This window comes from Streptomyces chisholmiae (assembly GCF_031845445.1).
GTDB classification, from domain to species: Bacteria; Actinomycetota; Actinomycetes; order Streptomycetales; family Streptomycetaceae; genus Streptomyces; species Streptomyces chisholmiae.
On sequence record NZ_JAVREO010000027.1, the window covers coordinates 1 to 56,277 of the forward strand.

49 protein-coding genes, 2 tRNA genes and 2 riboswitches are annotated in these 56,277 nt (G+C 74.4%); of the genes, 18 read left to right on the forward strand and 33 right to left on the reverse strand.

The window, feature by feature from the left end; translation table 11 throughout:
- Together RM844_RS29480 and RM844_RS29485 are read left to right on the forward strand one after the other, a co-directional pair.
- On the forward strand, positions 1-115 hold a 115-nt coding region (locus RM844_RS29480), incomplete at its 5' end, for an acyl-CoA dehydrogenase family protein (protein WP_394814631.1).
- A gap of 89 nt (positions 116-204) precedes the next feature.
- Positions 205-615, forward strand: coding sequence for a nuclear transport factor 2 family protein (locus RM844_RS29485; protein ID WP_311670479.1), 411 nt, complete (start codon positions 205-207; stop codon positions 613-615).
- A 16-nt stretch (positions 616-631) separates the two neighbouring features.
- Here the strand turns inward: RM844_RS29485 and RM844_RS29490 are convergent, their stop codons facing one another.
- Entirely contained in the window at positions 632-1,405 is a 774-nt protein-coding gene (locus RM844_RS29490; protein ID WP_311670480.1) for a TetR/AcrR family transcriptional regulator, read from the reverse strand.
- A gap of 154 nt (positions 1,406-1,559) precedes the next feature.
- Between RM844_RS29490 and RM844_RS29495 the strand changes: the two genes are divergently transcribed.
- Both RM844_RS29495 and RM844_RS29500 read left to right on the forward strand, forming a co-directional pair.
- The gene (locus tag RM844_RS29495; protein ID WP_311670481.1) at positions 1,560-2,552 is read left to right on the forward strand and encodes an ATP-binding cassette domain-containing protein; all 993 of its coding nucleotides are present in this window, start codon (positions 1,560-1,562) and stop codon (positions 2,550-2,552) included.
- A complete protein-coding gene (locus RM844_RS29500) occupies positions 2,549-3,427 on the forward strand; it encodes an ABC transporter permease (RefSeq protein WP_311670482.1) in 879 nt (292 codons plus the stop codon). Before RM844_RS29495 ends, RM844_RS29500 begins: the two co-directional genes overlap by 4 nt.
- 70 nt (positions 3,428-3,497) lie before the next feature.
- Here RM844_RS29500 and RM844_RS29505 read toward each other — a convergent pair whose 3' ends face one another.
- From RM844_RS29505 to RM844_RS29520, 4 genes are all read right to left on the reverse strand, one after another.
- The gene (locus RM844_RS29505) at positions 3,498-4,244 is read right to left on the reverse strand and encodes a M23 family metallopeptidase (protein ID WP_311670483.1); all 747 of its coding nucleotides are present in this window, start codon (positions 4,242-4,244) and stop codon (positions 3,498-3,500) included.
- Positions 4,245-4,248: 4 nt separating this feature from the next.
- Positions 4,249-4,463, reverse strand: a riboswitch (cyclic di-AMP (ydaO/yuaA leader).
- 289 nt (positions 4,464-4,752) lie between these two features.
- Entirely contained in the window at positions 4,753-5,979 is a 1,227-nt protein-coding gene (locus RM844_RS29510; protein ID WP_311670484.1) for a dipeptidase, read from the reverse strand.
- The gene (gene purE / locus RM844_RS29515; protein ID WP_311670485.1) at positions 5,976-6,515 is read right to left on the reverse strand and encodes a 5-(carboxyamino)imidazole ribonucleotide mutase; all 540 of its coding nucleotides are present in this window, start codon (positions 6,513-6,515) and stop codon (positions 5,976-5,978) included. The genes RM844_RS29510 and purE overlap by 4 nt, the downstream gene beginning before the upstream one ends.
- A gap of 58 nt (positions 6,516-6,573) precedes the next feature.
- On the reverse strand, positions 6,574-7,713 hold the full coding sequence (locus tag RM844_RS29520; RefSeq protein WP_311670486.1) for a 5-(carboxyamino)imidazole ribonucleotide synthase: 1,140 nt from the start codon (positions 7,711-7,713) through the stop codon (positions 6,574-6,576).
- Between the two features lie 140 nt (positions 7,714-7,853).
- On the opposite strand from RM844_RS29520, the gene RM844_RS29525 reads away from it, so the two are divergent.
- Entirely contained in the window at positions 7,854-8,348 is a 495-nt protein-coding gene (locus RM844_RS29525; RefSeq protein WP_311670487.1) for a protease inhibitor I42 family protein, read from the forward strand.
- A gap of 59 nt (positions 8,349-8,407) precedes the next feature.
- Positions 8,408-8,968, forward strand: coding sequence for a GtrA family protein (locus tag RM844_RS29530; protein WP_311670488.1), 561 nt, complete (start codon positions 8,408-8,410; stop codon positions 8,966-8,968).
- Between the two features lie 22 nt (positions 8,969-8,990).
- Here the strand turns inward: RM844_RS29530 and RM844_RS29535 are convergent, their stop codons facing one another.
- The 4 genes from RM844_RS29535 to RM844_RS29550 form a co-directional block, all read right to left on the reverse strand.
- A complete protein-coding gene (locus RM844_RS29535) occupies positions 8,991-10,241 on the reverse strand; it encodes an ATP-binding protein (RefSeq protein WP_311670489.1) in 1,251 nt (416 codons plus the stop codon).
- A 12-nt stretch (positions 10,242-10,253) separates the two neighbouring features.
- Entirely contained in the window at positions 10,254-10,931 is a 678-nt protein-coding gene (locus RM844_RS29540; RefSeq protein WP_311670490.1) for a response regulator transcription factor, read from the reverse strand.
- A gap of 82 nt (positions 10,932-11,013) precedes the next feature.
- Positions 11,014-11,499: an ATP-binding protein gene (locus RM844_RS29545; RefSeq protein WP_311670491.1), complete on the reverse strand. Its 486-nt coding sequence runs from the start codon at positions 11,497-11,499 to the stop codon at positions 11,014-11,016.
- A gap of 234 nt (positions 11,500-11,733) precedes the next feature.
- A complete protein-coding gene (locus tag RM844_RS29550) occupies positions 11,734-12,114 on the reverse strand; it encodes an STAS domain-containing protein (protein WP_311670492.1) in 381 nt (126 codons plus the stop codon).
- 248 nt (positions 12,115-12,362) lie between these two features.
- Between RM844_RS29550 and RM844_RS29555 the strand changes: the two genes are divergently transcribed.
- Entirely contained in the window at positions 12,363-13,322 is a 960-nt protein-coding gene (locus RM844_RS29555) for an RNA polymerase sigma factor SigF (protein WP_311670493.1), read from the forward strand.
- 292 nt (positions 13,323-13,614) lie between these two features.
- Entirely contained in the window at positions 13,615-14,301 is a 687-nt protein-coding gene (locus RM844_RS29560; RefSeq protein ID WP_311670494.1) for an MOSC domain-containing protein, read from the forward strand.
- A 63-nt stretch (positions 14,302-14,364) separates the two neighbouring features.
- Here the strand turns inward: RM844_RS29560 and RM844_RS29565 are convergent, their stop codons facing one another.
- On the reverse strand, positions 14,365-15,768 hold the full coding sequence (locus RM844_RS29565; RefSeq protein WP_311670495.1) for an MFS transporter: 1,404 nt from the start codon (positions 15,766-15,768) through the stop codon (positions 14,365-14,367).
- A 188-nt stretch (positions 15,769-15,956) separates the two neighbouring features.
- On the opposite strand from RM844_RS29565, the gene RM844_RS29570 reads away from it, so the two are divergent.
- Complete coding sequence (locus RM844_RS29570) at positions 15,957-16,559, forward strand: hypothetical protein (protein WP_311670496.1); 603 nt, start codon at positions 15,957-15,959, stop codon at positions 16,557-16,559.
- Positions 16,560-16,731: 172 nt separating this feature from the next.
- On the opposite strand, the gene hutI is transcribed toward RM844_RS29570, so the two are convergent.
- The 4 genes from hutI to hutU form a co-directional block, all read right to left on the reverse strand.
- Complete coding sequence (hutI, locus tag RM844_RS29575; protein WP_311670497.1) at positions 16,732-17,904, reverse strand: imidazolonepropionase; 1,173 nt, start codon at positions 17,902-17,904, stop codon at positions 16,732-16,734.
- 170 nt (positions 17,905-18,074) lie between these two features.
- A complete protein-coding gene (locus RM844_RS29580) occupies positions 18,075-19,427 on the reverse strand; it encodes a formimidoylglutamate deiminase (RefSeq protein WP_311670498.1) in 1,353 nt (450 codons plus the stop codon).
- Complete coding sequence (locus tag RM844_RS29585; protein WP_394814628.1) at positions 19,418-20,716, reverse strand: allantoate amidohydrolase; 1,299 nt, start codon at positions 20,714-20,716, stop codon at positions 19,418-19,420. Before RM844_RS29585 ends, RM844_RS29580 begins: the two co-directional genes overlap by 10 nt.
- Positions 20,713-22,563 carry a urocanate hydratase gene (gene hutU / locus RM844_RS29590; protein ID WP_311670499.1) on the reverse strand — a complete coding sequence of 617 codons (1,851 nt, stop codon included), beginning with the start codon at positions 22,561-22,563 and terminating at the stop codon, positions 20,713-20,715. The genes RM844_RS29585 and hutU overlap by 4 nt, the downstream gene beginning before the upstream one ends.
- A gap of 148 nt (positions 22,564-22,711) precedes the next feature.
- Here hutU and RM844_RS29595 point away from each other — a divergent pair, with 148 nt between their 5' ends.
- Entirely contained in the window at positions 22,712-24,019 is a 1,308-nt protein-coding gene (locus tag RM844_RS29595) for a type III PLP-dependent enzyme domain-containing protein (RefSeq protein WP_311670500.1), read from the forward strand.
- 405 nt (positions 24,020-24,424) lie between these two features.
- Here RM844_RS29595 and RM844_RS29600 read toward each other — a convergent pair whose 3' ends face one another.
- The gene (locus tag RM844_RS29600) at positions 24,425-25,267 is read right to left on the reverse strand and encodes a MurR/RpiR family transcriptional regulator (RefSeq protein ID WP_311670501.1); all 843 of its coding nucleotides are present in this window, start codon (positions 25,265-25,267) and stop codon (positions 24,425-24,427) included.
- Positions 25,268-25,376: 109 nt separating this feature from the next.
- Here RM844_RS29600 and RM844_RS29605 point away from each other — a divergent pair, with 109 nt between their 5' ends.
- On the forward strand, positions 25,377-25,814 hold the full coding sequence (locus tag RM844_RS29605; RefSeq protein WP_311670502.1) for a hypothetical protein: 438 nt from the start codon (positions 25,377-25,379) through the stop codon (positions 25,812-25,814).
- A 438-nt stretch (positions 25,815-26,252) separates the two neighbouring features.
- Here the strand turns inward: RM844_RS29605 and RM844_RS29610 are convergent, their stop codons facing one another.
- Positions 26,253-27,635: a cystathionine beta-synthase gene (locus RM844_RS29610; RefSeq protein WP_311670503.1), complete on the reverse strand. Its 1,383-nt coding sequence runs from the start codon at positions 27,633-27,635 to the stop codon at positions 26,253-26,255.
- Between the two features lie 133 nt (positions 27,636-27,768).
- On the opposite strand from RM844_RS29610, the gene RM844_RS29615 reads away from it, so the two are divergent.
- The 4 genes from RM844_RS29615 (at position 27,769) to RM844_RS29630 (ending at position 31,755) form a co-directional block, all read left to right on the forward strand.
- Complete coding sequence (locus RM844_RS29615) at positions 27,769-28,857, forward strand: SGNH/GDSL hydrolase family protein (RefSeq protein ID WP_311670504.1); 1,089 nt, start codon at positions 27,769-27,771, stop codon at positions 28,855-28,857.
- A 71-nt stretch (positions 28,858-28,928) separates the two neighbouring features.
- On the forward strand, positions 28,929-30,137 hold the full coding sequence (locus RM844_RS29620) for an acetyl-CoA C-acetyltransferase (protein ID WP_311670505.1): 1,209 nt from the start codon (positions 28,929-28,931) through the stop codon (positions 30,135-30,137).
- A gap of 256 nt (positions 30,138-30,393) precedes the next feature.
- On the forward strand, positions 30,394-31,311 hold the full coding sequence (locus RM844_RS29625) for a hypothetical protein (RefSeq protein ID WP_311670506.1): 918 nt from the start codon (positions 30,394-30,396) through the stop codon (positions 31,309-31,311).
- Between the two features lie 114 nt (positions 31,312-31,425).
- On the forward strand, positions 31,426-31,755 hold the full coding sequence (locus tag RM844_RS29630; RefSeq protein WP_311670507.1) for a hypothetical protein: 330 nt from the start codon (positions 31,426-31,428) through the stop codon (positions 31,753-31,755).
- A 153-nt stretch (positions 31,756-31,908) separates the two neighbouring features.
- On the opposite strand, the gene RM844_RS29635 is transcribed toward RM844_RS29630, so the two are convergent.
- A complete protein-coding gene (locus RM844_RS29635) occupies positions 31,909-32,760 on the reverse strand; it encodes a Bax inhibitor-1/YccA family protein (protein ID WP_311670508.1) in 852 nt (283 codons plus the stop codon).
- 206 nt (positions 32,761-32,966) lie between these two features.
- On the reverse strand, positions 32,967-35,243 hold the full coding sequence (locus RM844_RS29640; RefSeq protein ID WP_311670509.1) for an MMPL family transporter: 2,277 nt from the start codon (positions 35,241-35,243) through the stop codon (positions 32,967-32,969).
- A gap of 161 nt (positions 35,244-35,404) precedes the next feature.
- Between RM844_RS29640 and RM844_RS29645 the strand changes: the two genes are divergently transcribed.
- On the forward strand, positions 35,405-36,625 hold the full coding sequence (locus tag RM844_RS29645; protein ID WP_311670510.1) for a sensor histidine kinase: 1,221 nt from the start codon (positions 35,405-35,407) through the stop codon (positions 36,623-36,625).
- A 16-nt stretch (positions 36,626-36,641) separates the two neighbouring features.
- Here the strand turns inward: RM844_RS29645 and RM844_RS29650 are convergent, their stop codons facing one another.
- Positions 36,642-37,331, reverse strand: a complete 690-nt coding sequence (locus tag RM844_RS29650; protein ID WP_311670511.1) for a response regulator transcription factor — start codon at positions 37,329-37,331, stop codon at positions 36,642-36,644.
- 245 nt (positions 37,332-37,576) lie between these two features.
- Positions 37,577-37,658, reverse strand: a tRNA-Leu gene (locus tag RM844_RS29655).
- Positions 37,659-38,032: 374 nt separating this feature from the next.
- Here RM844_RS29655 and RM844_RS29660 point away from each other — a divergent pair.
- Positions 38,033-38,812, forward strand: a complete 780-nt coding sequence (locus RM844_RS29660; protein ID WP_311670512.1) for an ABC transporter ATP-binding protein — start codon at positions 38,033-38,035, stop codon at positions 38,810-38,812.
- A 544-nt stretch (positions 38,813-39,356) separates the two neighbouring features.
- On the opposite strand, the gene RM844_RS29665 is transcribed toward RM844_RS29660, so the two are convergent.
- The 12 genes from RM844_RS29665 to RM844_RS29720 form a co-directional block, all read right to left on the reverse strand.
- Positions 39,357-40,640 (reverse strand): cyclopropane-fatty-acyl-phospholipid synthase family protein, encoded by a 1,284-nt coding sequence (locus RM844_RS29665; RefSeq protein ID WP_311670513.1) that lies wholly within the window; start codon positions 40,638-40,640, stop codon positions 39,357-39,359.
- A 225-nt stretch (positions 40,641-40,865) separates the two neighbouring features.
- Positions 40,866-42,269 (reverse strand): NAD(P)/FAD-dependent oxidoreductase, encoded by a 1,404-nt coding sequence (locus RM844_RS29670; protein WP_311670514.1) that lies wholly within the window; start codon positions 42,267-42,269, stop codon positions 40,866-40,868.
- Between the two features lie 387 nt (positions 42,270-42,656).
- Positions 42,657-43,613, reverse strand: coding sequence for a Ppx/GppA phosphatase family protein (locus RM844_RS29675; protein WP_311670543.1), 957 nt, complete (start codon positions 43,611-43,613; stop codon positions 42,657-42,659).
- A gap of 2 nt (positions 43,614-43,615) precedes the next feature.
- A complete protein-coding gene (locus RM844_RS29680) occupies positions 43,616-44,152 on the reverse strand; it encodes a DUF501 domain-containing protein (protein WP_311670515.1) in 537 nt (178 codons plus the stop codon).
- 40 nt (positions 44,153-44,192) lie between these two features.
- Positions 44,193-44,708, reverse strand: coding sequence for an FtsB family cell division protein (locus RM844_RS29685; protein ID WP_311670516.1), 516 nt, complete (start codon positions 44,706-44,708; stop codon positions 44,193-44,195).
- A gap of 147 nt (positions 44,709-44,855) precedes the next feature.
- On the reverse strand, positions 44,856-46,136 hold the full coding sequence (gene eno / locus RM844_RS29690; protein WP_311670517.1) for a phosphopyruvate hydratase: 1,281 nt from the start codon (positions 46,134-46,136) through the stop codon (positions 44,856-44,858).
- Between the two features lie 408 nt (positions 46,137-46,544).
- Complete coding sequence (locus RM844_RS29695; protein WP_311670518.1) at positions 46,545-47,210, reverse strand: transglycosylase family protein; 666 nt, start codon at positions 47,208-47,210, stop codon at positions 46,545-46,547.
- Between the two features lie 3 nt (positions 47,211-47,213).
- Positions 47,214-47,358, reverse strand: a riboswitch (cyclic di-AMP (ydaO/yuaA leader).
- Between the two features lie 354 nt (positions 47,359-47,712).
- Entirely contained in the window at positions 47,713-48,699 is a 987-nt protein-coding gene (locus RM844_RS29700; RefSeq protein ID WP_311670519.1) for a transglycosylase family protein, read from the reverse strand.
- Between the two features lie 103 nt (positions 48,700-48,802).
- Entirely contained in the window at positions 48,803-50,062 is a 1,260-nt protein-coding gene (locus RM844_RS29705) for a cytochrome P450 family protein (protein WP_394814629.1), read from the reverse strand.
- Complete coding sequence (locus RM844_RS29710; protein WP_311670521.1) at positions 50,059-51,411, reverse strand: sensor histidine kinase; 1,353 nt, start codon at positions 51,409-51,411, stop codon at positions 50,059-50,061. The genes RM844_RS29705 and RM844_RS29710 overlap by 4 nt, the downstream gene beginning before the upstream one ends.
- A gap of 90 nt (positions 51,412-51,501) precedes the next feature.
- Positions 51,502-51,879, reverse strand: a complete 378-nt coding sequence (gene crcB, locus RM844_RS29715; protein ID WP_311670522.1) for a fluoride efflux transporter CrcB — start codon at positions 51,877-51,879, stop codon at positions 51,502-51,504.
- The gene (locus RM844_RS29720) at positions 51,876-52,373 is read right to left on the reverse strand and encodes a fluoride efflux transporter FluC (protein ID WP_311670523.1); all 498 of its coding nucleotides are present in this window, start codon (positions 52,371-52,373) and stop codon (positions 51,876-51,878) included. Before RM844_RS29720 ends, crcB begins: the two co-directional genes overlap by 4 nt.
- Before the next feature lie 242 nt (positions 52,374-52,615).
- Between RM844_RS29720 and RM844_RS29725 the strand changes: the two genes are divergently transcribed.
- Positions 52,616-52,687, forward strand: a tRNA-Gln gene (locus RM844_RS29725).
- A gap of 37 nt (positions 52,688-52,724) precedes the next feature.
- On the opposite strand, the gene mfd is transcribed toward RM844_RS29725, so the two are convergent.
- Positions 52,725-56,267 (reverse strand): transcription-repair coupling factor, encoded by a 3,543-nt coding sequence (gene mfd / locus RM844_RS29730; protein WP_311670524.1) that lies wholly within the window; start codon positions 56,265-56,267, stop codon positions 52,725-52,727.
- Between the last annotated feature and the right edge of the window lie 10 nt (positions 56,268-56,277).

Consider the following 56,277-nt stretch of genomic DNA (forward strand, 5'->3'; position numbering starts at 1 on the left):
TGCAGTGAATCCCGGCCCGCCGGCCAGCAGTCCCCACCGCGACGCCAAGATCACCCAGATCTACGAGGGCACCAACCAGATCCAGCGGATCGTGATGGCGAGGAACCTGCCCTGACCCGCGCCACGGCGACCGGGCGCCGTGCCGGCCGCCCGGTCGCCGCGCTCGGCTGACGCGTTGTCAGTCCGCCGTGCGAGGCTACCGACATGAGTGCACAGCGGGATGAGCGAGACGAGACCGGCGAGCGGCTGCGGGTGGTCCAGGGGTTGTGGGACCGCACGCAGGCGCGGGACTGGGCGGGTGTGGGGGCGCTGTTGGCGCCCGACGTCGTGGTGGAGTGGCCGGCGAGCGGCGAGCGCATCGTCGGCCGGGAGAACTACGTGGGGATGAACGCCGCGTACCCGGAGGGCTGGTCCATCCGGGTACTGCGGCTGGTGGCCGACGACGACTGCGTGGTCTCGGAGGTCGAGGTGCCGCACGAGGAGACGGGCGTGCACCGGGTGGCCTCGTTCTGGTCGGTGCGGGGCGGCCTGATCGTGGCGGGCCGGGAGTACTGGACGGAGTTGGGCGCCGATCCGGCGCCGGGCTGGCGGGCCCGCTACGTCGAGCGGATGTGACGCGGGGCGGGGCCGGTCAGTCGGCCGCCTCCCCGCCCGCCTCGTCCTCCCGTCGACGGATCAGCGCCGCCACGCTGTTCAGCAGGAACTCCAGGCTCTGGTCGAAGTCGTCCGCTGGTGAGTTCTCGTTCTCGAAGACGCCGGTCGCGGTGACCTTGGCGAGGGTCGGGTAGCGCCCGTCGCCCATGATCTTGGGGAGCATGCGGCCGTAGGCGCGCCCCCACTCCTCGTAGGAGACGCCGGTGCGCTCGCTGGCGCGGGTCATGGAGACCTCCTGCCGGGTGCTGCCGAGCACGAAGCTCGTGAGGATCATCAGCACCTCCATCATGTCGCCCTCGTTGAGCGGGGTCTCGTCCATGGCGGCCAGCGCCGCCTCCATCCAGGCCAGGTTGTTCGGGCCGAACGGGGGCGCCCCGATCGGGATGTCCAGCATCCAGGGGCGACCGACCACCATCTCCCGCATCTGCCGGCCCCAGCAGCGGAGCGCGCCGCGCCAGTCGGCCGGCCAGTCGGTGGTGTCCGGCGGACCACTGCCCATGTGGAACATCAGGTCCAGCAGGTCGTCCTTGCTGGGCACATAGCGGTAGAGGGTCATGGTGGTCACGCCCAGGGCCTGCGCGATCCGCCGCATCGAGACGGCGCCGACGCCCTCGGCGTCGGCGATCCGCACCGCCTCCCCGACCACCTGATCGACGCTCAGGCTGCCTCGCGGCCCCCTGGTGCCCGCGGCGCGGGTGCGCCAGAGCAGGTCGAGCAGGTACTGCGGGTCGCGCCCGTCCTCCGCCGCCATGCCGCCGTTCCTCCCGCGTCAGGTCATCTGTGGGTCGCGGCCATCGTAGAACTATGTACACCGTCCACAGTAAGTGTACGCTGTACACGGAAATGTACGCCGTACACGGTTTCCGTCGACGCGGCGGGACCAGACCTGGACGGGTGGGGATGACATGACCGCAACGGCCATCAGCGCCGAGGGGATACGCAAGCGCTACGGGGACACCCAGGCCCTCGACGGCTTCGACCTGACCGTGGCCGAGGGCACGGTGCACGGCCTGCTGGGGCCCAACGGCGCCGGCAAGACCACCGCCGTGCGGACCCTGGCCACGCTCTCCCGGATCACCGAGGGCCGGGCCACCGTCTGCGGCTTCGACGTGGCCGGGCAGCCGGACGAGGTGCGCGCCCGGATCGGCCTCACCGGCCAGTACGCGGCCGTCGACGAGACGTTGAGCGGCCGGCAGAACCTGGTGCTCTTCGGCCGGCTCTTCGGGCTGCGCGGCGGCCGGGCCCGGCGGCGGGCGGACGAGCTGCTGACCCAGTTCGCCCTCACCGACGCCGCGGGCCGGAGCGCCGGGGACTACTCGGGCGGCATGCGCCGCCGGCTCGACCTGGCCGCCAGCATGATCGTCGTGCCCCGGGTGCTGTTCCTGGACGAGCCCACCACGGGCCTCGACCCGCGCAGCCGCAACCAGGTCTGGGACGCGGTCCGTTCCCTGGTCGCCGGCGGCACCACCGTGCTGCTCACCACGCAGTACCTGGAGGAGGCGGACCAACTGGCGGACCTCATCTCGGTGATGGACGCCGGCCGGGTGGTGGCCGAGGGCACCGCCGACGAGCTGAAGGCCCGACTGGGCGGCGACCGGATCGAGGTGGTGGCCCGGGACGTCACCGAGCTGCCCGACACGGCGGCGCTGGTGCGTCGGGTCTGCGACATCGAACCGGAAGTGAACTACGAGACCTGCCAGGTGGTCGCCCGGGTCAACGACCGGGTGCTCGCGCTGACCGAGGTGGCCGCCGCGCTCCGCGCCACCGGCCTGGAGGTGACGGACCTGGGCACCAGGCGACCGTCCCTGGACGAGGTGTTCCTGCACCTCACCGACCGGCCGGCCGGCGAACGCGCGGCCCGGCGGCAGCCGACCCGGAAGGAAGGTAGCGCGGCATGAGCGGCGTCGGAGTCGATCTCGGGCTCGGCAGGGCCGGCGGGACCGCCACGGGCGGCGGGCCACGGCTGGGCGGCACCGCCCGGCGGGGGCCCCGGGTGGCGGTCGCCGACGGGCTGGCGATGACCCGCCGGAACATGGCCCAGCTGGCCCGCAGCCCGGAGGAGATCTCCCTCTACTTCAGCCTGCCGATCCTGTTCGTGCTGGTCTTCGGCTATGTCTTCGGCAGCGGGATGCAGCCGCCGGACGGCGGGAACTACCGCGAGTTCCTGGTCCCCGGCGTGTTCGCCATGACCATGCTGCACGGGATGGGCGCCACCGCCACCTCGTTGGCGTTCGACATCTCGCGGGGTGTGGTGGACCGGTTCCGGGCCATGCCGACGGCCAGGTCGGCGCTGCTGGTCGGGCGCTGCCTGGCGGACCAGCTGCGGGCCCTGCTGGAGATGGTCGCGCTGCTGGTCTGCGGCCTGCTGGTGGGCTGGGAGTGGAACCGCGGGCTGGGGCGCGCCCTGGTGGCGGTGGGGCTGCTGCTGCTCCTGCGGATGGCGATCTCCTGGATCGGTGTCTACCTCGCGCTGCTGCTGCCCAACCCGGACGTGGTCGGCGTCGTGGTCTTCCCGCTGGCCTTCCCGTTGACGGCGCTCTCCTGCATCTTCGTGGCGCCGGAGCTGATGCCAGGCTGGCTGGGGACCATCGCGGAGTGGAACCCGCTCTCGGCCACGGTGGCCGCGAGCCGGGAGCTGTTCGGCAACCCGGGGCTGGGCGGCGACTCCTGGGTGGCCGAGCACGCGCTGCTGCTGGCCGTCGCCTGGCCGCTGGCGATCATCGCGGTCTTCGCGCCGCTGGCGGTGCGCCGCTACCAGCGGCTCACCGACTGAACGGGACCGGGGCCCGCACCCGCGCCGGAGAAGCGGCGGGTGCGGGCCCCGTCTCGGCCCGTGGGGTCCCTCAGATGGAGACGCCGTGCGAGCGCAGGTAGGCCATCGGGTCGATGTCGGAGCCGTAGGCGGGACCGGTGCGGACCTCGAAGTGCAGGTGCGGGCCGGTCACGTTGCCGGTCGCCCCGGAGAGCCCCAGCTGGTCGCCGGCGCCCACCGACTGGCCGACGCTGACCCCGATCGAGGACAGGTGGGCGTACTGGCTGTAGTGGCCGTCGGCGTGCCGCACGACGACCTCGTTGCCGTAGGAGCCGCCGCTGCCGGCGGTGACCACCTCGCCGGCGGCGATGGAGACCACCTGGGTGCCGGTGCCCACCGGGAAGTCGGCCCCGGTGTGGTAGCCGGAGGACCACAGGGCGCCGGCGTTGCCGTAGCCGCCGCCGCTCACGCCGGAGACCGGCGCCACGTAGTCGGCGGACTCGGCGGCCTCGGCGGACTCGGCGACCGCGGCGGCCGGCGCGGCCGCGCCCTCGACGTCGAGCGACAGTTCGAGCCCCGGGGTGATCCGGGTCGGGTCGTCGCCGATGACCTCGCGGTTGGCCTCGTAGAGCTGCTCCCAGCCGCCCTCGACCTCGTGGTCTACGGCGATCCGGTACAGGGTGTCGCCGCCGGCCACGGTGTAGCTGGCCGGGGCGGCGCCGGCGGTGCCGGCGGCGACCAGGGGCAGCCCAAGGCCGGCGGCGCCGACGGTGAGCAGGGCGGCGGCCCGGGGCAGGCGCCGGATGGGCTGACGGCGGTGACGTCCGCGTCCAGACATGAGCGTGTCTCCTCTCCAACGCCTGCGAGGTCAGCTGTCGGGTTCGGGCCGGAGTCGCCCGGCCACGACCGGACGGGGCGCGGAACCGCGCCTCGTGCCGCCGTGGCTTCACCCCGAGCCGGACCGGTGTCACGGTCCGGCGGAATTGGGTCCCCCGCTCCTGTCAGACGGAATGTCCATGTGTCCGCCTCCGGTGACAGGATTCGGCGTCCGGAGCGGTTGGCCGCGAATGCGACGCGGAGGGAACGGTAAACCCGCGAATTCACCCCGGACAAGAAATGCGGAACGCCGAAGACGTGACCGGGAATACCCGGAACCCCATGAGATGACGCAGCGTTCTGATCCTTTTCCGCACCGTCAACGGCGGCGTTTCCGGAATGGCGCGCCAAGTCGCCACGCACGCGGTTCACTTGCCGGGTCCGGGGCCGGGACGGGCACCCCGGGGGCCGGAACGCGGCGCGCCCCGCCCGTGAGTTCGGTCACGGGCGGGGCGCGGTCCAGCGCTTTCTCACCTTCGCGCGGAATGTCCGTTCTGTCCGCCGTCCAGCTCGGCGATGGTCGCGATCGACGGGCCGCGCCGAGCGCTCTCCTCGACGGCGACCCGCTCCGCGCCACGCAGCACCCGCACCGCGTTCTCCCAGGTCAGCTTGGCCAGGTCGGCCGGCGACCAGTGCCGCTCCAGCAGCTCGGCGACCAGCAGCGGATAGCCGGAGACGTCTTCCAGGCCCTGCGGCAGGAAGGCCGTGCCGTCGTAGTCGCCGCCGATCCCGAGGTGGTCGATGCCGGCCACCTCCCGCATGTGGTCCAGGTGGTCGGCGACGGTGGCCGCGGTGGCCACCGGCCGCGGCACCGCGGCCTCGAAGGCGTGCTGCACCCGCATCGCCGGCTCCGTGGTGTCCAGCGGATGGAACCCGTTGGCCCGCATGTTCTCGTCGGCCCGCCGGGTCCACTCGATGGCCTCGGGCAGCACGAACTTGGGCACGAAGGTGGCCATCGCGATCCCGCCGTTGGCCGGCAGCGCGGCCAGCACGTCGTCCGGGATATTGCGTGGATGGTCGCAGACCGCGCGCGCCGATGAATGCGAGAAAATCACCGGAGCCGTGGAGATCCGCAACGCGTCCCGCATCACGTCGGCGGACACGTGCGAGAGGTCGACCAGCATTCCGACGCGGTTCATCTCGCGCACCACTTCGGCGCCGAAAGCGGTCAGTCCGCCGTGCCGCGCCTCGTCGGTCGCCGAATCCGCCCAGTCGGTCGTGGAGTTGTGGGTCAGCGTCATATAACGCACGCCGAGCCGGTGGAAAGCGCGCAGGGTGGCCAGCGAGTTGTTGATGGCGTGGCCGCCCTCGGCGCCCATCAGGGAGGCGATCCGGCCCTGCGCCCGGGCCGCCACCATGTCGTCGGCGGTGAGCGCCCTGGTCAGGTCGGCCGGGTAGCGGTCCAGCAACCGCCCCACCACGTCGATCTGTTCCAGACAGGCGCTGACCGCGTGGTCGCCGGACAGCTCGGCCGGCACGTAGACCGACCAGAACTGGGCGCCCACCCCGCCGGACCGCAGCCGGCGCAGGTCGGTGTGGAGCCGGCCGGTCAGGTCGCCGGCGATGTCGGCCCGGTCCAGGTCGTAGCCGACCGTCTCACGCAACGCCCACGGCAGGTCGTTGTGCCCGTCCACCAGCGGGTACTCGGCCAGCAGCGCCCTGGCCTCGGCCAGCCGCCCGGCGGCGCCGCCCGTCACCGGTCCGTCTCCGCGTCGGCGGCCAGCGAGTCCCGCAGCCGGCGGCCCTTCTCCCTGGCCTGCTCGCGCAGTTCGTCCTGGAAGTCGCGCATCCGGGCGCGCAGCGCCGGGTCCGTGCCGCCCAGGATCCGCGCCGCCAGCAGACCCGCGTTGCGGGCGCCGCCGACCGAGACGGTGGCGACCGGCACGCCGGCCGGCATCTGCACGATGGAGAGCAGCGAGTCCATCCCGTCCAGGTGCTTGAGCGGCACCGGCACCCCGATCACCGGCAGCGGGGTCAGCGAGGCGAGCATGCCCGGCAGGTGGGCGGCCCCCCCGGCGCCGGCGATGATCACCGAGAGACCGCGGTCGGCCGCCTCCCGGCCGTAACTGACCATCTCGGTGGGCATCCGGTGCGCCGAGACGACGTCCGCCTCGTAGGGCACGCCGAACTCGTCGAGCACCTCGGCCGCGGCCCGCATCACCGGCCAGTCGGAGTCGGAACCCATCACGATGCCCACCAGGGGCGCCGGGGGGACGGTCGGTTGCTCGCTCATGCCTCACCATTCGTCGTTCGCGGGTGGTCCGCGCCCCGGGGCGGGCGCGCGGGCGCGGTCACTCGTCGATGAGCCCGCGCAAGTAGTCGGCGGCGTGCCGGGCGCGCTCGGTCACCTCGGCCAGATCGTCGCCGTAGGTGGTGACATGACCGACCTTGCGGCCGGGCCGGACGTCCTTGCCGTACATGTGGATCTTCAGGCCGGGGTCGCGGGCCATGCAGTGCAGGTAGGCCGGGTACATCTCCGGGTAGTCCCCGCCGAGGACATTCGCCATCACCGTCCAGGGCGCCCGGGCCCTGGGGTCGCCCAGCGGCAGGTCCAGCACGGCCCGCAGGTGGTTGGCGAACTGCGAGGTGACGGCGCCGTCCTGGGTCCAGTGGCCGGAGTTGTGCGGGCGCATCGCCAGCTCGTTGACCAGCACCCGGCCGTCCCGCGTCTCGAACAGCTCGACCGCGAGGTGGCCGACCACGCCCAGCTCGGTGGCGATCCGCAGCGCCGTCTCCTGCGCCGAGGCGGCGAGCCCGGGCGCCAGCTCGGGGGCGGGCGCGATCACCGTGTCGCAGACGCCGGCCACCTGCCGGGACTCCACCACCGGGTAGGCCACCGCCTGCCCGTGCGGGGAGCGGACCACGTTCGCCGCCAGCTCCCGCCGGAAGTCGACCCGTTCCTCGCCCAGCACCGGCACCCCGGCGCGGAACGCGTCCTCGGCCTCCGCCGGGGTCCCGACCAGCCAGACGCCCTTGCCGTCGTAGCCGCCGCGCACCGTCTTCAGCACCACGGGGAACCCGCCGACCTCGGCGGCGAACCGCGCCACGTCGGCCGGGTCGGTGACGATCCGGTGGCGTGGGCAGGGCACCCCGAGCGCGGTCAGCCGGGCCCGCATCACGCCCTTGTCCTGCGCGTGCACCAGCGCGTCCGGGCCGGGCCGCACCGGGATGCCATCGGCCTCCAACGCACGCAAATGCTCTGTCGGTACATGTTCGTGATCAAAAGTGATCACATCGCACCCCTTGGCGAACGCCCGGAGGGTGGCCAGATCGCGGTAGTCGCCGACCACCACGTCGTTCACCACCAACGCCGCCGAGTCCTGCGGGGTGTCACTGAGCAGCTTGAAACTGATGCCGAGCGGGATGCCCGCCTCATGGGTCATACGGGCGAGCTGACCGCCTCCGACCATGCCGACCACGGGAAATGTCACGCGCCCCAGGGTATCCGGCCGCCCGATCCGGCCGATCCGTGGCCCGGAACCGGCACGCCCCGCCGCTACGTCCACCCCGATGAGACCCCGGCGCCGGCGGACCGGTCCGGGCGGGTGGACGAGGGCTGGGGGGAGAACCCGTGCGGAGCAGAGAGCAGGACGGAGAGCCGAGCGGCGAGCGGGGCGGAGAAACGATCCGGCGAGGCGCGGGGTGGCGCGCGCGGAGTACCGCGCGCCGCGCGTTGACCGCGCCGATGGCGGCGCTGGCGCTGCTGCTCGGCGCCGTCGGCTGCGCGGAGGACGCCGCCGACGAGCCCCGGTTCACCGACCCGGAGCAGCCGGTCGAGGTCGAGGTCGGCGAGACCTTCGTGCTGGAGCAGTACGAGAACCCGACCACCGGCTTCGTCTGGGAGATCCTGGACCCGGCGCCGGACAGCGGCGTGATCCGCGCGGCCGGCGACGACTACGTCTCGGACGAGCCGCAGCTGGACGGCACCGGCGGGGTGCGGCTGCTGCGCTTCGAGGCGGTGGCCGAGGGCGAGACCACGGTCAGCATGGCCAAGTTCCGGGGCGAGCAGGCCGGCGGCCGGGAGATCGCCTTCGAGATCACCGTGACCGCCCCGGCCGACGGGTGAGCCCCGGGCGGACGGCGCACGACGGGCCGCTGTCGGAGGGCGTGGTTAGCATGGCGGACATGAGCGAGGAGCATCCGCTCCGGGCCCGACTGCGCGGGGTCGCCAGGGAAGCGGCGAAGTTCGGCACGGTCGGCGCGTTCGGCTTCCTGGTCAACGTCCTGGTCTTCAACCTGTGCTCCCAGGTGGCCGGGCTGGCGCCGATCCGCTCCGGGGTGCTCGCCACCTCCGCCGCCATCTGCACCAACTACCTGGGCAACAGCTACTGGACCTACCGGCACCGGGACCGCTCCGGCCGGCGGCGGGAGATCGCGCTCTTCGTGCTCTTCTCCGCCGTTGGCATGATCATCGAGAACGGCGTGCTGGCGCTCTCCCACTACGGCCTCGGGCTCACCTCGGCGCTGGCCGACAACCTGGCGAAGAACGTGGTCGGCCTCGGCATCGGCTCGCTCTTCCGGTTCTGGTCCTACCGCACCTGGGTCTTCCGCCGGGTGGCGGCCGCCCCGGCCGCGCCAGCCGACCGGCGGGCGTCGTCCGGGGCGCGGCCGGAGACGTTCCGGGAGGCCGGGCGCACCGGGGGGCGCCGGCCGGGCGCCCTGCCGCTGGGCCAGGGCCGCCGCTGATCCGCCGCCAGGCGGCGCGCGGTCAGGACCGGCCGCCCGACTCGGCCTCCCGGCTCAGGAACAGCGCGAAGACCGGCGGCGACAGGCCCAGCAGCTCCAGCCGCCCGCCGTCCGCCTCCGCCAGGTCGCGGGCGACGGCCAGCCCGAGGCCGGTGGAGTTCCGCGCGCTCACGGTGCGTTCGAAGACCCGGGCGCCCAGTTCCTTGGGCACCCCGGGGCCCTCGTCGGTGACCTCGACGACCACCTGGTTGCCAGCGACCCGGGTGCGCAGGGCGACCGTGCCGGCGCCGTGCATCAACGCGTTCTCCACCAGCGTCGCCAGCACCTGGGAGACGGCGCCCGGGGTGCCGACCGCGCGCAGGCCCTGCTTCCCCGAGTGCACGATGGCCCGCCCGCCGCCCCGGTAGGCCGGTCGCCACTCCTCCATCTGCTGGGCCACCGCCTCGTCCAGGTCGAAGCCGACCGCGGAGCCCAGCCGGGGGTCCCTGGAGTTGGTCAGCAGCCGCTGGACCACGTCGGTCAGCCGCTCGACCTGGGCCAGGGCGACCGCCGCCTCCTCCTTGACAATGTCCCGGTCCTCGGTGGCGATGATCTCCTCAAGGCGCATGGAGAGCGCGGTCAACGGGGTGCGCAGCTGGTGGGAGGCGTCGGCGGCCAGCCGCCGCTCGGCGGTCAGCATCCGGGCGATCCGCTCGGCGCTGGTGTCCAGCACGTCGGCGACCCGGTCCAGCTCGGGCACCCCGTACCTGCGGTGCCGCGGCCGCGGGTCGCCGGAGCCGAGCCGCTCCGCCGTCTCGGCGAGGTCGGTGAGCGGCGCCGAGACCCGCCGGGCCTGCCGCACCGCGAGCAGCGCGGCGGCGGCGACCGCCAGCAGCGAGACCACCAGGATGATCACCAGCATCCGGCTGATCTCGTTGCTGACCACGCTGCGCGGCTGACGCACCTCGACGGTCTCGCCGTGCATCCCGGTCTGCCGGCTCTCCATGGCGTCGTCGCCGGCCGAGGCGCCGATCCGGATGGCCGGCTGCTCCGGCAGGTCGATCACCACCTGCCGGTCGGGCGGTGCCGAGGCCCCCATCGTCTCGGCCGTGATGGGCTCACCGGCGGCGATCCGGCTCTCCACGTCGGCCAGCAGCCGGGCGGTCTCGGCCTCCAGCCGGTCCCGCGCGCTGGACTCGATGGTCCGCGTCTCGACGATGAAGAGCGAGAGCCCGAAGACCGCGATCACCACCAGGACCACGGAGAGCGTCGAGTTGATCAGTCGGCGGCGCACCGAACGGCCTCGTCAGCTCTTCTCGAAGCGGAATCCCACACCCCGGACGGTGACGATGTAGCGCGGGTTGGCCGCGTCGTCGCCGAGCTTCTTGCGCAGCCAGGAGATGTGCATGTCCAGGGTCTTGGTCGAGGACCACCAGGTGGTGTCCCAGACCTCGCGCATCAGCTGCTCCCGGGTGACGACCCGGCCGGCGTCCCGCACCAGCACCCGCAGCAGGTCGAACTCCTTGGCGGTCAGGTGCAGTTCGTCCTCGCCGATCCAGGCGCGGTGCGACTCCACGTCGATCCGGATGCCGTGCACCGCCGGGGCCGTGCCGGTCTCCGCGTTCCCCCGGCGCAGCAGGGCCCGCACCCGGGCCAGCAGCTCGGCCAGCCGGAACGGCTTGGTGACGTAGTCGTCGGCGCCGGCGTCCAGCCCCACCACGGTGTCCACCTCGTCCGCGCGGGCGGTCAGCACCAGCACCGGCAGTCCGAGGCCCTCGGTGCGCAGCCGGCGGCAGACCTCAAGGCCGTCCATCCCGGGCAGGCCGAGATCGAGCACCACCACGTCCACGTCGCCGCGCAGCCCGGCACGGAGCGCCGCCGGGCCGTCCTCACGCACCTCGACCTCGTATCCCTCGCGGCGCAGGGCACGGGCCAGCGGCTCGGAGATGGATGCGTCGTCCTCGGCGAGCAGCACTCGGGTCATGGCCTGATGGTAGACGCCCACGCCAGTGCGGCAGGGCAGGTCCCGGACGATGGGGCCGGGACCCGCCGTTCACCGGCCGGACTCAGTCGAGCGGCGGCACGGCCAGCTCGGCCCAGACGGTCTTGCCCAGCGCCTCCGGCTCCCGCACCATGCCCCAGTCCAGGCAGAGCCGCTGCACGATGAACATGCCGTGCCCGCCGGGCCGGCCGGGCATCCTGGTGCTGCGCAGCGCGGGCACCCCGCCGCCGCGGTCCAGCACCTCGATCCGGATCAGCTTGTCGCCCCGGCCCACCCGCAGCTCCTCGGGGCCACCGGCGTGCAGGCAGGCGTTGGTGACCAGCTCGGAGACGACCAGCAGCACGTCCTCGGCCGCAGCGTACCGCTCCTCGTCGGCGGCCGGCAGCCAGCCCCAGTCGTGCAGCGCCTGGCGGGTGAACTCCCTGGCCTTGGAGACCACCCCGCTCGTGCCGAGCAGGAGCAGCCTGCGCACCTGCCGAACCGGCTCCTCGGCGACCGCCGGGGGGGCCGCCTCGTGGTCACCAGCGGGGCGCGGTCGAGTCGTTCCCATACACGCCTCCCCTAGCCTCTGTCAGCCTCGCGCACTCCGCGCTGGGCCGCGCTTTCCCTCACCAACCGGGTGCCGGGTTCGTTCCGTTCGGTCCGGCATTGCATCGAGTGGTCTCCTGCCCGTCCGCACGGAACGCACACCCGCCCCACGGGGAATCCTTCGGGCGGTGTGACGTGCTCCCAGGAGTAGTGTGACGGGCGACGATGGCGCCGTACAGCGGCCCCCGTGCCGCCGCTACTCGGGGGGCGGGGGAGCCAGGGCCTCGGCGAGCGTCTCGTGCACCGTGAAGACCGCGGTGGCGCCCGTTATTTCCAGAATTCGGGCGACGATCGGTGGCATCGCCGCCAAATGCACCGCGCCGCCGACCTTCTCGGCCTCCAGCCGTGTGGCGAGAAGCACATTCAGCCCGATCGAGTCGCAGAACTCCAGACCGGAACAGTCGATGACGATCCGACCGCCACTCTCGGTCACGCACTCACTCAGCGCGACACGGAGCCGCTCGGCGGAGTGGTGATCCAGCTCACCGGAGGGCGCGACCACCGCCGCGGCGGGCGTCCGCCGCACATCGACCGTCAGTCCGCGCCGGTAGGTGCCACCCGGCATACCGCGGTCCATGCGGCCCCCTTCTCCTTGGAGCGCCCTGCTGACTTGGTTCGAAACCTTAGCCGCTGAACGGCCACCCTGACACCCCAACAGGGCAGACTTAAGGCACAATTCGGACGGAACGGACTTGCGATAGTCGCGGGAATCCGGGTAGGGCTAGAGAAGCACCAGTTTTTTCGAGCCGGCTTGGAGGCGCCGCACCCCCAGTGCACGTCATGGCTTCGGCGGCCATACGCCGAGAGACTACGGAGGACAACACCATGTCACCCGCCCCCCGTACCCACGAACCGCATACCAGCGGCCCCGCGCGGGTCGCGACCCCCGCGGGGCCCACTTCGACCGCGGCGCCCGCCGACTCCCCGGCCCACGCCGGGCCCTCGGCGCCCGCCGAACCGCCGGCGCCCGCCGAGGACCTGCTCGCGTCCCTCCCGGAGATCCCACCCTTCGACCAGGTGGCCCCGCTGGACGCCCGCGAGCTGTCCAGGAGCCTCTTCCTCCGCCTCGGCGACCTGGAGGAGGGCACCCACGAGTACGCCTACGTCCGGAACACGCTGGTGGAACTCAACCTGGCGCTGGTGAAGTTCGCCGCCGCCCGGTTCCGCTCCCGCAGCGAGCCGATGGAGGACATCATCCAGGTCGGCACGATCGGCCTGATCAAGGCGATCGACCGCTTCGAGCCGGACCGCGGCGTCGAGTTCCCGACCTTCGCGATGCCGACCATCGTCGGCGAGATCAAGCGCTTCTTCCGGGACACCTCCTGGTCGGTCCGGGTGCCGCGGCGGCTCCAGGAGCTGCGCCTCGACCTGGCCAAGGCCGGCGACGAGCTGGCCCAGCGGCTGGATCGCTCCCCCACCGTCGCCGAGCTGGCCGAGCGGCTCGGGATCTCCGAGGAAGAGGTGGTGGAGGGCATGGCCGCCTCCAACGCCTACACCGCCAGCTCGCTGGACGCGCAGCCCGAGGAGGACGACGCCGAGGGCGCGTTGGCCGACCGGATCGGCTACGAGGACCACGGCCTGGAGGGCATCGAGTACATCGAGTCGCTCAAGCCGCTGATCGCCGAGCTGGCGCCGCGCGACCGCCGCATCCTCTCGCTGCGCTTCGTGGCCAACATGACGCAGTCGGAGATCGGTGAGGAGCTGGGCATCTCGCAGATGCACGTCTCCCGACTCCTGTCACGCACGCTCAGCCGGCTACGTCGCGGGTTGATGGTCGAGGAGTAGGGCCTACGGCGCCGGCCCGGCGCCCGGCGACGCGCGCGGCGGCCGCCGCGGGGCGTGGCACGGCGGGCCGTGGCCGACGGACACACCGCTCGGGGCGACCGGATCGCGCCGACCACCGGGGCCGGTGGCTCGGGTGCCAGCCGGCCGGTACGTCCGACGCAGCGGGCAGCCTGGACGGCGCGCGGAGTTGAGCCGCGCGCCGTCCAGGCTTCTGTGCGCCGGCGGGCGGAGGCCGGCGGCCCCCGGCCGGGAAGCCGAGCGGCGCGACAGACCGGCCCGTTAGGGTGCTGACATGCCAGGAACACTGCTGAGCGTCAACGTCGGCCGGGCCACCACCGCCGCCAAGACCGGTGCGCCCGAGGGGCTGACCGGCATCGACAAGCGGCCGGTCGAGGGCCCGGTGGCGGTCAGCGCGCCGGGTCCCAGGGGGGTGGGCGGCAGCGGCCTCGCCGGGGACGCCATCGGGGACACCCGCCACCACGGCGGCGACGACCAGGCGGTCTACGTCTACGCCCGGGAGGACCTGGAGCACTGGGCCGGCGAGCTGGGCCGCCCGCTGACCAACGGTGTCTTCGGCGAGAATCTGACCACCGAGGGGATCGACGTCGGCGACGTGCGCGTCGGCGAGCAGTGGCGGGTGGGGGCGGAGCTGCTGTTGGAGGCCACCTCGCCGCGCATCCCGTGCGCGACCTTCGCCGACTGGCTCGGCGAGCGCGGCTGGGTCAAGCGGTTCGCCGGCGGCCGGCGGCCCGGGGCCTACTTCCGGGTGCTCCGGCCGGGGCCGATCAGTCCAGGGGACCGGATCGAGGTCGTGCACCGGCCGGACCACGAGGTCTCGGTGGCCTTCGCCTTCCGGGCCCAGCTGGGCGAGCCCGAGCTGCGGCCCCGGGTGCTGGCGGCCGGAGCCGCCCTGCACGGCGAGCTGTTCGCCAGGGCCACCGAGTGGGCCGAGGCCGCCGCCGAACCGACCGAACGCTGAAGCTCTCCGGGGCCGGGCCGGGCCGGGCCCGGCCGGGGCGGGGCGGGCCCGGCCGGGGCGGGGTCAACGACCGCCGGCTCCGCCCGCGTCGCCGAGCGCCTCGTCGATCAGGGACTGCGGCAACCCGCGCCGCACGGCGACGGCCAGCGCCACCAGCACCACCGCGGTCAGCAGCAGCGGCGACCGCAGCGCCACCTCCCGCCCCCAGTGCGGTTCCATGACCGTCACCAGCAGGCCGCCCAACGCGGTGCCCAGCGGGATGGTGCCCCAGCCCAGCAGCCGGTAGACGCTGTTCACCCGGCCCAACAGCCGGTCGGGTATGAGGGTCTGACGCAGCGACACAGTGGTCACGTTCCACAGGACCACGGCGAGGCCGAGCAGGCTCATCACCGCGCCCACCAGCACCGCGTGCGAGGACAGGCCGGCGACCGCGAAGACCACGGCCTGGATCAGGACGAGCAGGAAGAGGCTGGTGGCCCGGCCCACGGCCCGCACCACCCGGCCGGCGACCAGCCCGCCGACCAGCGCCCCGATCCCGGGCGCCGCGGAGAGCACCGCGAAGCCCGTCGGCCCGAGGTGCAGCAGCTCCCGGGCGAAGAGCACGTAGCTGACCAGGGCGCCCTGGGCCACCATGTTGGTGATCGCGAGGGCGATCGCCAGCCGGCGCAGCAGCCGGTGCCCCCGGAGCCAGCGGACGCCCTCCACCGTCTCCGCCCACATGGACGGCCGCCGCGGCGGGTCCGCTGGCGAGCGCGGACCGGGCAACGCGGCGGCCCCGCCTCCGCGTTCGCCTCCCGCCCCGAGCCCCGGCCCGGCACCGGCCGCCGGCGCGGCGGCCCCGGCGCGGAAGGTCCCGCGCAGCAACAGCAGCAGCCCCCCGGCCACCAGGGCCGTCACCGCGTCGAAGGCGAACGGCGCGGCCAGCGCCAAGGCGAGCAGCAGCCCGCCGAGCGGCTTGGCCAGGAAGTCGTCGGCGACCACCTGGGCGGCCATCAACCGCCCGTTGGCGGTGTCCAGCCGCTCCCGCTCCACCAGCGCGGGCAGCAGGACCTGGGAGGTGTTGTCGAAGAGCACCTCGGCGAAGCCGAGCGCCAGCGCGCAGAGGCAGAGCAGCGGCAGCGACAGCGCTTCGACCGCCACCAGCACCGCGACCGCGCCCACCACCAGGGCCCTGACCACGCACATCCACACCATCACCAAGCGCCGGTCCAACCGGTCGGCCAACGCGCCGGCCGGCAGGCTGAACAGCAGCCAGGGGAGCCGGTTGCTCATCGCCACCAGGGCGATCAGCAGGGCGCTGTCGGTCAGGGTGCTGGCCAGCCAGGGAAAGGCCACCGCCGTCGCCCCCTGGCCGAGGTTGGCCACCGTGCTGGCCGTCCAGAGGCGCCAGAACGGCCGCCCCAGGCCCTGCCGTTGGGCCGCGCCCCCGCCGGGGGTCACCGCGTGCTCGCGGCTTCCGTTCGTCATGACAGGCATTGTGCACGCCACCACTGACAGTGACGGTTGGGTCGCGGTCTGGCGGGTGGCCGACCACTGTCCGTGATCCCGCACACCGACGGCGAACCGGTCGGTAACCTTTGTGAAGTTCCCCGGGGCGATCGGGAACGGCCGCAAAGCATATGGACATGGAGCGCGCAATCGACAACGCTCAAGGCATGACCACCCCCACACCTCCACATTCCCCACATCAGGAGTTCCTGGCGCACCCGCCCCCACCGGACGCCGCGACCGAGTCCCTGGGCGTGCTGGTGGTGCTCGTCGGTCTGGTGACCACGCTCTCCGGCGTCTCGACGGTGGCCTGGATCGCCCTCGAATTCGACGGGGGCCCGGCCGAGTTGACGCTCAACGAGGTGGCCCGCCTGCTGCCGTCGGCGGAGAAGGGCAGCACGCTCGGCGGGTTCGCCCACCTCCAGCTCCAGTACCTGACGTGGCCGACGGTGCTGGTCGCGGCGCTGGCCTCGCTGGCCACCGCCTGGCCGCGCCCCGGGCTGGCGCCCCGCCGCGGGCCGCGGCGGCTCGCGGTGGCCGCCTGTGTCTACGGCGTCGCCGCCACCGCGCTGTTGGCCGTCTCGCTCGACGGGCTCGGCGTGCGGGAGGGTTACTGGTCGGACTGTCGGGTCCTGGCCGGCCCCTGGGTGACCGCGATCGGCCTGGCCCTGATGCTGCTGGGGGTGCGGATCAGCCGGCGGAGCCGCCGCCCCGCGCCGGCCCCGGACGCGGGCCCGACGCCGGTCGAGCGGCACCTGGCCGAGGACTGACCAGGCCAGCGGCTCCCCGACCACCGGCCGGCCCGACGTTCTCCGGCCCTCCGCCGTCGCCGCCAGGCCGCGCCGACCGGCGCCCTCGACCAGGCCACACGGACCGGCGCGCCGACCAGCCCCGCACCGGCCGGTGCGTACCCCCAGGCCCGCGCGCCGGCCGGCCCGTGCGTCACCAGCCGACGCGGACGCCGTCCCGCCAGACGGCGGCGACCAGCGGGACCCCGGGCCGGTAGGCGAGGTGCACCGGGCTGGGCGCGTCCAGCAACGCCAGGTCGGCCCGGGTGCCGGGGGCGAGCCGGCCGATGTCGGTGCGGTCGAGCGCGGCGGCGCCCCCGGCCGTCGCCGACCAGAGCGCCTCGTCGGGGGTCATCCCCATCTCCCGCACCGCGACGGCCAGACAGAACGGCATCGAACTGGTGAAGGAGGAACCCGGGTTGCAGTCGGTGGCCAGCGCGACCCGCACGCCCGCGTCGAGCAGCCGCCGGGCGTCCGGATAGGGCGCCCGGGTGGAGAACTCGCAACCGGGCAGCAGGGTGGCCACGGTCCGCCCCTGGGCCAGGGCGTCCACGTCGGCGTCGGTGAGGTGGGTGCAGTGGTCGGCGGACGCGGCGCCGAGTTCGACGGCGAGGGTGACGCCCGGGCCGTGTCCCAACTGGTTGGCGTGCACGCGCAGCCCCAGGCCGCGGTCGCGGCCGGCGAGCAGCACCGCGCGCGCCTGGTCGGCGTCGAAGGCGCCGCGCTCGCAGAACACGTCGATCCAGCGGGCGTGGGGAGCGCAGGCGTCCAGCATCGGGCCGGTCACCAGCGCGACGTAGCCGGCCGGGTCGTCGGCGTACTCGGGCGCCACGATGTGGGCGCCGAGGTAGGTGACCTCGGTCAGCTGGCGGGCGGCGACGCGCAGCGCCCGGGCCTCGTCGGCGACGGTCAGCCCGTAGCCGGACTTGGTCTCCACCGTGGTGGTGCCCTGGCGGGCCATCTCCTGCCGGAAGCAAGCCAGCCGCCGGGCGAGTTCGGCGTCCCCGGCGGCCCGGGTGGCCGCCACGGTGGTGGCGATGCCGCCGGCCGCGTAGGGCCGCCCGGCCATCCGGGCGTGGAACTCGGCCGTGCGGTCCCCGGCGAAGAGCAGGTGGGCGTGGGAGTCGACGAAGCCCGGGATGACGCTGCGCCCACCGGCGTCGAGGTGACTGTCAGTGGCGGGTGCTCTACTTGACGTACCGATCCAGGCGATGCGGTCGCCCTCGATCACGAGGGCCGCGTCCTGGAGTTGGCCGAGTGGCCCGGTGCCGAGGGAGGGGTCGTTGGTGATCAGGGTCTTGATGTGGGTGATGGCCGTGCTGGGCATCGGGGCTGCCTCCCGGTGCGGGGTGCTGGTTCGGCGGTGGGCGGGTGCGGCGAGCGCGGTGGGCGTGCCGGGTGCATCCGGGGTGCCGGGTGCGGCGGTTGGGCGCGCCGGGGGCGGCGGCCGGTCGGGGGCGGACGCGTTCGTCGCCCGGCGGTGGGGCGCGGGCGGGGTCAACGGCGGGCGTGCAGCGCCTCGACGGCGCGGCGCAGCGCGCGGGGGGCGTCCGGCACCAGCTGGTGACTGCCATGGCGGACCACATGCCGGCCGCCGACCACGGTGTGCCGCACGTCGGCACCGGTGGCGGCGAATACCGCGGTCTCGGCGCCGAGCCGCGGCGGTGGGCCGGCGGTGCGCACGCTGTCCAGGGAGATGGTGGTGAAGTCGGCGAGCGCGCCGGCCTCCAGGCGGCCGGCCTCCGGCCAGCCGAGCGCCGCGTGGCCGTTCTCGGTGGCGCACCGGAGCAGCTGGTCGGCGGTGAAGTGGCCTCTGACCCGGGTGCGGACCCGTTCGCCCAGCTCCATGGCGCGGGCCTCCTCGAAGATGTCGATCACCGCGTGGCTGTCGCTGCCCAGGCTCAACGGCGAGCCGGCGTCCCGGAGTCGCACGGCCGGGCCGATCCCGTCGGCGAGGTCCCGCTCCGTGGTGGGGCAGAGGCAGACGCCGGTGCCCGCCCCGCCGAGCAGGGCCATGTCGGCCTCGTCCACATGGGTCGCGTGGACGACGGTGGTCCGCCTGGTCAGCAGCCCGTGGTCGGCCAGCAGCCGGGTCGGGGTACGGCCGTGCGCCGCGAGGCACTCCTCGTTCTCCCGGGGCTGTTCGGAGAGGTGGACGTGGAGCGGCGCGTCCCGGCGGGCGGCCCAGTCGGCCACGGTGGCCAGCGCCTCGGCCGGCACGGCCCGCACGGAGTGCGCGGCCGCGCCGATCCGGGCGGTGGGGGTGGCGCGCAGCGCGTCGGCCCGCTCCGCCCAGGCGTCCACGGTGCGGTCGGAGAAGCGGAGTTGGGGCCGGTCGGGCGGCTGCCCGAAGCCGGCGGAGAGATAGCAGGTGTCGAGCAGGGTGAGCCGGATGCCGGCCTCGTCGGCGGCGGCGATCAGCGCCTCGGCCATCGCGTTGGGGTTCTCGTAGGGCGTGCCGCCCGGCTGGTGGTGCACATAGTGGAACTCGCCGACGCAGGTGATGCCGGCCAGCGCCATCTCGGCGTACACCGCGCGGGCCAGCGCGTGGTAGCCGTCCGGGTCCAGCAGGGAGGAGAGGTCGTACATGGCGTTGCGCCAGGTCCAGAAGGTGCCGCCGCCCACCTGGGCGGAGGCGCGCAGCGCCCGGTGGAAGGCGTGGCTGTGGGCGTTGGCCAGCCCGGGGATGGTCAGCCCGCGCAGCGAGACGGCGCCGACCGGCGGCTCCGGCACGCAGGGGCGCAGCTCGCCGATGGTGCCGTCGACACCGGTGGCGATCACCACCCCGGGCTCCACCGTCCCGTTGAGCCAGGCGTGTTCGGCCCAGTACGTCTGCGCGGTCAACGACATACCAGTCCCTCCAGTACCTCGGCGAGTGCGGCGACTCCGGCCAACGCGTCCCGCTGGTCGGCGTGTTCGGCCGGGGCGTGGGAGACCCCGGTGGGGTTGCGCACGTAGAGCATCGCGGTGGGCAGCACGGCGGAGAGCACCCCCGCGTCATGTCCGGCGCCGGTCGGCAGCACGGGCGCGTCCCCCAGCCGGGCCGCGAGCCGGTCCCGCAGCTCGGGGCTGAACCACTGCGCCGCGGTGGCCGACTCCCGGGTCACCACCAGCTCCACGCCGTCCCGGCCGGCGCGCTCGCCGGCCGTGGTCCGGATGCCGTCGACCAACTCCGTCAAAGTCGGCTCGTCCGGGGCCCTGGCGTCGAGCCAGCCGGAGACCTGGGCGGGAATGGCGTTCACCCCGCCGGGGCGGACGGTGACCTTGCCGAAGGTCGCCAGGGCGCCGGCGAGGCGGGCCCGCTTGCGGGCCGCCAGCACGGTGTGGGCGTAGCCGAGCATCGGGTCCCTGCGGTCCACCAGCCGGGTGGTGCCGGCGTGGTTGGCCTCCCCGAGGAAGTCGAAGCGCCAGCGGCCGTGTGGCCAGATCAGCGAGCCGACCCCGACCGGCCGGCCCAACTCGACGAGCCCACGGCCCTGTTCGATGTGCAGCTCGACGAAGACCCCGATGCGCGCCAGCCGGTCCGGGTCGGGGCCGAGGCTCGCGGGGTCGTGTCCGGCCCGGCGCATCGCCTCGGCCAGGGTGACGCCCTCGGCGTCGGTCAGCGCCCTGGCCCGGTCCGGTTCCAGCGCGCCCACCGCCAGCCGGGAGCCGACACAGGCCAGGCCGAAGCGGGCGCCCTCCTCGTCGGCGAAGGCGACGATGCCCAGCGGCCGGCCGCCGGTGCGGCCAGTGGCCCGCAGCCGGTCCAGCGCGGCGAACGCGGAGACCACGCCGAGTGGCCCGTCGAAGGCGCCGCCGTCGGGCACCGAGTCCAGGTGCGAGCCGGTGACCACGGCGTCGCCGGCGGTCGGGTCGCCGTGCCAGGCCCACTGGTTGCCGTTCCGGTCCACCTCGTAGGCCAGGCCACGGGCCGTGGCCTGCGCCTGGAACCAGGAGCGGAGTTCGGCGTCGGCCCCGGTCCAGGCGTAGCGGCGGTAGCCGCCGCTGGCCGGGTGGCGCCCGACGGGCGCCAGCTGCTCCCACATGGTGACGAACGAGTCCTGGCCGCCGGCGGGCACGGCCTCGCCGGGGCCCGGCCCTGGGCCGCCGCCCCGCCCTGGGCCGGGACCTGCGGTCGCGGGTCCGGCCCCGGTCATCGCCGGCCGCCCGCCGGGCCGGCGCCGCCCGAGCCGGCGGGCGCCGAGCCACTGCCCCCTGAACCGCCGCCCAACGGACCGCCGCTACCCGGGCCGCCCCCGTTCCGACCGGGGCCGTCCCCGCCCGGTCCGTCCCCTTCGGCGGTGCCCTCGCGCATCGGGATCCGCACGCCGTCCCGCTCCGCCACCTCGACGGCCCGTTCGTACCCGGCGTCCACGTGCCGGATGACGCCCATCCCCGGGTCGTTGGTGAGCACCCGGTGGAGCTTGAGCCCGGCCAGCTCGGTGCCGTCGGCCACCGTGACCTGCCCGGCGTGCAGCGAGCGCCCCATCCCCACGCCGCCGCCGTGGTGCAGCGAGACCCAGGAGGCGCCGGAGGCGACGTTCACCATGGCGTTGAGCATCGGCCAGTCGGCGATGGCGTCGGAGCCGTCCCGCATCCCCTCCGTCTCCCGGTACGGGGAGGCCACCGAGCCGCAGTCCAGGTGGTCGCGGCCGATCACCACCGGGGCGGCCAGCTCGCCGGCGGCGACCATCTCGTTGAACCGCTCCCCCGCCCGGGCCCGTTCGCCGTGCCCGAGCCAGCAGATCCGCGCCGGCAGCCCCTGGAACCTGACGCGTTCCCCGGCCAGCCGCAGCCAGCGGGCCAGCGACTCGTTCTCCGGGAAGAGGTCAAGCACCGCCCGGTCGGTGGCGGCGATGTCCCTGGGGTCACCGCTGAGCGCCGCCCAGCGGAACGGGCCGCGCCCCTCGCAGAACAGCGGCCTGATGTACGCCGGCACGAACCCGGGGAAGGCGAACGCCCGCTCGTACCCGGCCAGCAGGGCCTCGCCCCGGATGGAGTTCCCGTAGTCGAAGACCTCGGCGCCGGCGTCCTGGAAGCCGACCATGGCGGCCACGTGCCGCGCCATCGACTCCCGCGCCCGCTCGGTGAACTCGGCCGGCTCCCGCGCCGCGTAGTCCGCCATCTCGGACAGGTCGACGCCCAGCGGCAGGTAGCTCAGCGGGTCGTGCGCGCTGGTCTGGTCGGTGACGATGTCCACCGGGGCGCCCAGCGCCAGCAGCCGGGGCAGCACCTCCGCCGCGTTGCCCAGCACGCCGACCGACAGCGGCCGGCGTTCCTCCTTGGCCCGGACCACCAGCGCGAGCGCCTCGTCCAGCGAGGTCGCCTCGACGTCCAGGTAGCCGTGCTCGACGCGGCGGACGATGGCCCGCGGGTCGCAGTCCACGCAGAGCGCGACGCCGCCGTTCATGGTGACCGCCAGCGGCTGGGCGCCGCCCATGCCGCCGAGGCCGGCGGTGAGGGTGAGCGTGCCGGCGAGGCTGCCGCCGAACCGCTTGTCGGCCACGGCGGCGAAGGTCTCGTAGGTGCCCTGGAGGATGCCCTGGGTACCGATGTAGATCCACGAGCCGGCCGTCATCTGCCCGTACATGGTCAGCCCGAGGTGCTCCAGGCGGCGGAACTCCTCCCAGTTGGCCCAGTCGCCGACCAGGTGGGAGTTGGCGATCAGCACCCGGGGCGCCCACTCGTGGGTGGTCATCACGCCCACCGGCCGGCCCGACTGGACGAGCAGCGTCTCGTCGTCCGCCAGGGTGCGCAGGGTGGCGGCGATCGCGTCGAAGGAGCGCCAGTCCCTGGCCGCCTTGCCGGTGCCGCCGTAGACCACCAACTGGTCCGGGTGCTCGGCCACTTCGGGGTCGAGGTTGTTGTGCAGCATGCGCAGCGCCGCTTCCTGGGCCCAGCCGCGGGCACTCCGGGTGGTCCCGGTCGCGGCCCGCACCGGCCGGGGGCCGCCCGCCCCCGCTCCGGTGGGCGTGGAAGCCGTTGGTCCTGACGGTTCTGTCATGAGAGCTGCCTCCCCGACGTGGGCAAGATATTCATTCACTCTAGATGCTGAATACTTTCAGTCAACAGCGCTCCGGCACCGCACCCGGCACCCCACGACCGCCGCCGACACCCTGCCGCGCGGCCCGGCGCCGTGTTTGGCTGGGCCCATGGTGATCCCAACCCGACGCGACCAAGCCGTGCGGGCCCTGCTCGCACACGGCCTCATCACCGACGACCAGCCGCTGGCCGCCCTGCTCGACCTGCGCGGCGTCCAGGAGGCCGCCGCCGCTCTCCATGCTGCCTTCGACGCGGTCACCGCGCCCGGCCAGCCGGTGCTGCACACCTTCGCGGTGAAGGCCGGCACCCTGGTGCCGGTGCTGCGGCTGCTCGACGGCTTCGGGATCGGCAGCGAGGTGGCCAGCCCGGGCGAGTTGGCGCTGGTCGAGGCGGCCGGGCTGGCCCCGGAGCGCATCGTGCTGGACTCGCCCGCCAAGACCGGGCGGGAGCTGCGCCGCGCCCTCGACCTCGGCATCGCGTTCAACGCCGACAACCCGCAGGAACTCACCCGGCTGGACGCCCTCGTGCCGGCGTACCCCGCGCACGGCCCGGTCGGACTGCGGATCAACCCACAGCTGGGCGGCGGCACCATCGACGCGATGAGCACCGCGACCGCCACCAGCAAGTTCGGGGTCGCGCTGCGCGATCCGGGGGCGCGGGACTGGGTGGTGCGCGCCTTCCTGACCCGCCCCTGGCTGACCCGGCTGCACTGCCACGTCGGCTCCCAGGGCATGGCCCTGGACCGCATGGCGGACGGCGTCCGGGAGACCTACGAGCTGGCCGAGGAGATCAACACGGCGGCCGGCCGACGACAGGTGGACACCCTGGACATCGGCGGCGGCCTGCCGGTCAACTTCGCCTCCGACGAGGTCACCCCGAGCTTCGCCGACTACGCCCGGCTGCTGAGCGAACGGGTGCCCGGGCTCTTCGACGGCCGGTACGGGCTGGTCACCGAGTTCGGCCGGGCGCTGCTGGCCAAGGCGGGCACCATCGTGGCCCGCGTCGAGTACACCAAGGAGTCCGGCGGCCGGCCGATCGCCGTCACCCACGCCGGCGCCCAGGTCGCCACCCGCACCGTCTTCGCCCCGGCCTCCTGGCCGTTGCGGGTGATCGCCTACGACGCGGACGGCGCGCCGAGCACCGAGCCGCGGGTCAACCAGGACGTGGCCGGCCCGTGCTGCTTCGCCGGCGACCTGGTCGCCATCGACCGCGCCCTGCCCCGGCTGCGCCCGGGCGACCTGGTCGCCCTGCCGGACACCGGCGCCTACTACTTCTCCACGCCGTTCGGCTACAACGCGCTGCCGCGGCCGGCCGTCTACGGCTACTCGGTCGACGGCCCGGGACCCGCCGTGCTCACCCCGCTGCGCCGCGCCCAGACGCTGGCCGAGCTGGTCGCGGAGGCCGGCGGCGCCGACTGACCGAGGGGGCGCCGCGCCGCCGGGACCGTCCCCGCCCGGTCCGACCGCCCGGAACCGTTCCCCGGACGACCGCCCGGCCGGCCGGACCGGCAGCCCCAGCCGCCTCCGAGGGGCGCCGCGCAGCGGAACGGGCCGCGCCCCTCGACCGCCCGCGACCGCCCCGGGCCGGCCACCCGGCCGACCGCCCCGGCTGCCCCAGCCGCCTCGACCGCCCCGGCCGGCCAACTGCCCGGGAAGACCGCCCGGCCACCCGCCGGGTGGCACCGCCCAGCAGGCCGACGATCCCGCGGCAGGACAGCACGAGCGGCACCCCGTCGAAGCGTCAGCCAGCCGAAGCGTCAGCCAGTCGAGGAGGCAGCCAGTCGAGGAGGCAGACCCGAGCGGCGCCAGGGCCGATCCTCGCTGTCAGTCGAGGAAGACGTCCCGGTCCGCCGCCCGGGTGTCGAACCGCTCCAGCCGGGCCTGCGCGTCGGGCAGCGCGTCGCAGAGCGCCTCCAGCAGCGCCCGGCCGAGCAGCATCGGGCCGCAGGCCGTGTCGAAGGAGAGCGCCGTGCTGACCGGCGCGGTGAACAGCTGGTCGGCCGGTTCGGCGACCGGGATGAGCGGGCTGTCCGCGACGAGCACCACGTCGAGCCCCAGGGTCCTGGCCACGCCCAGCGCCCCGACCAGCTCGCGCGGGTAGCGCGGCAGCGCGAAGCAGAGCAGCGCGGCCGCCCCCGCGTCGGCGGCCTGCTCGATCCGGTCGGCGAGGTGCGACCCGCCCTCGTCCAGGAGCCGGACGTCCGGGTGCACCTTGGCCGCGAAGTAGGCGAAGCCCCGGGCCTCGGCCGCCGCGGCGCGCAGGCCGAGCACCGGCAGCGGCCGGGAGCCGGCCAGCAGCCGGCCGGCCCGCTCCAGCCGGGTGGGGTCGGCCAGTTCGGCCGCCAGCCGGCGGAGCGCGGCCAGCTCGGCCAGCACCGCCTGCTGGTAGACGTTGGGTTCGGCGGCTTCGGCGGGCGGCGTCCCGTCCCCGCCGCGCAGCGCCTCCCGCAGCCGGCGCCGGAGCGCCGGGTAGCCGTCGAAGCCGAGGGCCACCGCGAACCTGGTCACCGACGGCTGGCTCACCCCGGCCGACTCGGCCAGCTCCACGCTGGACAGGAACGGCGCCTCCTCGGCCCGCCGGACCAGCACCTGCGCGATGCGCCGCTGGGTGGGGGTCAGCCGGTGCCCGTCGAACAGCCCTGCCAAGCGCGCGCTCGCCTCACTCACCCGCGTCAGTCTAGGCAGCCGCGCCGCCGGCCGGCGCGGGCGGATCGGCCGACGGATGCGGGGGCTAACCCCCGTGTCCTCGCCGCCGACGACGCCGTACCGTGGCGCCATGAAGAGTGGCCGTGACCCCGAGCTGAACCGAGACTCCGACCTGAAGCGGGATCTCGAAGCCGCCGTGCAGACCCGTAAGGAACTGGGTGAGGGTTATGAGGCGGAGCTGGTGGACTCGTTCCTGGAGAAGGTCGAGCAGCGCATCGACAGCACCGTGGACAAGCGGGTTCGGCGGCAGGTCGCCGAGCAGCAGATGGTGATCGCGCGGGGCGGGCGCCCTTCGGGGGGCGTCGACGCCCAGGGGCCTGGGGTGGCCTTCGGCCTGGCCGCGCTCTCCCTGGTGCTGGCGATCCCGCTCTCCGCCATCGCCGCCGTCCAGACCGGGCTGGCCGGGCTGCTGGTCTGCTGGACGGGCGTGGTCGGCGTCAACGCCTGCTTCCTGGGCCACACCCTGCTGCGCGGGGGCGACGGGGCGAAGAAGTCCGACTGGGAGTGACCCTCACGCCCGCCCCGGGCCTGGCCGTTCGGCACGGGCGTGAGGGGCGGGGCGAGAGCCGGGGACCGGGAGGCCGCACGGAGCCGGGCGGGAGAAGCGGACTGGCGGGGACCGCCGCACCCCGGCACAGGGCCGAGGGCGGGACGACGGCGGTCCCCGCGGGGACACGGGCCGGGTCGTGGCCTCGTGTCCGGGCGACCAGGGAGGTCCGGGAGCCGCTCCGGAGGTCCTTGGTGCCGACACCCAGAACTCTGCCGGAGCGGTGTTAACGACGCGTTGCCCGGCCGTGACACTTCGGGATCGCTTGACCGACGATCGCTTCTCCGGTCGGATCGGACCCCGCGCCCGACCCGACCGATCGCCCGCCAGGCGCCCTCCGGTGCGCTTTCGACCGGGACCGATCGCTTCCCGACCCGACCGATCGCCCGCCGCGCGCCGTCAGTGCTGCCCGGCCAGGAAGGCCAGCAGGTCCTGCCGGCTGACCACCCCCATCGGCTTCCCCTCCACCAGCACCACCGCGGCGTCCGCGCCGTGCAGCGTGGCCATCAGGTCGGCCACCGGCTCGCCCGAGCCGACGTGCGGCAGCGGCGGGCTCAGGTGCTGGTCCAGCCGGTCGTCCAGGGCGGCCCGCCGGGTGAACAGGGCGTCCAGCAGCTCCCGTTCGACCACCGAGCCGACGATCTCGGCGGCCATCACGTCCGGGTGCCCGGCGCCCGGCTTGACCACCGGCATCTGCGAGACGCCGTACTCGCGCAGCACCTCGATCGCCTGCCCGACCGTCTCGTCCGGGTGCATGTGGACCAGCGACGGCAGCCCGCCGTCCTTGCCGCGCAGCACGTCGCCGACCCGGGTGGTGGGCTCCCCGCCCTCCAGGAAGCCGTAGTCGGCCATCCACTCGTCGTTGAAGATCTTGCTGAGGTAGCCGCGCCCGCCGTCCGGCAGCAGTACCACCACCACGTCGTCCGGGCCGAGCTTGCGGGCCACCTCGAGGGCGCCGACCACCGCCATCCCGCAGGAGCCGCCGACCAGCAGCCCCTCCTCGCGGGCCAGTCGCCGGGTCATCTGGAAGGAGTCCTTGTCGGAGACGGCGACGATCTCGTCGGCCACGTCCCGGTCGTAGGCCGAGGGCCAGAAGTCCTCGCCGACCCCCTCGACCAGGTAGGGCCGGCCGGAGCCGCCGGAGTACACCGAGCCCTCCGGGTCGGCGCCGACCACCCGGACCCGGCCGCCGCTGACCTCCTTGAGGTAGCGGCCCGTCCCGGAGATGGTGCCGCCGGTGCCGACGCCGGTGACGAAGTGGGTGATCCGCCCGTCGGTCTGCTGCCACAGCTCGGGCCCGGTGGTCTCGTAGTGCGACCTGGGGTTGTCCGGGTTGCTGTACTGGTCGGGCTTCCAGGCGCCGGGGGTCTCCCGGACCAGCCGGTCGGAAACGTTGTAGTAGGAGTCCGGATGCTCCGGGTCGACCGCCGTCGGGCAGACGACCACCTCGGCGCCGTAGGCGCGCAGCACGTTGATCTTGTCCGTGGACACCTTGTCCGGGCAGACGAAGACGCAGTGGTAGCCCTTCTGTTGGGCCACGATGGCCAGCCCGACGCCGGTGTTGCCGGAGGTCGGCTCCACGATCACGCCGCCGGGCCGCAGGGCGCCGGAGCGTTCGGCGGCCTCGATCATCCGCACGGCGATCCGGTCCTTCACCGACCCGCCGGGATTGAAGTACTCGACCTTGGCGAGCACGGTGGCCTCGATCCCCTCGGTCACTCGGTTGAGTCTGACCAACGGGGTGTTGCCGACCAGTTCGATCATGGATTCGTGATACTGCACCTGGTTCTCCGCATTTCAGGGGCGGGTTCTTCCGCAGTGAACGGCGTGGGAAGAGCACCCTATTGCGTTGCGCCTCGGGCCGTGATGGGCACCACACAAGTGACGGGGCGGACGACGAGAGGCGGTGTCCGGGATGTCGAGAGCGCGGGTGGCGCGCCGGATCGCGACGGCGGCGGCGTACGGGGGCGGCGGCATCAGCCTGCTCGGCGGCGCGGCCGTCGGGCTGTTGCTCACCGAGGCACGCTATGCCAGGCGGCAGGTGCTCGGCGGCACGGTCCGGCAGGAGCCGCCGGTGGCCGACGGGGTGTACGGCACGGCCTTCGCCGCCGCTGCCGGCATTCCCTGGCGGCTGGCCATCCTGGGAGACTCGACGGCGGCCGGCCTCGGGGTGCACCAGGCCGGGCAGACGCCGGGGGCGCTGCTCGCCTCCGGGCTGGCCGAGGTCTCGGAGCGGCCGGTCGAGCTGCACAGCGTGGCCCGCTCCGGAGCCCGCTCGCTGGACCTGGAGCGGCAGGTGTCGCTGCTGCTCACCGAGCCGGGGCGGGCGCCGGTCCCCGACGTGTGCGTGATCATGATCGGCGCCAACGACATCACCGGCCGGGTCGCCCCCGCCACCTCGGTGCGGCACCTGTCCGCCGCGGTCTCCCGGCTGCGCACCGCCGGCTGCCAGGTGGTCGTGGGCACCTGCCCCGACCTGGGCTCGGTTGAGCCGGTCGGGCAGCCGCTGCGCTGGGTGGCCAGGCGGGTGTGCCGGCAGCTGGCGGCGGCGCAGACCATCGCGGTGGTGGAGCTGGGCGGCCGGACGGTCTCGCTGGGCACCCTGCTGGGGCCGGAGTTCGCCGCGCACCCGCGGGAGTTGTTCGGCCCGGACCGCTACCACCCCTCGGCCGCCGGCTACGCCACCGCCGCGATGGCGGTGCTCCCGACGCTCTGCGCCGCGCTCGACGTCTGGCCCGAGCAGCGGCGGCCCGGGACGCCCCGCGGGGAACGGCTGCTGCCGGTGGACCGGGCGGCGGCGCGGGCGGCGCAGGAGGGCGGCACGGAGGTCAGCTCGGCGGAGCGCGGCGCCCGACGCGCGCCCTGGGCGCTCCTCAAGCGCCGGCGCAGGCGCCCCCTGCCGGTGGTGGAGCCGGACCCGGCCGCGGAGCCGGCGCCCGGGACGCGGACGGCCGGCGCTCGCCCCGAGGGGCGCCTGGGCCGGCCGAACGAGCCCGTGACATAGCCCGTACCTGTCGGTAACTTCGAGGGCGGGGGTGCCACGCCCGCCCCCGTGGACGACCCCCGGAGGAAGCCGTGCCCGAAGCAGTGATCGTGTCCGCAGCCCGTTCCCCGATCGGACGGGCCGGCAAGGGCTCCCTCAAGGAGCTGCGCCCCGACGACCTGACCGCCACCATCGTCCGCGCCGCCCTCGACCAGGTGCCGCAGCTCGACCCGACCGAGATCGACGACCTGCTGCTCGGCTGCGGCACCCCGTCGGGCCCGCAGGGCAACAACCTCGGCCGGGTGGTCGCCGTCCAGCTGGGCCTTGACCACCTCCCGGCGGCCACCATCACCCGCTACTGCGCCTCCTCGCTCCAGACCACCAGGATGGCCATGCACGCCATCCGGGCCGGCGAGGGCGACGTCTTCGTCTCCGCCGGGGTCGAGGTGGTCTCCTCCTACGTCAGGGAAGGCGCCGAGAGCCACAACCCGCTGTTCGCCGACGCGGAGGCCCGCACCGCCCACCGCGCCGAGCACGGCGGCGAGGACTGGCACGACCCGCGCGCGGATGGCCTGCTGCCCGACGTCTACATCGCGATGGGCCAGACCGCGGAGAACCTCGCCCGGGCGAAGGGCGTGACCCGGCGGGAGATGGACGAGTTCGGGGTGCGCTCCCAGCAGTTGGCCGAGCGGGCGATCGAGGCGGGCTTCTGGGCCCGCGAGATCACCCCGGTCACCACCCCCGACGGCACCGTGGTCAGCGCGGACGACGGGCCGCGCCGCGGGGTCACCCTGGAGGGGGTGGCCGGCCTGAAGCCCGCGTTCCGCCCCGACGGCCTGGTCACCGCGGGGAACTGCTGCCCGCTGAACGACGGCGCCGCCGCGCTCGTGGTGATGTCGGACACCCGGGCCAGGGAGCTGGGCATCACCCCGCTGGCCCGGGTGGTCTCCACCGGCGTCTCCGCGCTCTCCCCCGAGATCATGGGCCTGGGCCCGGTGGAGGCGTCCCGCCGCGCCCTGGCCCGCGCCGGGCTCACGGTCGCCGACATCGACCTGGTGGAGATCAACGAGGCCTTCGCCGCCCAGGTGATCCCCTCCTACCGCGAGCTGGGCGTCGACCTGGACCGGCTGAACGTGAACGGCGGCGCCATCGCGGTCGGGCACCCGTTCGGGATGACCGGCGCCCGGATCAGCGCCACCCTGATCAACTCGCTGCGCTGGCACGACAAGCAGTTCGGGCTGGAGACCATGTGCGTGGGCGGCGGCCAGGGCATGGCCATGGTGCTGGAGCGGCTCAGCTGACCCCGGGCGCCCCGGCGGGGGGCGCACGCCGGCGGGGGCGGGCGGCCCCCGCCGGTATACCCGGGCGAGACCGAAGCGGGCCCGGGATGTGATCCATGCCGGTCAGAGCCGGTGAATGCGCAGGTCAACGCTGTCCAGGGGGCGCGTAAAGGACCAAATACCTGTCCAGTTCGTGACGTTATGCACTGCACGCCGTGTCCGCGCCCCGGAAACCTGAGATAAGAAGTCAGGGACCGACAGCACTGGGAGCGAGTCCGTGAGCGCCATATCCGTCATCCTGCTGGTGTCCGCCGGCACCGCCGTCGCCCTCGGCGGCCTGGCCCTGAACACCGTGCGCGCCCTGCGGGGCGAGCTGGCCGCGCTGCGCGCCGAGCTGGCCTCGGGCCGACTGCCCGACGCCCGCACCGAGGTGTCCGCCGACCAGATCAGGGGCGCGGTGGTCACGGCGCTGGCGGAGGAACGGGAGCGGGAGCTGGCCGAGGCCCGGGCGTACTGGGCCGAGCAGGACGCCAGGGACGAGGAGGGCCCGGGTGGGCTGCTGGCCGGCCGGGGGCTGAGCTACGTGGTCGCCGACGACGACGAGGAGCTGCTGGACGCGCTGCTGGAGCGCTACCTGCTGAGCGACTCGGCGCTGCCGCCCGGCGCCCGGGAGGGCACGCCGTTCGTGCCCCGGCAGAACGACGAGGGCTTCGAGGGCCCGGCCGACGGGCCGGTGGCGCCCGGTAGCGAGGAGGAGTCAGCCGAGCTGGCCGCGGCCCGACGCCGGCACCCCTCGCACCCCGGCTTCACCCTCTCCGGTGAGCCCGTCGAGCGGACCGAGCCGGCCGAGCGCGCCGACGCCGCCGGCCGGGGCGGCCAGCGCGACCCCTGGGGCACCGCCGACCGGCTCTCCCAGCTGGCCGAGTCCCGGGTGCCGCTGGCCGACGTGCGGTCGGGCCCGCTGGGCACCCTGGACGTCTTCCTCTTCGCCGACGGCACCACGCTCTGCCTCACCCCGAGCCACCAGGAGGCGGCGGAGCGGCTCGCCACCGCGCTGCGCGCCGGCGACGCCCCGGTGCTGATGGGCGGCTCGGCGGTGTCCGGCGCCTACGCGCTGACCTTCTCCTGCGGCACCGAGGAGAGCGTCTACCTGCTGGCCGACCGGGTGGTCGCCTCCGCCAGCCCCGGCGACTGACCCGACGGCCCCCGGCCGGCCCGCGCGGCCGGCCGACCGCAGGACCGGCCGGACAGCGGCCGGTCCTGCGCGGCGTGAGATGCTCCCTGGCGGACGAGCGCGGGAGGCGACACGATGACGGCGGTGGAGACGGCCGAGCTGGAACGGGCGTTGGAGCGGGCCGTTGACCGGCTGCGGCGACTGCCGGAGAGCCGGCTGCGGCGCGGGGCGGCGGCCAGGGGCCGGGCCCTCGCGGACGAACTGACCCGCCGGGCCCAGCTCCTTGAGCAGCCGCACCAGGGCGGCACCCGCCGGGTGCCGGACGCCGGGCTGTGGGCGGTGGGCGACCAGATCACCGTCACCGGGCACGACCTCACCCGGGCCATCCGGCACACCGGGGACCCGGAGCGGGCCACCCGGGAGCTGGCCGAAGCGCTGCGGCTGGTCGCGGAGTTCGAGGTCTGAGGCGGGAGTTCGAGGTCTGAGCCCGACCGGCACCCTGCCGGGGCCGGCCCCCGGAGGCCCAGAAAACGGCGAGGCCCCGACGAGGTGCCGTGGTGGCACTCGTCGGGGCTCTGCCGTGCGTCAGCGGGCGGCGCGGGGCGCCGGCGCTGGCGGTCAGTCGCCCTGCAGGATGGCGATCAGCCGCAGGAACTCCAGGTAGATCCAGACCAGGGTCAGGGTCAGGCCGAAGGCGGCCAGCCAGGACTCCTTCTCCGGGGCGCCGTAGGCGACACCGTCCTCGACCATCTTGAAGTCGAGGGCCAGGAAGCAGGCGCCCAGGACGATGCCGGCGATGCCGAAGAGGACGCCGAGCATGCCGTCCCGCAGGCCCAGGCCGTTGCCGCCGCCGATGAGCGCGACGACCAGGTTGACCATGGAGAGCAGGATGAAGCCGACGGCCGCGGCCAGCACGAACTTGGTGAAGCGCGCGTTGACCTTGATGATGCGCTGCTTGTACATGAACAGCACACCGGCGAAGACCGCCATGGTGCCGATGACAGCCTGCATCGCGGCGCCGGGCGCGACCTGGTTGATGGCGTTGCTGATGGCGCCGAGGAACAGGCCCTCGGTCACGGCGTAGGCCAGGATCAGCGGCGGCGAGGGCTCACGCTTGAAGGACTGCCACAGGCCGAGACCCATGGCCACCAGGGCGAACACGATGCCCAGGCCCAGCGGCAGGTCGGCGACCCAGGCGACAGCGGCGGCGGCGACCACGGCACCCAGGGTGATCGCGGTGCGCGAGACGACGCTGTCGATCGTCATCACATTGGGGCGGGTGGGGGCGTATCCGCCGTCGGGGCCCACCTGCGGCTGCGCATACGGGTTCCCCGGCTGCGGCGCGTAGGGGTTGGCTGGGCTCCCCGCGTACGGATTCCCGGTCTGCGGCTGCGGTCCGGCGTTGAAGCCGGCGTAGCCACCGTCCCGACTGAACCCCCGACGCGTGAAGACCGGGTTGCTGCTCCTCATCTCACTCCTCCATGGCCGCACGGCACGGCCGTGCCTACCAGAGTAATGCGTTAGCAAAGTCCGTACGGTAGTGCGTCCATGAAACTACTGGAAGAGCCCGGTTGTTCCCAGCCCCTACCTGGTCACGGTCCGGCACGCGCCGAACGTGACCGGGATCACGCCCCCCAATCGGGGCCGGACCGGGCGAAACCGGCCCGGCCCCGCGGTCACTCGGCCACCGCTGGTTCCTCCCGCCCACCCGTGCCGGGTTCCTCCCGCCCACCCGTGCCGGGTTCCTCCCGCCCATCCGTGCCGGGTTCCTCCCGCCCACCCGTCCCCGGTTCTTCCCGCCCCGCCACCGATGCCCCCTCCGCCTTCTCCCGCCCGGGCCGCGACGGCCACCAGGCGCGGTCGCCGAGCAGCGTGACGAGTCCCGGCACCAGGAGGGAACGGACCAGCAGGGTGTCCAGCAGGACGCCGATGCCGACCGCGATGCCGACCTCCGCCACCGTCACGTCCGGGAGTTGGGCCAGCGCCGAGAAGGTGCCGGCCAGCACCAGGCCGGCCGCCGCGATGACGCCGCCCGTCGTGGTGAGGCCGATCCGCACCGCCTCCCGGGTGCTCGTCCGGCGCCGCTCCTCCCGGATCCGCTCCATCAGGAAGATGGTGTAGTCGGTGCCGAGCGCGACGAGGAAGACGAAGATGTAGACGAACATGTCGCCGGCCACCCCGCCGAAGCCGAAGCCGTGCTCGAAGACGAGCGCCGACACCCCGAGCGAGCCGAGCAGCGAGAGCACGATGGTGCCGAGCAGCACCAGCGGCGTGACCAGCGAGCGCAGCAGGAGGCCCAGGATGACGGTCACCGCCAGCAGCACCAGCGGCACGATGCGGGTGGTGTCCCGCAGCGCGGTGTCCTCGTAGTCGGTCTGCACCGCGGGGGTGCCACCGACCAGCGTCCCCGGCTGGGCCTCGTTCAGCGCGGCGTCCAGCGCGTCGATCGCCGCCCGCGCCGCGTCGCCGTACGGGTCGACGGCCAGCGGCACCACCAGCGTCGGGTGGCCCCTGACCTCGGGCCCCACCTCGGCCAGCGCCACCCCGGGCACCGTCTCGGCCAGCTCCGCCGCCGCGACCGCGGCCGCCCCGTCGGCCGACGCCGGCAGCACCACCCGCAGCGGCGCGGCGAGGCCCTGCGGGAAGTGCGCGGCGATCAGCCGCTGTCCCTCGACGGACTCGCTGCCCGGCGGCACCTTGTCCAGCGGGTCGGCGCTGGTGGACAGCGAGGTCAGGCCGAGCGCCCCCACCGCCAGCAGCAGCATGACGGAGCCGGCCGCGAGCCTCGGGCGGCGGCCGACGCCCCGCGCCACCCCGCCCCAGAAGCGGTGCTCGGTGGCGCCCCGCTCGGCCCCCGGCCGGGGCGCCCGCGGCCACAGCAGCCAGCGCCCGCCGCACACCAGGATCGCCGGCAGCAGCGTCAGCATGGCGAGCAGCGCGACCAGCACGCCGGCCGCGGCGATCGGTCCGAGGCCGCGCAGCCCGGCGAGGTCGGCGACCAGCAGGCAGAGCAGGCCGGCGGTGACCGTCCCGGCGCTGGCCACCAGCGCCGGGGTGGTGCGGCGCAGCGACTCGGCCATCGCCTCGTGCCGGTCCGCGTGCCGGGACAGCTCCTCGCGGTAGCGGTTGAGCAGCAGCATCGCGTAGTCGGTCGCGGCGCCGAAGACCAGCACGATCAGGATGGCGGAGGAGATGTCGGTGACCGGCAGGCCGGCCTCGGCCAGGCCGTAGGCCGCGCCCCTGGACACCTGGACCGCGAGCAGCGCGGTGATCAGCGGCACCAGCCAGAGCAGCGGGCTGCGGTAGATCACCAGCAGCAGCACCGCCACGATGGCCATGCTGGTGAGCATCAGGGCGGCGTCCACGTCGCCGCCGTCGTTGTCCACGTCGATGCCGGCCTCGCCGGCCACCCGGCCGGTCAGCCCCGGCCGGTCCGCGTCGTCCAGCGTGCTGGCGGTGACCGCCCTGAGCCCCTCGACCAGGGCGGTCACCGCGTCGTCCGCCGACTCCTCGTCGGCCGGCCGCACGTCGAGCGTGAACAGCGCGGCCGCCCCGTCCTCGGCGGTCTCGGTCGCGCCGGGCTCGCCGAGCCCCGGCACGTCGAGCCCGGCCGCCGCGGCGCGGGTGGCCTCGACCGCCGCCAGGTCGGCGGCGTCCAACGGCTCGCCGTCGCGCGCGAAGACCACGATCGCGGTCTCGGCGCCCGGGGGTTGGTCGGGGTCAGGCTCCAGCAGGTCGGCGACCTCGCTGGAGTCGAGACCGGTCGGTAGGTAGGCCGCGGCGTCGTCGCGTTCCACCTCGCCGAGCCGCTCGGCCAGCGGGGTGGCCAGCACGGCGAGCGCGATCCAGAGGAGCAGCATGGGCCACTTGCCGCGCCGGAGCGCGGTGCCGAGTCGGGTGCGGGCCGCTCCCGCGCTTCGGGCCGGGTGTGGCTGGGTGGGTACGTCGAGCATCTCCGCATCCAACCCCGCGCGGCCGGGCCGGCGCGTCGCCCCGGGGAGCGGTCTCGCCGGCGGCCGACTGGTCCTCGGGGACCAGCGCGGGGGACGCGTCCGGCCGGGGACTCACTCTCCGGAGCGATGCCGGCGGCCGGAGGCTCTTCTAGCATCGGTCGATGCCCCAGCCCCACCTGCCCTGGCCACGGCTGCGCAACGCCCTGGTCGGCCCGGCCGCGGTCGTCCCGGCCCTGATCGACCAGGCCACCACCGACACCGACCCGCTGGCGTACGGCGCGCTGTCGCTCTACTCCGTGCTGGTGCTGGTCGCGCTCGCCCAGCGGGCCCGCTGGCCGCTGGGCGGGTTCGCCGCGGTGCTCGTGGTGCTCGCCGTCGCCGAGGTCTGGTGCGCCGCCCGGGAGGTGCAGCTCACCGGCCTCGCGGTGCTGCCGGTGGCGTTCGCCATCTACGCGGTCGGCGCCCGCTGTTCGGTGCCGCAGGCGCTGACCGCGCTGGTCGCCGGGACGCTGATCGTGTCCGTCGGGGTGACCGTCAACCACGCGACCGCGGGCAGCGACTGGCGCGGCGGCTCGGACGTGCTGGCCGCGCTGGCGCCGATCCCGGTGGTGTGGGGGCTCGGCGTGCTGGCCCAGAGCCACCGGCAGCGGCTGCTGAGCATGGAACGGCACGCCGCCGACGCGGAACGCGAGCGGCACCTGCTGGCGGAGCGGGCCGCCGCCGCCGAACGGGTGCGCATCGCGCGGGACATGCACGACGTGGTGGCCCACTCCCTCACCCTGCTGGTGGTGCACGCGGAGACCATGCGGGCCAGGTCGGGCGACCTGCCCGAGTGGGCCAGGGAGCAGGTCGACGCGTTGGCCGCGGCCGGCCGGCAGGCCACCGTCGAGATGCGGGAGCTGCTGGGGCTGCTGCGCAACGGCGCGCCGGAGGAGGCGCCGCGCGCCCCCGCGCCCACGCTGGCCGAGCTGCCGCCGCTGGTGGCGGCGGCCCGGCAGGCCGGGAACCCGGTGCGGCTGACGACCGACGGCGAGCTGGCGCGGGTCGCCAGGCCGGTCCAGCTGACCGGCTACCGGCTGGTGCAGGAGACGCTGGCCAACGCCCGCCGGCATGCGCCGGGCGCGGCGGTGACCGTCGACCTCCGGGTGGCCGACGGCGCGCTCCGGGTGGCGGTGGGCTGCGCCGCCCCGCGCCGCCCGGTGGCGCCGGTGCCCGGGCCCGGCACCGGGCTGGAGGGGCTGCGGGAGCGGGTCGCGGCCGGCGGCGGGACGTTCGCCGCCGGCGGCACCCCGGACGGCGGCTTCCGGGTGGTCGCCGAGCTGCCGCTGGGCGACCGGCCGCCGCCCCCGCGGGCCGGGGCCGACCCCCGGCCGGGCGGCTGAGCCGCCTCGGCGGCGGTCAGCGCCGGCGCTCCCTGGCGCGGCGGGCCAGCGCCGCCGCCTGGCCGCGGTCGCGGCAGCCGGTCTTCGCCAGCAGCCGGCTGACATGGGACTTGACGGTGTGTCCGGAGACGACGAGGCGCTGCGCGATCTCCTGGTTGTTGTAGCCCTCGCCGATCAGGTCGAGCACGTCCCGCTCGCGCGCGGTGAGCCGGTCCAGGCGCTCGACGTCCGCCGGGTCGGGCGACGGGCGGTCGTGGTGGGCGAGGTAGCCGTCGATGACCCGTCTGAGCAGGCTCGGGCTGAGCGAGCCGTCGCCCCTGGCGGTGGCCCGGACGCCGGCCAGCAGTTCCTCGTAGGAGCTGCTCTTCAGCAGGAAGCCGCTGGCCCCGGCGGCGAGCGCCTCGTCCAGGTAGGCGTCGAGGTCGAAGGTCGTGAGCATCAGCACCCGGGTGCCACCGGCCCCCAGCAGCTCCCGGCGGGCCAGCTCCCGCAGCGTCCACAGGCCGTCCCGGCCGGGCATCCGCACGTCGAGCAGCAGCACCTGGGGGCGTAGCTCGGCGCAGAGCCGCACGGCCTGCTCGCCGTCGTCGGCGCCGCCGAGGACCGCCAGGTCGTCCTGGGTCTCCAGGATGAGCCGCAGCCCCTCACGCACCACGGGTTCGTCGTCGGCGATGACCACCGAGACGGGTGGCGCGTTCCCGACCATGCCGGCCCTCCTCCCAGGTGACGGGCCGCCGCCTGGCGTCCGGGGGTGGCGGCCGGCCGGGCCGGGCTCCGGCGGGTGACAGGGCCGGCGTACCCGCGCCGGCTCAGCATATCCGGCCGTTGTCCCGGCCGGCCGGGACAACGGCCGGGCTACCGCGCGGGGTTGGGGCGAGCGCGCCGACGCGGCCCCGGCGCGGGGGCGTGGCCACGTGATCTTCCCTGGTCGGCGGCTGTGAGAGGACTGGGTGCCCGGAGCCGGACTTGAACCGGCACGGCCCGAAGGCCAGCGAGTTTTAAGCTCACCGTGTCTGCATTCCACCATCCGGGCACAGATCCCAAGCCGTACCGGGCGCCGCAGCGCCGAAGGAGTCATCCGAGCTTATCCGCCGGATTCGACCCGAACACCGGTGCCCCAGAACGATGTTGTCTGATTTTATGAGCTGCTGACACCACATCAGTGCGCGACGGGGCTGTTACAGGCAGCTTTGGCAACGACGTGATCACGCCGTCGGTCGAGGAATGACGCAAATCAACCCTCCGCATCCTTCCGCACACTCAGGGAACATCTCCTCCTCAGGTAGGACTCGTCCCTCGCCGTCTACGACCTGAGGCCGGCCGGGAGTTGACGACCGGAGGGATCACAGCCGGGGGGCTTCGGCCCAGGATGGAGGAGTCCTTCCCCCGTCCAGGCTGGAGTACGCCGTGCCCCACCCCGCGCCCGCCCAGCACACCGATTCGACCGGCACCGTGGCCGCCCGCGCCGTGGACCTGACCAAGGTCTACGGCGCGGGCGAGACGCGGGTGCTCGCCCTCGACCAGGTCAGCGTCGCCTTCGAACGATCCCGCTTCACCGCGATCATGGGCCCGTCCGGCTCGGGGAAGTCCACGCTGATGCACTGCATGGCCGGCCTGGACTCGATCTCCGCCGGCTCCGCCCGGCTCGGCGAGACGGAACTGACCGGGCTCAGCGACAGCCGGCTGACCCAGCTGCGCAGGGACCGGGTCGGCTTCGTCTTCCAGACCTTCAACCTGCTGCCGACGCTCAACGCCCTGGAGAACATCACGCTGCCGCTGGGCATCGCCGGCCGCCGACCGGACCCGGAGTGGCTGGACCTCGTAGTCGGCACGGTGGGCCTGGCCGGCCGGCTCAAGCACCGGCCGGCCCAGCTCTCCGGCGGGCAGCAGCAGCGGGTGGCGGTCGCCAGGGCGCTCGCCGGCCGGCCGGAGATCGTCTTCGGCGACGAACCGACCGGCAACCTCGACTCCCGGGCCGGCGCCGAGATCCTCGGTTTCCTGCGCAACTCGGTCCGGGAACTGGGCCAGACCGTGGTGATGGTGACCCACGACCCGGTGGCCGCCGGCTACGCGGACCGCGTGGTCTTCCTGGCCGACGGCCGACTGGTGGACGAGATGACGTCCCCGACCGCCGAGCGCGTGCTGGAGCACATGAAACGCTACGACGCCCGCGGCCGCACCAGCTGACCGAAGGTCAGCGGGGGCGGCGGGCCGGCACGTCGTCGGACCGGGAGGCCGGGACGTCGGCGAGCCGACCCCCGCGGCACCCGGGAGGTCAGAACGCAGGCGGGCCGGAGCCGCGACAGACCAGCGGCCGCGGGTCAGCGGACCCAGCCGGCCGGCGCGCCGCTCAGGCAACGTCCAGGTCGCCCGGGCCACCACGAAACCGGCGGGCCGGAGCCACGGCGGTCCAGCGGGTCGCGACGTCGCCGGTCGGCGGCCGACCAGCCGGGACGTCAACGGGCCAGCGGTACCTCAGGCCCGCGGCCGGCAGGTCCGCAGACCGGCGGCCCGCGGGTCAGCAACCCCAGCGGGTCAACAGGCCGGCCACCCCGCGGGGCGGCGGACCCGGGCGGGTCGGGGATGCCGGCGGTCGGCCGACCGACCAGCGCGGACGTCAACGGGCCAGCGGCACCGGGCGGCCACGGCCGGCAGGCCGACCGGCCGGAACGCCCGGCGGCCGGCTCCCAGCCGGTCCGCTTGATCGGCTTGGTCGGCTCGGTCGGCTCGGTCAGCTGGTCAGTTCCACCCAGGCGCGCGGCCGCAGGGGCAGCCGCGACTCCCCGTTGTCCGGCGGGCGGACGGCCAGGACCTGGTTGACGCCGATCCGGCCGCGCTCGAACTGGAGCGCGGAGGCCGCCATGTAGAGGCGCCACACCCGGGCCCTGGCCGGCCCGACCAGCCGCACCGCCCGGTCCCAGCCCTGTTCCAGGTTCCGCACCCAGCAACGCAGCGTCCTGGCGTAGTGCTCGCGGAGCGCCTCCAGGTCCCGCACCTCAAGGCCGGCCCGCTCCAGCAGGCCGACGGTCCGCCCGACGGGCGCCAGCTCGCCGTCGGGGAAGACGTAGGCGTCGATGAACGGGTCGATCCGGTAGTCGCTCTCGTCCGGCAGCGGGCGGCGGGCGATCTGGTGGTTGAGCAGCCGGCCGCCGGGCCGGAGCAGGCGGTGCAGCCGCTCCGCGTACTCCTGGTAGCGGGCGGCGCCCACGTGTTCCGCCATGCCGACCGAGGCCACCGCGTCGAACGGGCCGTCGGTGACCTGACGGTAGTCCTGCACCCGGATCTCGACCCGGTCGGTGAGGTCCTCCTTGGCGATCCGCTCCCTGGCGTACTCGGCCTGCTCGGTGGAGAGCGTGACGCCCACCGCGCGCACCCCGTACCGCTGGGCCGCGTGCAGCACCAGCGAGCCCCAGCCACAGCCCACGTCGAGCAGCCGCTGCCCCGGCCGCAGGCCGAGCTTGCGGCAGATCAGGTCGAGCTTGGCGCCCTGCGCGTCCTGGAGGTCGTCGGTCTCCGGGCCCCAGACGGCGCACGAGTAGACCATGGACGGGCCGAGCACCAGCTCGTAGAAGTCGTTGCCCACGTCGTAGTGGTGACTGATGGCCCGGCGGTCCCGCCGCTGGGTGTGCGCCGGCCCCGGACGGCGGCGGCGTTCCTCCCGGGGCGGGCGGACCGGGAGCGGCAGCGGTCCGGCGAGGGCGAGCAGCTCGGGGACGGCGGCCAGCATCCGGGGCGCGGCGGGCGCCCGCTGCCGGTCCCAGACGAGGTCGGCGAGCGCGGTCAGGGCCTGGTAGAGGTCACCCTCCACATCGAGGTCGCCGGCCACCCAGGCGCGGGCCAGGCCGAGTTCGCCGGGTCGGAAGAGCACCCGGCGCAGCGCCCGGCGGTGCCGCACCAGGAGCACCGGACCCTCGGCGGGGCCGGCCTCGCTGCCGTCCCAGGCCCGGAGGCGCAACGGAAGCGGGGCGCCGAGCAGTTGTTCGGTCAGAGCGACGAGCCGGGGAGCGACACCCATGTGACAAACCTCCGCAGATGTGGGCAAACCACCCATGGCTACCTTGGCGTCCAGGTCTCGGTGAACGTCGCCGATCCGCCGTCGATTCCGGGGATTCCCCCGCATCGCGCACGGATTTGCGCCGCCCGGCCCACCGCCGGGCGCCGGCGCCCGGCCCCAAACACACGAGCGGGGCGGGTGACCCCCGAAAGGTCACCCGCCCCGCCGTGTGGTCGGTCGTCGCGGTCAGCCCGCCTTGACGGTGGGCCGCTGCTCGCTCGGCACACTCTCGGCGACCGGTGCGGGCCGGGCCGCGGGCGGCGCCGCCGCCTCGTGGAACTCGTCCCGCGGGTGCTCGACCGCGCCGAGGGAGACCACCTCACGCTTGAGGAAGAGCCCCAGCGTCCAGTCGGCGAAGACCCGGATCTTGCGGTTCCAGGTCGGCACCGCCATGCCGTGGTAGCCGCGGTGCAGGTACCAGCCCAGCCGGCCGCGGAAGCGGAAGGAGAGCTTGCCCAGCTTGATCATGGCCACGCCCTTGCGGAGGCCGAGCCCCGCGACGGCGCCCATGCTGGCGTGCTTGTACTCCTGCTGCGGGAAGCCGCGCATCCCGGAGATCACGTTGTCGCCGAGCACCTTGGCCTGCCGCAGCGCGTGCTGGGCGTTCGGCGGGCACCAGGCGTTCTCCACCCCGGCCTCGCGCGCGGCCAGGTCGGGGACCTGGGCGTTGTCGCCGGCCGACCAGATGTGGCCGGTGCCCTTGACCTGGAGGGTGGGCTCGGTGTCCACGTGGCCGCGGGGGCCGAGCGGCAGGCCGAACTCGGCGAGCGCCGGGTTGGGCTTGACGCCGGCCGTCCAGACCAGGGTGTTGGAGTCCAGCTCGACGTCGTTGCTGAGCACCACGTGGCCGTCGACGCAGGACTTCAGCGAGGTCTTGAGGTGCACCTCGATGCCCCGCTTCTTGAGGTGTTCCAGGCCCCACTCACCGAGCTTGGGCCCGACCTCGGGCAGGATCCGCTCGGCCACGTCCACCAGCACGAACCGCAGGTCGGACGGCTCGATGCTCGCGTAGTACTTGGTGGCGTCGCGGGCCATGTCCTCGACCTCGCCGATGGTCTCGGCCCCGGCGAAGCCGCCGCCCACGAAGACGAAGCTGAGCGCCTTGCGGCGGATCTCCTCGTCGGTGGTGGAGTCGGCCTTGTCCAGCTGCTCCAGCACGTGGTTGCGCAGGCCGATGGCCTCCTCGACGCCCTTCATGCCGATGCCCTGCTCGGCCAGGCCGGGGATCGGGAAGGTGCGGGAGACGGCGCCGAGCGCCACCACCAGGTAGTCGAAGGGGACCTCGTACGCCGAGCCGACGTGTGGCGCCACGGTGGCGACCCGCCGGTCCTGGTCGATGGAGGTGACGCGGCCGGTGAGGACCTCCGCCTTGGGCAGCACGCGACGCAGGGGCACCACGACGTGCCGCGGGGAGATGCTGCCGGCGGCGGCCTCGGGAAGGAAGGGCTGGTAGGTCATGTAGGAGCGAGGGTCAACGACGGTGACGGTGGCCTCGCCATACCGCATCTTCTTCAGGATGCGGCGGGCCGCGTACAGACCGACGTAACCCCCACCTACGACGAGAATGCGCGGACGCTCCGTGGTGCTCATGCCATCGAGTATCCACCCACCCCCCGGGGGGACCTCGTGAGGCCCTTCACAAGCACCACCGGAGATCCTGCTACACTTCGCGCCCCCACTTTTCGGCCCCGGCCCCGCCGGGCGGCCAGAACGGCGTGCGGCGGCCCGGGACCAGCCGCCGCACAAGCGAACGATCCAGGTCGAGAGGGTCACCCCGGGCGCGAGGCGGGACGCGACGCGGCCGGCGGGGCCGGCGGGACGACCGGCCGACCGGGCCGGCCGAGGCCCGCCCGGCCCCGGCTGTCCGCTCTGTGGACCACTTTCGGGTGCTGATGGCGCACCGCTCATGTGAATAACTTCACGAACTTTCCCGTGCGCCGTCCCGCCGGCGAAAACCGGCCATTGGGCCGGGCCGGCTCAGCGGGCCAGCACGCTCCACAGCAGGCCGTCGAGGATGTCGTGCTCGGAGACCGTGACCCGGGAGACCTCGGCCCGCTCCATGACCCGCAGCAGCACCAGGGCGCCGGCGCCGATCACGTCCACCCGCCCCGGGTGCATCGCCGGCACCGCCGCCCGGGCCGCGTGGTCGGCGGACCACAGCCACTCGGTGATCCGCCGCACCCGCTCCCGCTCCAGCACCGCGTGGTGGATCGCGGACGGGTCGTACTCCGGCAGCTCCAGGGCCATGGCGGCGACCGTGGTGACCGAGCCGGCCAGCCCCACCAGGGTGCCGGCCTCGGTCAACGGGACCCGCTCGGCGGCCAGTTCCAGCGCGGCGTCGATGTCCGCGGTCAGCGCGGCCCGGGCCGCCTGACTCGGCGGGTCGGCCACGGCGCCGTCCGCGCCGGTCAGGTGGCGCTCGGTGAGCCGCACACAGCCGATGTCCACGCTGCGGGCCGCCGTCACCCGGTCGTCGCCCAGCACGAACTCGGTGGAGCCACCGCCGATGTCCAGCACCAGGAACGGCCGCGCGATGTCCGGCCGCCCGGCCAGCTCCCTGGTGGCGCCGGTGAAGGAGAGCGCCGCCTCCTCGTCCCCGGTGATCACCTCGGGGGAGACGCCCAGGATCTCCTGGACGCCCCGCACGAAGTCGGCCCGGTTCTCCGCGTCCCTGGACGCCGAGGTGGCGGCGAAGCGCAGCCGGTCGGGGGTGACGCCGTGCGCGGCGACCACGGCCGCGTACTCCCGGCAGGCGGCCAGCGTGCGGTCCAGCGCCTCGGGCGCCAACCGGCCGGTGCGGTCCACCCCCTGGCCCAACCGGACGATCTCCATCCGCCGGTCCCGCTCCACCAGTTGGCCGGTGGCGGGGTCGGCGTCGGCGACCAGCAGCCGGATCGAGTTGGTGCCGCAGTCGATGGCCGCGGCGGTCGTCATGGTCACGCGTTCGCTCCCCGCCCGTCGTGCGCGTCCGGCCCGGCGTCCGCCGCCGGCCCGCCGACGCAGGGCCCCGAGCGCCACCAGCGCGGCAGCATCGCGAGCGCCTCGTCGCCCAGCGGGTTCACCCCGGGGCCGGCCACCAGGGCGTGCGCGACCAGCACGTGCAGGCACTTCACCCGGTCCGGCATCCCGCCGGCGCTGGGGAAGCCGACCAGCACCTCGATCGCGTCCCGCCGGGCCAGGTAGTCCTCGTGCGCCGCCCGGTAGGCCGCGGCCAGCTCCGGGTCGGTGGCCAGCCGCTCGGTCATCTCCCGCATCACGCCGTTGGCCTCCAGGGTGCCGATGGCGGACGCGGCGCGCGGGCAGGTCAGGTAGTACGTGGTGGGGAACGGGGTGCCGTCGGGCAGCCGGGGCGCGGTCTCCACCACGTCGGGGTTGCCACAGGCGCAGCGGTGCGCGATCGCGCGCAGCCCGCGCGGGGGCCGGCCGAGCTGCGCCTCGATCACCGAGACGTCGGTCGGGGTCGGGGTTTCCACGGAATGAACTCTTCTCGAGGGACGACGAAAACGGGACGGCTCACTGGGGCCGGTCGGCCCGGTCGATGCCGTCCCAGAGATTCTGGTGCCAGGGACGGGGAGTCAACGCCCCCCGGTTGTGCAGCCGTTCGTCACCGCCGGTGGCGCCGCCCGGGGTGTCCTGGGGCAGCACGTAGCCGATCTCGCCGGGCCGCACGTAGCGCAGCCGCTCCCTGGCCTGCCGCTCCACGTAGGCGTCGTCCTGCCAGCGGGCCTTGGCGTCCCGCAGCTCCTCGACGCGGTCGGCGGCCTCCTTGGCCTGCCGCCGCTGGTCGGCGATGTCGGAGCGCTGCTGCACGTACTGCCGCAGCGGGTAGGCGAGCGCCACCACCAGCGAGCAGACCACCAGCGCCAGCAGCGCCGCCCGGCCGGTCAGCCGGCTGCGCCGCTGCTGTCCCGGCCGGCGGCGCGGCCCGGCCAGCCGGCGGCTCTGCGCCCGGTAGACCCGGGCGGCGGCCTGCTCGCCCAGCGCCCTCAGTCGGGTGGCGGTGGAGAACCGGTCCCGTTGCGCGGCCACGTCGCCTCCCTGTCACCGGCCGGTGGGCTGCCCCACGACTCGTCCCCGCCACCGTACGGGACGGATGGCGGGGACCGGGTCAGGTGGCCGACGAAGGCACCGGGAAGTCCACCCGAGCACGGGCCCGGGCGGACCTCCGACGGGCCGTCAGCCCTTGAAGCGCGGGAAGGCGCTCCGGCCGGCGTACACCGCGGCGTCGTCGAGGATCTCCTCGATGCGCAGCAGCTGGTTGTACTTGGCGACCCGCTCGGAGCGGGCCGGCGCGCCGGTCTTGATCTGGCCGCAGTTGGTGGCGACGGCCAGGTCGGCGATGGTGACGTCCTCGGTCTCACCGGAGCGGTGCGACATCATGCACTTGAAGCCGTTGCGCTGGGCCAGCTCCATGGCGTCCAGGGTCTCGGTGAGCGAGCCGATCTGGTTGACCTTCACCAGCAGCGCGTTGGCCGACTTGTCGTCGATGCCGCGCTGGAGCCGCTCGGGGTTGGTGACGAACAGGTCGTCGCCGACGATCTGCACCTTCTCGCCGAGCCGGGCGGTCAGCGCCTGCCAGCCGTCCCAGTCCTCCTCGGCCAGCGGGTCCTCGATGGAGACCAGCGGGTAGGCCTCGACCAGCTCCTGGTAGTAGTCGGTGAGCTGCTCGGCGGTGAGGGACTTGCCCTCCAGCGTGTAGGCGCCGTCCGAGTACAGCTCGGTGGCGGCCACGTCCAGGGCCAGCGCGATGTCCTGGCCGGGGGTGTAGCCGGCCTTCTGGATGGCCTCGACGATCAGGTCGAGCGCCTCGCGGTTGGAGGAGAGGTTCGGCGCGAAGCCGCCCTCGTCGCCGAGGCCGGTGCCCAGGCCGCGCTCCTTCAGGACCTTCTTGAGCGTGTGGTAGGTCTCGGCGCCCCAGCGGACCGCCTCGGAGAAGGACTCGGCGCCGATCGGCGCGATCATGAACTCCTGGATGTCCACGTTGGAGTCGGCGTGCGCGCCGCCGTTCAGGATGTTCATCATCGGCACCGGCAGCAGGTGCGCGTTCGGGCCGCCGAGGTAGCGGAAGAGCAGCAGGTCGCGGGACTCGGAGGCGGCGTGCGCCACGGCCAGCGAGACGCCCAGGATGGCGTTGGCGCCGAGCGAGGACTTGTCCGGGGTGGCGTCCAGGTCGAACATCGCCTGGTCGATCAGCCGCTGCTCGGTGGCGTCGTAGCCGACCAGCTCGGGACCGATCTGCTCGATGACGGCCAGCACCGCCTTCTCCACGCCCTTGCCGAGGTAACGGCTGGTGTCGCCGTCGCGCAGCTCCAGGGCCTCGAAGGCGCCGGTGGAGGCGCCGGACGGCACCGCGGCGCGGCCGGTTGAGCCGTCGTCGAGGCCGACCTCGACCTCAACCGTGGGGTTGCCTCGCGAGTCCAGGATCTCGCGGGCTACGACGACGTCGATGGACGGCACGAGGTTCTCCTTTGGTCAAAGCGTGTGGTCAACAGTGGCGTGACGTGAGTGTCCGCGACCCCCTGAGCCTAACCGGCCCGCGGCCCAGCACGCTCGTCCCGCGCCTCGCGGTCACCGGAGGAACCGACGAAACCCCTGGTCAACAGGGGTAGTCGAAGGGGAAAGCTTTTTGTTTAACCACTGAAGAAAATCGGATGCCCGGGCGGTGAACGAGCGACGCCGCCGGCCCCGCCCGCTCCCCGAGGGGAGCCGGGCGGGGCCGGACGGCGACGCGCCGCGTCCCGGTCGCTACCGGGGTGTCGCGGTCAAAACGGTCGCATCAGAACAGAACTGACTGCATCACACCGAAGGCGACCGAACAGCCACCAGGAGGGACGAGCCCGGCGCGGACGCGATCACGACCGACGCTCAGAGCGACAGCTCCTGGCCGGGGAGTATCAGGTCCGGGTCCTCGCCGATCACGTCGACGTTGTCGGCCCAGATCTGCCGCCAGCTGGTGTCGTGCCGCTCGGCGATGGTCGAGAGGGTGTCGCCCTTGACGACGGTGTAGCTCTCGCCGCCGGCGGCCGGGGCCGCCTGCGGCTGCGCCTCGACCGGCTCGGGCGCCGGCTCCGGCTCGGGCTCCGGGGCCGCCTCCGGCTCCGGCTCCGGCTGCTCGGCGGCGCCGGCACCGGCGTCCAGCTCGGGGGCGGGACCGCCGGCGGTGAGCCCGGCCTGGGCGCCGCAGACCGGCCAGGCGCCCGGACCCTGGATCGCCAACAGCTCCTCGGCGGTGGCGATCTGCTGGTCCTTGGTGGCCTGGTCGGCACGGGCCGCGTACTGGGTGCCGCCGGCCGCCTCCCAGCTGGACTGGGAGAACTGGAGGCCGCCGTAGTAGCCGTTGCCGGTGTTGATGGACCAGTCGCCGCCGGACTCGCACTGGGCGACGGCGTCCCAGGTGTCGACGGAGGCGGCGGAGGCGCCCGAGGCGCCGATCAGCGGGATGGCCACGGCGGCGCCGGTGACGCCGGCGGCGGTGGCTATCCGGGCGGACTTGCCGGGCCGGCGGTGCCGCCCCTTGCTGGTGAACAGCATGACGTTCCTTCTCACCGGACGCCTGCGAGGTGAGCTGTCGGGTTCGGGACAGGTGAGTTGCCCGGCCGGCTGGGCAGCTGGACCGCCGCCGGCTTCACCCCGAGCCGCACCCGCGCCCCACTGGGCGCCGGTCCGGCGGACACGGTCGGACGGGTCGGCCTGGTCGGCCGTGACCGTGCTGGGTCCCCCGCTCCTGTCTGCGGTGGTGCGCGATGGTGGTCCCCGGGTCGGCGACAGGACTCGGCGTGAACGCCCCGGGCACCCGGTGGAAAACCGGGCGAGGGGACACTAAACACACCCGAACTAACGATTCAAGAACGATCAAGATCACCGCATCGACCCAACTTGACCGACTTTGACCGGGGGAACGCGCTCCCGATGCAGGTCAGCGGCCAAAAGGGGCAGTTCGGAGGAGCGGGACACTCGCAGCCGGATCGAGAGGATGGTCACACCCGAAGAGCCCCGAACGTCAGTCGCTCAAGACCCGTCGCCGGCCACCCGCTTAGCGGCCGCTCGCGGTCAAGTCCAGCCGCTGGCCGGGGAGAATAAAGTCTGGGTCGTCACCAATGACCGTTTCGTTCGCCCGGTAGAGCGCCGGCCAGCCACCCGAGATGTCATAGTGCAGGGCGATTTCAGAGAGGGTGTCCCCCGGGATCACCCGGTACTCGCCCATCCGCGCGCCCCCCGGCTGCTCCACGCGCTCGTCCGCGGCGCGCTCACCACCGGTGCGCGCGCCGTCCCGGTCGCCGCGCGCCGCCTCGTCGTCCCGCTCGGTCGGGGCGGTCGGGTCGGTCGCCTCGGCCGCCTCCCCGTCGCGCTCGGTCCCCGCCTCGGCGCCGGTCTCCGCCGGGTCTGGGTCCCCCCGGTGCCGGCCGCCGCCGGCCTCCGGCTCGGGGCGCTCGGCCGGCCGGTCGGTGGCTTCCGCCCGCTCCTCGTCCGGCTGGTCGCCGGCCTCGGGCGTCTCGTCCACCGGCTCCGGCTCGGGCGTGACGTCGCCGGGCAGCTCCCCGGTCTCGCCCGTCGACTCCTCGGGCGAGGCGCCGATCTCCTCCTCCGCCTGGGCCTCCTCGGCCTCCTCGGCGCGGTCGATCTCCTCGCGCTGCTCCTGCCGGTACTCCTGCCACAGCCCGCTGGCGACCCCGCAGCCGGGCAGCGCGCCCTGGCCCATGTCGGCCACGATCCGCTCGGCCACGGATATCTGCTGGGCGCGGCTGGCCAGATCCGGCCGGATCGCGAAGTCCAGCCCGCCGTAGCTGGTCCAGAGGTCGAGCGTCAACTGGAAGCCCCCGTACTGCCCGTTGCCGTCGTTGGCGCTCCACCGGCCGCCGGACTCGCACTCCGCCGCCCGGTCCCATGCCTCGTCACTGACCGCCGATGCCGAGCCCGCGGTCAGCAGCGGCATGGCTATGCCGGCGCCGGTGACGCCCGCGGCGACGATGAAGGCAGGAGCCTGCCGTGGGCGACGATGACGACCTGTCCCGGAGCGCATCTGCGGACCCTCCCAAGCGAACACTGTTGCGGTTGATGGGGAACCTAGCCGTCCCCACCACACGATCACAAGCCGATCCCACGCAGATCACGCGCGGATCACACTACTGACGTTCCGTCATCGCCTCAGGAGTGAACTCGACCGGCAGCGAACGCAGTCCACGCATGATCAACCCACCCCGCCAGCGCGGCTCCGGAGCGTCACGCGCCCACCGCAGGTCGGGCAGTCGACGGAGCAGCACCGCGAACGCCGTCCTGGCCTCCGCCCTGGCCAGGGGCGCGCCAAGACAGTAGTGGATGCCATGTCCATAACCGAGATGGGGGTTGTCGGAACGGCCCAGGTCGAGGGTGTCCGGCTCGGTGAACCTGGCCGGGTCCCGGTCGGCGGCGGCCAGCACCACCAGCACCGGGTCGCCGGCCGCCACCGCCGCGCCGCCCAGCGTGAGCGGCTCGGTGGCGAACCGCCAGGTGGCCAGCTCCACCGGGCCGTCGTAGCGGAGCAGCTCCTCGACCGCGGTGGCCAGCAGCCGCTCGTCACCGGCCGCCAACCCGGCGCGCAGCCGAGCCAGTTGCTCGGGATGCCCGAGCAGCGCGTGGACGCCGTTCCCGATCAGGTTGACGGTGGTCTCGAAGCCGGCGAAGAGCAGGATGAACGCCATCGCCGCCGCCTCGTCCTCGGTGAGCTGCTCGCCGTGGTCGGAGGCGCGGATCAGACCGGAGATCAGGTCGTCGCCCGGCGCCAGCCGCTTGCGGTGGATCAACTCCGCGAGATAGCCGCGCATCCGCTTCACCGCGCGCCCCACCCCGCCGCGCTTGCCTGTGGTGTGCAGCATCATCCCGGCCCAGGCGCGGAAGTCCTCCTGGTCCTCGGCCGGCACCCCCAGCAGGTCGCAGATGGCGTAGATGGGCAGCGGGAAGGCGAACTCGTCGATCAGGTCCGCCGAGCCGCGGGCGGCGAAGCCGTCCACCAGCCGCTCGGTCAACTCCCGCACCCGCGGCTCGAAGGCGGCCACCCGGCGCGGGGTGAACGCCTGGGAGACCAGCCGGCGCAGCCGGGTGTGGTCCGGCGGGTCGATGTTGAGCAGGTGCGTCATGAGGTTGGCGCCCCGCTCGCCCGGGATGCCCACCCGGCCGGAGGCGTGCCGCTCGGCGGCGTGCCGGGCCGGGTTCTTGCTCAGCCGGGGGTCGGCCAGCGCCGCCCTGGCGTCCCGGTAGCGGGTCACCAGCCAGGCCTCCACGCCGCTGGGCAGCGTCGCCCGGTGCACCGGGGCGTGCTCGCGCAGCCAGGCGTACGCCGGGTAGGGGTCGGCCAGGAAGCCCGGCTCGAAGAGGCCGGGCGCCGCCGTTCGTTCGGCCACCGTCAACGCCCCTCGGCCCGGTCCGGGATCACCGCGGAGACCCGGAACCCGCCCTCGGACGTCGGCCCGGAGACGAAGCCGCCGCCCAGCGCCGCCACCCGCTCGCGCATCCCGACCAGGCCGTTGCCGCCGCTGGGCAGCCGGGCACCGGCCGGGGCCGGGGCGGCGCCGTCCGGCGCCTCGTTCCGCACCTGCACCGCGACCTCGCCTTCCCGGTGCGCCAGCCGCACCCAGGCGGCGGCGCCGGCGGCGTGCTTGTGCACGTTGGTCAGCGCCTCCTGGACCACCCGGTAGGCGGTGGTCTCCACCAGCACGTGGTAGCTCCGCCGCTCGCCCTCCACGGCCAGCTCGACCCGCATGCCGGCCGCCCGGGACGCCGCGACCAGCTCCCCGAGGCCGGTGAGCCGCGGCCCGTCGCCGTTGGCCGAGGCGGCCTCGGCCGCGGCCCGGTCGGCGCCGTCCTGGCCGCGGCCGCCGGCGATCTCGGCCAGCCGGGAGGACGCCAGGGCCGCCTCGGAGTCCCGCTCGCCACCGCCGGAGTCGGCGCGCAGCACCCCCAGCATGGTCCGCAGCTCGGTGAGCGCCTGGCGGCCCATGTCGCCGATCAGCGCGGCGTTCTTCGCGGCCTTCTCCGGGTCCTTGGGGGCCACCGCCTGGACGGCCGCCGCGTGCACCACCATCAGGCTCACCCGGTGCGCGACCACGTCGTGCATCTCCCGGGCGATCCGGCGCCGCTCCTCGCCCCTGGCCCACTCGGCCCGTTCCTCGGCCCGGTCGGCCAGCAGCCCCAGCTCCCGCTCCAGGCCCAGCGCCCGGTCCCGCAGCGTCTCCACCAGCCGCCGCCGGGCCCGGATGTACATGCCCAGCAGGACCGGGGGCAGCACCATGGCCACCCCGAAGAGCAGCGCCACCAGCGGCCGGAACCACATCGGGACGACGTTCTCCCTGACCGCCGGATCGCTGTCCAGCAGCAGGTAGGTGACGATGACGGTGCCCGCGCCCTCCATGCAGGCCAGCGCGGCGATCACCCGGCGCGGGGCGTCCGTGGTGGCCAGCGTGTAGAGCCCGACCAACGCGAGGGCGGCGCCCATGTTGGCCGGCAGCACGGCGATCGAGATCAGGATCACGGCCAGCGGCCAGCGCCGCCGCACCACCAGCGCGAGGCCGGCCAGCGCGCCCGGCACCACGACCAGCCAGGTGGGCAGCCCGGTGCGGTGGGCGAAGCCGATCCCCTGCATCGCGCACTCAAGGGCGGAGAGCAGGGCGAGCCCGACGTCCAGCGCCACGCCGCGCCGCCGGGTCCACCACAGCAGGCGGAACTCCCGTCCTTCCGTGGGCGCCCCCTTCGCATCCATGACGACCAGACTACGGGCGGGCGGGCGGTGGATTCCCGGCGGGCGCGAAGCTGACCGGGAACGCACCCCGGTCGGGTGGGCGGCGCCCGGTCAGCCCCACCACCACAGGCCCAGCGCGTGCCCGGCGTACGCCGCCCCCAGGCCGCCGCCGACCGTGGCCAGCACCCCGCCGGCCGCCGCCGGCAGCCGACCGGTCTCGGCCAGCCGGAGGGTCTCGTAGGAGAAGGTCGAGTAGGTGGTCAGCGCCCCGCAGAAGCCGACCCCGAGGAGCGGTCCGAGCCACTCGCCGGCGGCGCCGGCCAGCAGCGCGCCGGTCAACCCCCCGAGCACCAGCGAACCCAGCAGGTTCACCAGCAGGGTGCCCCACGGGAAGGTCCCGTCGTGCCGCGCCCGGATCGCCCGGTCCACGCCGTAGCGCGCCAGCGCGCCCACCGCGCCGCCCAGCGCCACCAGCGGCCAGTCCGTCATCCGGCACCTCCCTGGGCGCGCGCCGCCCGGCGGGCGAGCAGCGGGCGCAGCGCCCGGCGCGCGCCCCAGGCGCCGCCGGTCACCGCCAGGAGGGCGCAGCCCAGGGTGCCGAGCAGCACCCCGAGGCCGGCCCCGAGCCGGCCGTCCCGCAGCAGCAGTTCGACGTCCACCGCGTAGGTGGAGAGGGTGGTGAAGCCGCCCAGCACCCCGGTGGCGACCAGCGGGCGCAGCAGCGGATGGGCCCTGGGCACCTCGGTGACCAGGACCAGGAAGCAGCCGATCAGCACGCAGCCGACGGTGTTGACGCCCAGCGTGGTCCACGGGAAGGCGCCGGGCTCGGTGGGCCAGCGCAGCGCCGCCGCGTACCGGGCGAGCGCGCCCAGCGCGCCGCCGAGCGCGACGGCCGCGACCACCGCCGGCTCCCGGGGGCGGGCGCTGGGCGCCGGCAGGTCCGGGTCGATCGGCTCGGACCCGGCACTTGGCTCGGCGGTCATCACGGCACCAACTCCCCACACGTCGACCGGCGCCCGGGACCGGGCGCCTGGCACACGAGCAGGGACCGTTGGCGGCGGTGCCGCGGTTGGGAACGGGAGGGCCCCACCTCCCCGGGCCGCCGTCCGAACGGCCACCCGTCCCCCAGCGTAACGGGGTGGACGTCGCGCCGGGGGCCGTCCTGCTGGCATAGTGTGGGGGTCGATCGGACGGCCCAGTCAGCCGGCCGCCCGGTGGGCCACCATCCCCCGTGGTGTAATTGGCAGCACATACGACTTTGACTCGTAGTGTCCAGGTTCGAGTCCTGGCGGGGGAGCCCAGGCGGTGCCCGGGCCCCGCCCCCTCGCGGCGCGCTAGCTCCCCAGCACCGTACTGAGGAACTCCCCGGTCCAGGCGAGCAGTTCCCGCCCGGTCAGCGGCTTGCCGCCCACCCGCGCCGTGGTCGGCCTGGGCACCAGCACCTGCCGCGCCGCCGCCTTCACCACCGACCCGGGGTAGACCCGCTTCAGCCGCAGCTCCTGCGACTCCCGCAGCTCCACCGGCGAGAACCTGATCCTGCTGCCCTGAAGCGTGATGTCGCCGACCCCGCAGGACCTGGCCAGCATCCGCAGCCCGGCCACCAGCAGCAGGTTCTCCACCGGCTCCGGCAGCGGGCCGTAGCGGTCGGTCAGCTCCTCGCGGACCGCCCGGATGTCCTCCTCCGTGTTGGCCGCCGCGATGGCGCGGTACGCCTGGAGCCGCAGCCGCTCGCCCGGCGCGTACGCGTGCGGCACGTGCGCGTCCACCGGCAGCTCGATCTTCACCTCCAGCAGCGTCTCCTCCGGCTCCCCGCCGGACTCCAGCGCGGCCCGGTAGTCGGCGACCGCCTCGCCCACCATCCGCACGTAGAGGTCGAAGCCGACGCCGGCGATGTGTCCGGACTGCTCGCCGCCGAGCAGGTTGCCGGCGCCCCTGATCTCCAGGTCCTTCATCGCCACGTACATGCCGGCGCCCATCTCGGTGTGCTGCGCGATGGTCGCCAGCCGCTCGTGCGCCGTCTCGGTCAGCGGCTTCTCCGGCGGGTAGAGGAAGTACGCGTAGCCCCGCTCCCGGCCCCGGCCGACCCGGCCGCGCAGCTGGTGCAGCTGGGACAGGCCGAAGGTGTCGCCGCGCTCCACGATCAGGGTGTTGGCGTTGGAGATGTCGATGCCGGACTCCACGATCGTGGTGGAGACCAGCACGTCGAACTCCTTCTCCCAGAAGTCGACCACCACCCGCTCCAGCGCCGCCTCGCCCATCTGCCCGTGCGCGGTGGCGATCCGCGCCTCCGGCACGATCTGCCGCAGCCGGGCCGCCACCCGGTCGATGGACTCGACCCGGTTGTGGATGTAGAAGACCTGCCCCTCGCGCAGCAGCTCCCGGCGGATGGCCGCGCCGATCTGCCGCTCCTCGTAGGGGCCGACGAAGGTCAGCACCGGGTGCCGCTCCTCCGGCGGGGTGGTGATGGTGGACATCTCCCGGATGCCGGTGACCGCCATCTCCAGCGTCCGCGGGATCGGCGTGGCCGACATCGTCAGCACGTCCACGTTGGCCCGGAGCTTCTTCAGCTGCTCCTTGTGCTCGACCCCGAACCGCTGCTCCTCGTCCACGATGACCAGCCCGAGGTCCTTGAACCGCACCTCGGACGAGAACAGCCGGTGGGTGCCGATCACCACGTCGACCGCGCCGTCCGCCAGCCCCTCCAGGGTGGCCCTGGAGTCCGCCTCGGACTGGAACCGGCTCAGCGGGCGGACCTTCACCGGGAACTGCGCGTACCGCTCCGAGAAGGTGCCGAAGTGCTGCTGCACCAGGAGTGTGGTGGGCACCAGCACGGCGACCTGCTTGCCGTCCTGCACCGCCTTGAACGCCGCGCGGACCGCGATCTCCGTCTTGCCGTAGCCGACGTCGCCGCAGATCAGCCGGTCCATCGGGACCGAGCGCTCCATGTCCGCCTTGACCTCGCCGATGGTGGTCAGCTGGTCCGGCGTCTCGGCGTAGGGGAAGGCGTCCTCCAGCTCGCGCTGCCAGGGGCTGTCCGCCCCGAACGCGTGCCCGGGGGCGGCCATCCGCGCCGAGTAGAGCTTGATCAGGTCGGCGGCGATCTCCTTGACCGCCTTCCTGGCCCGCGCCTTGGTCTTGGTCCAGTCGGCGCCGCCGAGCCGGTGCAGCGTCGGCGCCTCGCCGCCCACGTACTTGGTCACCTGGTCCAGCTGGTCGGTGGGGACGAAGAGCCGGTCCCCCGGCTGGCCGCGCTTGGCCGGCGCGTACTCCACCAGCAGGTACTCCCGGGTGGCGCCCTGCACGGTGCGCTGCACCATCTCGATGTAGCGGCCCACGCCGTGCTGCTCGTGCACGATGTAGTCGCCGGTCTCCAGGGTCAGCGGGTCCAGCGCCTTGCGGCGCCTGGCCGGCATCCGGGTGCCGTCCCGGCCGGCGGCGCGCTGCCCGGTCAGGTCGGTCTCGGTCAGCACCACCAGCGACAGCTCGGGCGCCAGGAAGCCGTGCTCCAGCGCGCCGCACGAGACGTGCACGACCGAGGGCGCGATGTCGCCGGTCAGCTTCGGGTCGAGCCGGGCCGCGACGCCCTCGCCGCCCAGCACCTCGACGGTCCTGGCGGCCGGCCCCTGCCCCTCGGTGAGGTAGACCACCCGCCAGCCGTCGGCCAGCCAGCCCTTGGTGTCGGCCAGCGCCCGGGAGAGGTCCCCCCGGTAGGTCTCCGGCGCCCGCAGGCCGAGCCGCACGGTGTCCGCGTCCAGCTCCTCGTCCGGCGAGAACGGCGAGACGGACCACCAGGGCAGGTCGAGCTCGGCGGCCCGCTCCCGCACCTCGGCCAGCCCCCGCAGGCTGGCCGCGCCCACGTCGATCGGCGCGCGCCCGCTGTCCACCATCGCGGCGGCGGCCCAGGAGGCCTGGAGGAACTCCTGGCTGGTGGCCACCAGGTCGGCCGCCCTGGACCGCACCCGCTCCGGGTCGCAGACCATCACCAGGCTGTCGGCCGGCAGCACGTCCAGCAGCAGCTCCATGTCGTCCACCAGCACCGGGGCCAGCGACTCCATGCCCTCGACCGCCACCCCCTCGGCGATCTTGCCCAGCAGCTCGTCCAGCTCCGGGTGCTCGACGGCCAGCTCGGCCGCGCGCCGCCGCACCTCGTCGGTGAGCAGCAGCTCCCGGCAGGGCGGCGCCCACAGCCCGTGCTCGGCGACTTCGAGCGAGCGCTGGTCGGCGACCTTGAAGTAGCGGACCTCCTCGACCTCGTCGCCCCAGAACTCCACCCGCAGCGGGTGCTCCTCGGTCGGCGGGAAGACGTCCAGGATGCCGCCGCGCACCGCGAACTCGCCGCGCTTCTCGACCAGCTCCACCCGGCTGTAGGCGGCGGCCGCCAACGCCGCAGTCACCTCGGACAGATCGGCGGTCTGGCCGTTGCGCAGCGCCACCGGCTCCAGGTCGCCCAGGCCGGCGACCTGCGGCTGGAGCACCGAGCGCACCGGCGCCACCACCACGGAGACCGGGCCGGCGCCCGGGTCGTCCGCCTTCGGGTGGGCCAGCCGGCGCAGCACCGCCAGCCGCCGGCCGACCGTGTCGGCGCGCGGCGAGAGCCGCTCGTGCGGCAGCGTCTCCCACGAGGGGATCTCCACCACCTCGTCGTCCGGCAGCAGCGAGCGCAGCGCCGCCGCGAGGTCCTCGGCCTCCCGGCCGGTCGCGGTGACCGCCAGCACGGTCCGCCGGGCGGCCCTGGCCAGCGCGGCCACGGCCAGCGGCCGGGCGGCCGGCGGGCCCACCAGGTCGAGGTGCGGGCGGGCCCCGCCGCGGGCGTCGGCGACCGCCTCGCCCAGGGCGGAGTCCTGGATGACGGCATCGAGCAGGCCGTGCAGGCTCATGAGGTTTCCA

Excerpts from the sequence above, each read along its gene's own strand:
- RM844_RS29550 (WP_311670492.1), bottom strand. The coding sequence starts at position 12,114 with ATGGACCGCGGTATGCCGGGTGGCACCTACCGGCGCGGACTGACGGTC.
- RM844_RS29645 (WP_311670510.1), top strand. The coding sequence starts at position 35,405 with ATGCCCCAGCCCCACCTGCCCTGGCCACGGCTGCGCAACGCCCTGGTC.
- RM844_RS29505 (WP_311670483.1), bottom strand. The coding sequence starts at position 4,244 with ATGTCTGGACGCGGACGTCACCGCCGTCAGCCCATCCGGCGCCTGCCC.
- RM844_RS29555 (WP_311670493.1), top strand. The coding sequence starts at position 12,363 with ATGTCACCCGCCCCCCGTACCCACGAACCGCATACCAGCGGCCCCGCG.
- mfd (WP_311670524.1), bottom strand. The coding sequence starts at position 56,267 with ATGAGCCTGCACGGCCTGCTCGATGCCGTCATCCAGGACTCCGCCCTG.
- RM844_RS29720 (WP_311670523.1), bottom strand. The coding sequence starts at position 52,373 with ATGACCGCCGAGCCAAGTGCCGGGTCCGAGCCGATCGACCCGGACCTG.
- RM844_RS29490 (WP_311670480.1), bottom strand. The coding sequence starts at position 1,405 with ATGGCGGCGGAGGACGGGCGCGACCCGCAGTACCTGCTCGACCTGCTC.
- RM844_RS29580 (WP_311670498.1), bottom strand. The coding sequence starts at position 19,427 with ATGTCGTTGACCGCGCAGACGTACTGGGCCGAACACGCCTGGCTCAAC.
- RM844_RS29640 (WP_311670509.1), bottom strand. The coding sequence starts at position 35,243 with ATGCTCGACGTACCCACCCAGCCACACCCGGCCCGAAGCGCGGGAGCG.
- RM844_RS29710 (WP_311670521.1), bottom strand. The coding sequence starts at position 51,411 with ATGGATGCGAAGGGGGCGCCCACGGAAGGACGGGAGTTCCGCCTGCTG.
- RM844_RS29545 (WP_311670491.1), bottom strand. The coding sequence starts at position 11,499 with ATGGGAACGACTCGACCGCGCCCCGCTGGTGACCACGAGGCGGCCCCC.
- RM844_RS29585 (WP_394814628.1), bottom strand. The coding sequence starts at position 20,716 with ATGACCGGGGCCGGACCCGCGACCGCAGGTCCCGGCCCAGGGCGGGGC.
- purE (WP_311670485.1), bottom strand. The coding sequence starts at position 6,515 with ATGAGCGAGCAACCGACCGTCCCCCCGGCGCCCCTGGTGGGCATCGTG.
- RM844_RS29540 (WP_311670490.1), bottom strand. The coding sequence starts at position 10,931 with ATGACCCGAGTGCTGCTCGCCGAGGACGACGCATCCATCTCCGAGCCG.
- RM844_RS29485 (WP_311670479.1), top strand. The coding sequence starts at position 205 with ATGAGTGCACAGCGGGATGAGCGAGACGAGACCGGCGAGCGGCTGCGG.
- RM844_RS29605 (WP_311670502.1), top strand. The coding sequence starts at position 25,377 with ATGAAGAGTGGCCGTGACCCCGAGCTGAACCGAGACTCCGACCTGAAG.
- RM844_RS29675 (WP_311670543.1), bottom strand. The coding sequence starts at position 43,613 with ATGACGACCGCCGCGGCCATCGACTGCGGCACCAACTCGATCCGGCTG.
- RM844_RS29695 (WP_311670518.1), bottom strand. The coding sequence starts at position 47,210 with ATGCTGTTCACCAGCAAGGGGCGGCACCGCCGGCCCGGCAAGTCCGCC.
- RM844_RS29565 (WP_311670495.1), bottom strand. The coding sequence starts at position 15,768 with ATGACGAACGGAAGCCGCGAGCACGCGGTGACCCCCGGCGGGGGCGCG.
- hutI (WP_311670497.1), bottom strand. The coding sequence starts at position 17,904 with ATGCCCAGCACGGCCATCACCCACATCAAGACCCTGATCACCAACGAC.
- RM844_RS29700 (WP_311670519.1), bottom strand. The coding sequence starts at position 48,699 with ATGCGCTCCGGGACAGGTCGTCATCGTCGCCCACGGCAGGCTCCTGCC.
- RM844_RS29570 (WP_311670496.1), top strand. The coding sequence starts at position 15,957 with ATGACCACCCCCACACCTCCACATTCCCCACATCAGGAGTTCCTGGCG.
- RM844_RS29630 (WP_311670507.1), top strand. The coding sequence starts at position 31,426 with ATGACGGCGGTGGAGACGGCCGAGCTGGAACGGGCGTTGGAGCGGGCC.
- hutU (WP_311670499.1), bottom strand. The coding sequence starts at position 22,563 with ATGACAGAACCGTCAGGACCAACGGCTTCCACGCCCACCGGAGCGGGG.
- RM844_RS29615 (WP_311670504.1), top strand. The coding sequence starts at position 27,769 with ATGTCGAGAGCGCGGGTGGCGCGCCGGATCGCGACGGCGGCGGCGTAC.
- RM844_RS29665 (WP_311670513.1), bottom strand. The coding sequence starts at position 40,640 with ATGGGTGTCGCTCCCCGGCTCGTCGCTCTGACCGAACAACTGCTCGGC.
- RM844_RS29560 (WP_311670494.1), top strand. The coding sequence starts at position 13,615 with ATGCCAGGAACACTGCTGAGCGTCAACGTCGGCCGGGCCACCACCGCC.
- RM844_RS29635 (WP_311670508.1), bottom strand. The coding sequence starts at position 32,760 with ATGAGGAGCAGCAACCCGGTCTTCACGCGTCGGGGGTTCAGTCGGGAC.
- RM844_RS29495 (WP_311670481.1), top strand. The coding sequence starts at position 1,560 with ATGACCGCAACGGCCATCAGCGCCGAGGGGATACGCAAGCGCTACGGG.
- RM844_RS29500 (WP_311670482.1), top strand. The coding sequence starts at position 2,549 with ATGAGCGGCGTCGGAGTCGATCTCGGGCTCGGCAGGGCCGGCGGGACC.
- RM844_RS29595 (WP_311670500.1), top strand. The coding sequence starts at position 22,712 with ATGGTGATCCCAACCCGACGCGACCAAGCCGTGCGGGCCCTGCTCGCA.
- RM844_RS29650 (WP_311670511.1), bottom strand. The coding sequence starts at position 37,331 with ATGGTCGGGAACGCGCCACCCGTCTCGGTGGTCATCGCCGACGACGAA.
- crcB (WP_311670522.1), bottom strand. The coding sequence starts at position 51,879 with ATGACGGACTGGCCGCTGGTGGCGCTGGGCGGCGCGGTGGGCGCGCTG.
- RM844_RS29530 (WP_311670488.1), top strand. The coding sequence starts at position 8,408 with ATGAGCGAGGAGCATCCGCTCCGGGCCCGACTGCGCGGGGTCGCCAGG.
- RM844_RS29670 (WP_311670514.1), bottom strand. The coding sequence starts at position 42,269 with ATGAGCACCACGGAGCGTCCGCGCATTCTCGTCGTAGGTGGGGGTTAC.